Annotated in this window: 53 protein-coding genes, 7 tRNA genes and 1 pseudogene; 31 read left to right on the top strand and 30 right to left on the bottom strand. The window is 61.7% G+C overall.

The annotated features are described in order from the left end of the window. Positions 1 to 77 precede the first annotated feature (77 nt). Positions 78 to 1,835, bottom strand: a complete 1,758-nt coding sequence (locus AB5Y72_RS01600; RefSeq protein ID WP_280094585.1) for a hypothetical protein — start codon at positions 1,833 to 1,835, stop codon at positions 78 to 80. A gap of 302 nt (positions 1,836 to 2,137) precedes the next feature. On the opposite strand from AB5Y72_RS01600, the gene AB5Y72_RS01595 reads away from it, so the two are divergent. Then, complete coding sequence (locus tag AB5Y72_RS01595; protein WP_368198482.1) at positions 2,138 to 2,350, top strand: hypothetical protein; 213 nt, start codon at positions 2,138 to 2,140, stop codon at positions 2,348 to 2,350. Positions 2,351 to 2,452: 102 nt separating this feature from the next. On the opposite strand, the gene AB5Y72_RS01590 is transcribed toward AB5Y72_RS01595, so the two are convergent. The 6 genes from AB5Y72_RS01590 to AB5Y72_RS01565 all read right to left on the bottom strand — a co-directional run bounded on the left by AB5Y72_RS01590 (position 2,453) and on the right by AB5Y72_RS01565 (position 5,858). Further along, entirely contained in the window at positions 2,453 to 2,827 is a 375-nt protein-coding gene (locus AB5Y72_RS01590; protein WP_368198481.1) for a hypothetical protein, read from the bottom strand. A 55-nt stretch (positions 2,828 to 2,882) separates the two neighbouring features. After that, positions 2,883 to 3,134, bottom strand: coding sequence for a hypothetical protein (locus AB5Y72_RS01585; RefSeq protein ID WP_042079396.1), 252 nt, complete (start codon positions 3,132 to 3,134; stop codon positions 2,883 to 2,885). A 179-nt stretch (positions 3,135 to 3,313) separates the two neighbouring features. Beyond that, positions 3,314 to 4,216, bottom strand: coding sequence for a hypothetical protein (locus tag AB5Y72_RS01580; RefSeq protein WP_368198480.1), 903 nt, complete (start codon positions 4,214 to 4,216; stop codon positions 3,314 to 3,316). Between the two features lie 11 nt (positions 4,217 to 4,227). Next, complete coding sequence (locus AB5Y72_RS01575) at positions 4,228 to 4,995, bottom strand: hypothetical protein (protein ID WP_368198479.1); 768 nt, start codon at positions 4,993 to 4,995, stop codon at positions 4,228 to 4,230. Positions 4,996 to 5,007: 12 nt separating this feature from the next. Then, on the bottom strand, positions 5,008 to 5,550 hold the full coding sequence (locus AB5Y72_RS01570; protein WP_368198477.1) for a hypothetical protein: 543 nt from the start codon (positions 5,548 to 5,550) through the stop codon (positions 5,008 to 5,010). A gap of 23 nt (positions 5,551 to 5,573) precedes the next feature. Next, the gene (locus tag AB5Y72_RS01565) at positions 5,574 to 5,858 is read right to left on the bottom strand and encodes a DnaJ domain-containing protein (RefSeq protein ID WP_042079392.1); all 285 of its coding nucleotides are present in this window, start codon (positions 5,856 to 5,858) and stop codon (positions 5,574 to 5,576) included. Positions 5,859 to 6,131: 273 nt separating this feature from the next. Here AB5Y72_RS01565 and AB5Y72_RS01560 point away from each other — a divergent pair, with 273 nt between their 5' ends. Further along, the gene (locus tag AB5Y72_RS01560) at positions 6,132 to 6,563 is read left to right on the top strand and encodes a calcium-binding EF-hand protein (RefSeq protein ID WP_042079391.1); all 432 of its coding nucleotides are present in this window, start codon (positions 6,132 to 6,134) and stop codon (positions 6,561 to 6,563) included. A 74-nt stretch (positions 6,564 to 6,637) separates the two neighbouring features. Here the strand turns inward: AB5Y72_RS01560 and AB5Y72_RS01555 are convergent, their stop codons facing one another. From AB5Y72_RS01555 to AB5Y72_RS01535, 5 genes and pseudogenes are all read right to left on the bottom strand, one after another. After that, a complete protein-coding gene (locus tag AB5Y72_RS01555; RefSeq protein ID WP_368198476.1) occupies positions 6,638 to 7,162 on the bottom strand; it encodes a protein disulfide oxidoreductase in 525 nt (174 codons plus the stop codon). A 3-nt stretch (positions 7,163 to 7,165) separates the two neighbouring features. After that, a pseudogene (locus tag AB5Y72_RS01550) lies at positions 7,166 to 7,315 on the bottom strand (copper resistance protein); the annotation flags it as partial. 14 nt (positions 7,316 to 7,329) lie between these two features. Further along, positions 7,330 to 8,070: a DsbA family protein gene (locus AB5Y72_RS01545; protein WP_368198474.1), complete on the bottom strand. Its 741-nt coding sequence runs from the start codon at positions 8,068 to 8,070 to the stop codon at positions 7,330 to 7,332. Between the two features lie 10 nt (positions 8,071 to 8,080). Beyond that, the gene (locus tag AB5Y72_RS01540; RefSeq protein WP_368198473.1) at positions 8,081 to 10,120 is read right to left on the bottom strand and encodes a protein-disulfide reductase DsbD family protein; all 2,040 of its coding nucleotides are present in this window, start codon (positions 10,118 to 10,120) and stop codon (positions 8,081 to 8,083) included. Between the two features lie 53 nt (positions 10,121 to 10,173). After that, a complete protein-coding gene (locus tag AB5Y72_RS01535; RefSeq protein ID WP_325783627.1) occupies positions 10,174 to 10,554 on the bottom strand; it encodes a hypothetical protein in 381 nt (126 codons plus the stop codon). A gap of 164 nt (positions 10,555 to 10,718) precedes the next feature. Between AB5Y72_RS01535 and AB5Y72_RS01530 the strand changes: the two genes are divergently transcribed. The 4 genes from AB5Y72_RS01530 to pspG all read left to right on the top strand — a co-directional run bounded on the left by AB5Y72_RS01530 (position 10,719) and on the right by pspG (position 12,782). Beyond that, positions 10,719 to 11,447: a 1-acylglycerol-3-phosphate O-acyltransferase gene (locus tag AB5Y72_RS01530; RefSeq protein ID WP_042079387.1), complete on the top strand. Its 729-nt coding sequence runs from the start codon at positions 10,719 to 10,721 to the stop codon at positions 11,445 to 11,447. A gap of 203 nt (positions 11,448 to 11,650) precedes the next feature. Further along, positions 11,651 to 12,313, top strand: a complete 663-nt coding sequence (gene pspA, locus AB5Y72_RS01525) for a phage shock protein PspA (RefSeq protein WP_325783628.1) — start codon at positions 11,651 to 11,653, stop codon at positions 12,311 to 12,313. Positions 12,314 to 12,315: 2 nt separating this feature from the next. Beyond that, positions 12,316 to 12,522 carry a PspC domain-containing protein gene (locus AB5Y72_RS01520; RefSeq protein ID WP_042079385.1) on the top strand — a complete coding sequence of 69 codons (207 nt, stop codon included), beginning with the start codon at positions 12,316 to 12,318 and terminating at the stop codon, positions 12,520 to 12,522. A gap of 41 nt (positions 12,523 to 12,563) precedes the next feature. Next, positions 12,564 to 12,782 (top strand): envelope stress response protein PspG, encoded by a 219-nt coding sequence (gene pspG, locus AB5Y72_RS01515; RefSeq protein ID WP_042079384.1) that lies wholly within the window; start codon positions 12,564 to 12,566, stop codon positions 12,780 to 12,782. Between the two features lie 50 nt (positions 12,783 to 12,832). Here the strand turns inward: pspG and AB5Y72_RS01510 are convergent, their stop codons facing one another. After that, positions 12,833 to 13,168 (bottom strand): GIY-YIG nuclease family protein, encoded by a 336-nt coding sequence (locus AB5Y72_RS01510; RefSeq protein WP_084203133.1) that lies wholly within the window; start codon positions 13,166 to 13,168, stop codon positions 12,833 to 12,835. Beyond that, positions 13,165 to 14,058: an EamA family transporter RarD gene (gene rarD, locus AB5Y72_RS01505; protein WP_325783630.1), complete on the bottom strand. Its 894-nt coding sequence runs from the start codon at positions 14,056 to 14,058 to the stop codon at positions 13,165 to 13,167. The genes AB5Y72_RS01510 and rarD overlap by 4 nt, the downstream gene beginning before the upstream one ends. 102 nt (positions 14,059 to 14,160) lie before the next feature. Between rarD and AB5Y72_RS01500 the strand changes: the two genes are divergently transcribed. Next, positions 14,161 to 14,751: a uracil-DNA glycosylase family protein gene (locus tag AB5Y72_RS01500; RefSeq protein ID WP_325783631.1), complete on the top strand. Its 591-nt coding sequence runs from the start codon at positions 14,161 to 14,163 to the stop codon at positions 14,749 to 14,751. Here the strand turns inward: AB5Y72_RS01500 and AB5Y72_RS01495 are convergent. After that, the gene (locus AB5Y72_RS01495; protein ID WP_065475521.1) at positions 14,748 to 15,605 is read right to left on the bottom strand and encodes a DMT family transporter; all 858 of its coding nucleotides are present in this window, start codon (positions 15,603 to 15,605) and stop codon (positions 14,748 to 14,750) included. The genes AB5Y72_RS01500 and AB5Y72_RS01495 overlap by 4 nt on opposite strands. A gap of 91 nt (positions 15,606 to 15,696) precedes the next feature. Here AB5Y72_RS01495 and AB5Y72_RS01490 point away from each other — a divergent pair, with 91 nt between their 5' ends. Then, on the top strand, positions 15,697 to 16,614 hold the full coding sequence (locus tag AB5Y72_RS01490) for a LysR substrate-binding domain-containing protein (protein WP_042079379.1): 918 nt from the start codon (positions 15,697 to 15,699) through the stop codon (positions 16,612 to 16,614). A gap of 96 nt (positions 16,615 to 16,710) precedes the next feature. On the opposite strand, the gene znuB is transcribed toward AB5Y72_RS01490, so the two are convergent. Together znuB and znuC are read right to left on the bottom strand one after the other, a co-directional pair. Next, positions 16,711 to 17,490, bottom strand: a complete 780-nt coding sequence (gene znuB, locus AB5Y72_RS01485) for a zinc ABC transporter permease subunit ZnuB (protein WP_325783632.1) — start codon at positions 17,488 to 17,490, stop codon at positions 16,711 to 16,713. 9 nt (positions 17,491 to 17,499) lie between these two features. Beyond that, positions 17,500 to 18,264 (bottom strand): zinc ABC transporter ATP-binding protein ZnuC, encoded by a 765-nt coding sequence (znuC, locus tag AB5Y72_RS01480; RefSeq protein WP_325783633.1) that lies wholly within the window; start codon positions 18,262 to 18,264, stop codon positions 17,500 to 17,502. A 94-nt stretch (positions 18,265 to 18,358) separates the two neighbouring features. Here znuC and znuA point away from each other — a divergent pair, with 94 nt between their 5' ends. After that, entirely contained in the window at positions 18,359 to 19,282 is a 924-nt protein-coding gene (gene znuA, locus AB5Y72_RS01475) for a zinc ABC transporter substrate-binding protein ZnuA (RefSeq protein WP_325783634.1), read from the top strand. Positions 19,283 to 19,358: 76 nt separating this feature from the next. Next, positions 19,359 to 20,033, top strand: coding sequence for a transglutaminase-like cysteine peptidase (locus AB5Y72_RS01470; RefSeq protein WP_052814386.1), 675 nt, complete (start codon positions 19,359 to 19,361; stop codon positions 20,031 to 20,033). On the opposite strand, the gene AB5Y72_RS01465 is transcribed toward AB5Y72_RS01470, so the two are convergent. Together AB5Y72_RS01465 and AB5Y72_RS01460 are read right to left on the bottom strand one after the other, a co-directional pair. Then, positions 20,028 to 20,969, bottom strand: a complete 942-nt coding sequence (locus AB5Y72_RS01465; RefSeq protein WP_325783635.1) for a TAXI family TRAP transporter solute-binding subunit — start codon at positions 20,967 to 20,969, stop codon at positions 20,028 to 20,030. The genes AB5Y72_RS01470 and AB5Y72_RS01465 overlap by 6 nt on opposite strands. Continuing rightward, complete coding sequence (locus AB5Y72_RS01460) at positions 20,966 to 22,264, bottom strand: LapD/MoxY N-terminal periplasmic domain-containing protein (RefSeq protein WP_325783636.1); 1,299 nt, start codon at positions 22,262 to 22,264, stop codon at positions 20,966 to 20,968. The genes AB5Y72_RS01465 and AB5Y72_RS01460 overlap by 4 nt, the downstream gene beginning before the upstream one ends. A 270-nt stretch (positions 22,265 to 22,534) precedes the next feature. Between AB5Y72_RS01460 and mepM the strand changes: the two genes are divergently transcribed. After that, a complete protein-coding gene (gene mepM / locus AB5Y72_RS01455) occupies positions 22,535 to 23,872 on the top strand; it encodes a murein DD-endopeptidase MepM (protein WP_325783637.1) in 1,338 nt (445 codons plus the stop codon). A gap of 59 nt (positions 23,873 to 23,931) precedes the next feature. On the opposite strand, the gene AB5Y72_RS01450 is transcribed toward mepM, so the two are convergent. Beyond that, on the bottom strand, positions 23,932 to 24,876 hold the full coding sequence (locus AB5Y72_RS01450; protein WP_325783638.1) for a D-2-hydroxyacid dehydrogenase: 945 nt from the start codon (positions 24,874 to 24,876) through the stop codon (positions 23,932 to 23,934). A 160-nt stretch (positions 24,877 to 25,036) separates the two neighbouring features. On the opposite strand from AB5Y72_RS01450, the gene AB5Y72_RS01445 reads away from it, so the two are divergent. After that, positions 25,037 to 25,618: a YjaG family protein gene (locus AB5Y72_RS01445; protein ID WP_043757364.1), complete on the top strand. Its 582-nt coding sequence runs from the start codon at positions 25,037 to 25,039 to the stop codon at positions 25,616 to 25,618. A 60-nt stretch (positions 25,619 to 25,678) separates the two neighbouring features. Here the strand turns inward: AB5Y72_RS01445 and AB5Y72_RS01440 are convergent, their stop codons facing one another. Continuing rightward, positions 25,679 to 26,158 (bottom strand): MarR family winged helix-turn-helix transcriptional regulator, encoded by a 480-nt coding sequence (locus AB5Y72_RS01440; RefSeq protein WP_043757386.1) that lies wholly within the window; start codon positions 26,156 to 26,158, stop codon positions 25,679 to 25,681. A gap of 164 nt (positions 26,159 to 26,322) precedes the next feature. Between AB5Y72_RS01440 and AB5Y72_RS01435 the strand changes: the two genes are divergently transcribed. Next, positions 26,323 to 26,850, top strand: coding sequence for a hypothetical protein (locus AB5Y72_RS01435; protein ID WP_043757388.1), 528 nt, complete (start codon positions 26,323 to 26,325; stop codon positions 26,848 to 26,850). Positions 26,851 to 26,859: 9 nt separating this feature from the next. Beyond that, the gene (locus tag AB5Y72_RS01430) at positions 26,860 to 28,458 is read left to right on the top strand and encodes a BCCT family transporter (protein WP_325783639.1); all 1,599 of its coding nucleotides are present in this window, start codon (positions 26,860 to 26,862) and stop codon (positions 28,456 to 28,458) included. 78 nt (positions 28,459 to 28,536) lie between these two features. On the opposite strand, the gene mutS is transcribed toward AB5Y72_RS01430, so the two are convergent. Then, positions 28,537 to 31,107, bottom strand: a complete 2,571-nt coding sequence (gene mutS, locus AB5Y72_RS01425; RefSeq protein ID WP_325783640.1) for a DNA mismatch repair protein MutS — start codon at positions 31,105 to 31,107, stop codon at positions 28,537 to 28,539. Positions 31,108 to 31,355: 248 nt separating this feature from the next. Beyond that, a complete protein-coding gene (locus AB5Y72_RS01420) occupies positions 31,356 to 31,763 on the bottom strand; it encodes a Spy/CpxP family protein refolding chaperone (RefSeq protein WP_279987015.1) in 408 nt (135 codons plus the stop codon). A 200-nt stretch (positions 31,764 to 31,963) separates the two neighbouring features. On the opposite strand from AB5Y72_RS01420, the gene pncC reads away from it, so the two are divergent. From pncC to AB5Y72_RS01360, 12 genes are all read left to right on the top strand, one after another. Then, positions 31,964 to 32,455 (top strand): nicotinamide-nucleotide amidase, encoded by a 492-nt coding sequence (gene pncC / locus AB5Y72_RS01415; protein WP_042079410.1) that lies wholly within the window; start codon positions 31,964 to 31,966, stop codon positions 32,453 to 32,455. 80 nt (positions 32,456 to 32,535) lie between these two features. Next, positions 32,536 to 33,600, top strand: coding sequence for a recombinase RecA (gene recA / locus AB5Y72_RS01410; protein ID WP_042079364.1), 1,065 nt, complete (start codon positions 32,536 to 32,538; stop codon positions 33,598 to 33,600). Positions 33,601 to 33,640: 40 nt separating this feature from the next. After that, positions 33,641 to 34,141 (top strand): regulatory protein RecX, encoded by a 501-nt coding sequence (locus AB5Y72_RS01405; protein WP_325783646.1) that lies wholly within the window; start codon positions 33,641 to 33,643, stop codon positions 34,139 to 34,141. 268 nt (positions 34,142 to 34,409) lie between these two features. Beyond that, positions 34,410 to 37,034, top strand: a complete 2,625-nt coding sequence (gene alaS / locus AB5Y72_RS01400) for an alanine--tRNA ligase (RefSeq protein ID WP_042079362.1) — start codon at positions 34,410 to 34,412, stop codon at positions 37,032 to 37,034. Positions 37,035 to 37,050: 16 nt separating this feature from the next. After that, positions 37,051 to 38,298, top strand: coding sequence for an aspartate kinase (locus AB5Y72_RS01395; RefSeq protein WP_325783641.1), 1,248 nt, complete (start codon positions 37,051 to 37,053; stop codon positions 38,296 to 38,298). 93 nt (positions 38,299 to 38,391) lie between these two features. Continuing rightward, positions 38,392 to 38,580, top strand: coding sequence for a carbon storage regulator CsrA (csrA, locus tag AB5Y72_RS01390; protein WP_005315760.1), 189 nt, complete (start codon positions 38,392 to 38,394; stop codon positions 38,578 to 38,580). A gap of 213 nt (positions 38,581 to 38,793) precedes the next feature. Further along, positions 38,794 to 38,886 (top strand) — tRNA-Ser (locus tag AB5Y72_RS01385). Between the two features lie 4 nt (positions 38,887 to 38,890). Further along, positions 38,891 to 38,967: transfer RNA gene (locus AB5Y72_RS01380), tRNA-Arg, on the top strand. A 98-nt stretch (positions 38,968 to 39,065) separates the two neighbouring features. After that, positions 39,066 to 39,142: transfer RNA gene (locus AB5Y72_RS01375), tRNA-Arg, on the top strand. 26 nt (positions 39,143 to 39,168) lie between these two features. Further along, positions 39,169 to 39,245 (top strand) — tRNA-Arg (locus AB5Y72_RS01370). A 27-nt stretch (positions 39,246 to 39,272) separates the two neighbouring features. Next, positions 39,273 to 39,349, top strand: a tRNA-Arg gene (locus AB5Y72_RS01365). Positions 39,350 to 39,376: 27 nt separating this feature from the next. After that, positions 39,377 to 39,453 (top strand) — tRNA-Arg (locus AB5Y72_RS01360). Positions 39,454 to 39,693: 240 nt separating this feature from the next. Here the strand turns inward: AB5Y72_RS01360 and pbpG are convergent. From pbpG to pepA, 6 genes are all read right to left on the bottom strand, one after another. After that, on the bottom strand, positions 39,694 to 40,521 hold the full coding sequence (gene pbpG, locus AB5Y72_RS01355; RefSeq protein ID WP_325783642.1) for a D-alanyl-D-alanine endopeptidase: 828 nt from the start codon (positions 40,519 to 40,521) through the stop codon (positions 39,694 to 39,696). 135 nt (positions 40,522 to 40,656) lie between these two features. Further along, entirely contained in the window at positions 40,657 to 41,322 is a 666-nt protein-coding gene (locus tag AB5Y72_RS01350) for a DedA family protein (protein ID WP_042079359.1), read from the bottom strand. A gap of 18 nt (positions 41,323 to 41,340) precedes the next feature. Further along, a complete protein-coding gene (locus tag AB5Y72_RS01345) occupies positions 41,341 to 42,633 on the bottom strand; it encodes a hemolysin family protein (protein ID WP_042079358.1) in 1,293 nt (430 codons plus the stop codon). A gap of 244 nt (positions 42,634 to 42,877) precedes the next feature. Next, the gene (locus AB5Y72_RS01340) at positions 42,878 to 45,730 is read right to left on the bottom strand and encodes a valine--tRNA ligase (RefSeq protein WP_368198470.1); all 2,853 of its coding nucleotides are present in this window, start codon (positions 45,728 to 45,730) and stop codon (positions 42,878 to 42,880) included. Between the two features lie 69 nt (positions 45,731 to 45,799). Next, complete coding sequence (locus AB5Y72_RS01335) at positions 45,800 to 46,255, bottom strand: DNA polymerase III subunit chi (RefSeq protein WP_368198468.1); 456 nt, start codon at positions 46,253 to 46,255, stop codon at positions 45,800 to 45,802. A gap of 262 nt (positions 46,256 to 46,517) precedes the next feature. Then, on the bottom strand, positions 46,518 to 48,029 hold the full coding sequence (gene pepA, locus AB5Y72_RS01330; RefSeq protein WP_042079355.1) for a leucyl aminopeptidase: 1,512 nt from the start codon (positions 48,027 to 48,029) through the stop codon (positions 46,518 to 46,520). Positions 48,030 to 48,201: 172 nt separating this feature from the next. On the opposite strand from pepA, the gene lptF reads away from it, so the two are divergent. Together lptF and lptG are read left to right on the top strand one after the other, a co-directional pair. Continuing rightward, positions 48,202 to 49,314 carry an LPS export ABC transporter permease LptF gene (lptF, locus tag AB5Y72_RS01325; protein ID WP_042079354.1) on the top strand — a complete coding sequence of 371 codons (1,113 nt, stop codon included), beginning with the start codon at positions 48,202 to 48,204 and terminating at the stop codon, positions 49,312 to 49,314. A gap of 25 nt (positions 49,315 to 49,339) precedes the next feature. Next, a complete protein-coding gene (gene lptG, locus AB5Y72_RS01320; RefSeq protein ID WP_368198467.1) occupies positions 49,340 to 50,410 on the top strand; it encodes an LPS export ABC transporter permease LptG in 1,071 nt (356 codons plus the stop codon). 172 nt (positions 50,411 to 50,582) lie between these two features. On the opposite strand, the gene AB5Y72_RS01315 is transcribed toward lptG, so the two are convergent. After that, on the bottom strand, positions 50,583 to 51,104 hold the full coding sequence (locus AB5Y72_RS01315; RefSeq protein WP_042079352.1) for an RDD family protein: 522 nt from the start codon (positions 51,102 to 51,104) through the stop codon (positions 50,583 to 50,585). Positions 51,105 to 51,247: 143 nt separating this feature from the next. On the opposite strand from AB5Y72_RS01315, the gene AB5Y72_RS01310 reads away from it, so the two are divergent. The 3 genes from AB5Y72_RS01310 to rlmD all read left to right on the top strand — a co-directional run bounded on the left by AB5Y72_RS01310 (position 51,248) and on the right by rlmD (position 54,923). After that, positions 51,248 to 51,332: transfer RNA gene (locus AB5Y72_RS01310), tRNA-Leu, on the top strand. Between the two features lie 601 nt (positions 51,333 to 51,933). Then, complete coding sequence (amt, locus tag AB5Y72_RS01305; RefSeq protein ID WP_368198465.1) at positions 51,934 to 53,361, top strand: ammonium transporter; 1,428 nt, start codon at positions 51,934 to 51,936, stop codon at positions 53,359 to 53,361. 209 nt (positions 53,362 to 53,570) lie between these two features. Continuing rightward, on the top strand, positions 53,571 to 54,923 hold the full coding sequence (gene rlmD, locus AB5Y72_RS01300) for a 23S rRNA (uracil(1939)-C(5))-methyltransferase RlmD (protein WP_368198463.1): 1,353 nt from the start codon (positions 53,571 to 53,573) through the stop codon (positions 54,921 to 54,923). Positions 54,924 to 54,954 lie beyond the last annotated feature (31 nt).

The raw sequence follows: 54,954 nt of genomic DNA, 5'->3' as shown, positions 1-54,954 counted from the left end.
AACCCGTCGCCGGCGAGTCGGCAGTCGGGGAAAATCAGGAAGGGTAATAAAGAGAAAGGGCGCGAAAGCGCCCTTTTTTATACTTTGTACATCTGTTCTATAAGCTCATTAGTGAATCTCTGATCTTTTTTAGATAAAGTGTCACCAAGCGATTTATATGTCATTTTAGTCAGGGTGAATGCCTGTTCAATGCTTAATATTTTCTGTGAGTCAGATACTAAATCAATAATTTCCCTGATCACATGATCTAAATAACTGTGTATGTTTTCAATCAACATTTCAATGTAGCTAGGAGTTGTTCCACTATGAACAATCATATTTCTTGCGCGATAAATGCGGCGAATTTGCCAACCGATTCTTTTTGTATGTGATTCCAGTCCGTTGAGCATATTCTTAGGGCTTGAGTAAACATGCTCTAGATATTCAAATCGGTCCTTTAACAAATGAAAGTCATTAAATGAATTTTTAAATTCATTTCTTAATCCTTGATGCTCATCTATAGAAAGTAGCTTAGCTAACTTTACCACCTGATTTTCGCCTGAAACTTGTTTTAAAATTCTCTTTGTTTGTCCTCTGTTCCAATTAAATAGATCGCTAGTTAATCTAGCCACAAGTGTTTGATAATAGCTTAAGTTTAGGAATGGTATGATGCTGTTAACTATGTGCTCAATGTTGGATATTTTATCATCATTGCATGCAGGGATTATTGACTCTAAAGAAATCCATAGATTTAGCATTTGGTTTTCATTTGATTCACTCTTAAGTGCTAGAGAGTGAAGTTCTGCAGAGCGTGCAAAAATATTGAATGAATTTTTCTCAAGCCCAAACTCTGACAGAAAACGATTTGCTTGTTGTGCGGCTCTGGATTTTTTTTGGTCAATGCATTTATGCATGGCATTAATGCTTACTCTGGAGCGGTTAACTACTTTATCGGTGTCATCAATGATCAAGCAGTCGCTAGCCCAATTAAGTTGTTCCTTATGATGAAATAATCCAAAAATGGTACTTAATGTGTCTAAAATTTTTTCAGCTTTATTTTTTGCGGAGTGTGTGTCTCTTGATTTTATATCATCAACACATATGAAAACTTCATCTGCACCTTTGGTGAAGGAATGATTAGTTAGATCTACATCTAAATCATCTATTGTTTCAATTATCTTTACATTAAAGGTGGATAATGAGTCGCTATATAACTCTATATCTGATTTTGCTCTATATATTAGGCGGTATGACTTAACTTTATGAGAGAAAATATCAATAAAGTCTTTTATCGCTTCATTGCCAGAGATTCTATTTTTGTCGTAGTGGAAAAACTTCTTTGTTGTTTCTGAAATAAACTCTGAACTATAGCCAATATTTAGTAAAGTTGTTGCATAGCTTCTTGCTAATGAGCGAATAATAGAAAAGTTGTTTTCTCCATTGATAGTTTGGATAAGGAGCTCTTCATTTTTCTTCTTATACTTCTTAAGATATATTTGTCTAAGTATGAGCTCTATGACTATTTTCTTATCATCAGATTTTTGTTTTGGGTCTAACAAAACTGAATTTATTTGTTTCAACTCTAGAGATAATAAAGATTTCACGACGTGATCTTTTGATAAATTTTCACATAATTCATCTATTACATGCTGTAAATTTGGTTGTTTTATATTTCCTTTGTTTATCTCCTCAATGACTTCTAAGGCCTCCTCGCATAGCAGACTGGTATTCATTGCAGATGGTTTATAGGTATCTAAGGAAAAGTCGAAAAAAAGCTCATCAAACATTTGAGCGAAAAACAATAAGTTCTCTGTGCTTTTAATATTATCCCACTTATCTGTCTTGCGATATTTCATATTGTGCCTAACCCTGTATTACCCAAGGGGTATTGTTCTTGCAGAGTGCCGTAATAATATTTTAATTTTTATGTATGTGTTGAAGATTTTACCATGATACACGCATGTTATATTGTGATCCGTGCCGTAGGTTTGTTAGCGAAGCGTGATCAGACGTTTGCGTCAATCGGTTGCCACAATTCCGTTATAATCCATCCCACTCTTTCTAATGGCCACTGGGCCAATGGCGCGGACATTCAGACCTCGCCAGTCGCCCCACTGGCTAAGCTTGAAGAGGAGAGCACAGTGCCAGGAGGCCAATCATGGAGATCGACAAAGCCATCGGACTGATCGAGGCCCACGGAGCCTTTCACGGGGATCACTACAGCTTCAACAGCGGCGAGTTCGTGCAGTGGTGCGAGCAGGATGCCCACCAGACCCTTAGCCTGGAGCAGGCCAATCACGAGCTGGCGCCCTTCTGCATCCGGGTCGGTTACGCCGAGCCGGTCCGGTCGTGGCGTTACTATCTCACCTGACGCGGGCGGAGGGGCGAAGCCGCCTCGCCAGCCATCTGCGGGGAGCATCGAAAAAGGAGCCGGCAAGGCTCCTTTCTTGTGATGATGAGGCGGGCGAACCCCTCAACGATTGAAATCCCACGCGATGGGCAGCTCGATATCGAAGAGAAGCGCATCCTCTTCGAGGCGAAAGGGCAGGTCGGTCTGGTGCTGCTCATATCTGTCGACGATAAGACAACCCTCGAAGAAGTTGGATTCGTAGCCGAGGCGGGCCAGGCCCCGGGCGCCATCCTGATCGAGCGAGATGCCCAGCACCCGGGGCGGGTGCTCCTGGCTGAGGTGGACGCCGGGATTGCCCTCATCCACCAGCCGCTCCAGCAAGGGGAAGAAGTCTGGCCTGTGGGCTTCGATTGCCCGGGTGATGGCCTGTTCCAGCTCGGCGCGGCTGGCAAAGGGGCCACCTAGGGGGTAGCGGGTCTGGATCCTCTCCTGGTTCATGGTCTGCTCCTTGACGCTATTGCCGGCCTGGGGTGAGTGCCCCCTTGGTGGCCGCTCAGGCGGGGATGCGGCCGTTCTTCACCAGCGCCCGGCGGATGTTCCTGCACATCTTGCCAAAACTATAGAGCTCGTCGAAGGTGGGCGGGATGCCGCGCTGGATCTGGTATTGCCAGTAGCAGAGCTCGCTGTCGACCAGCTCCATCAGTTTCTTGGGGCAGCCGATGCAGCTGTTGTCCGGCCCGCACCTGAAGGTATCCGGTTGATAGAGCGGAAATTCCGCCTTCACGGCGTCGATGATCTGCTGCATTGCGGTAATGCGGTCCGGCTTTCTGCTCACGACCTTGCTCCCCGGCTCTGGTATGGGGGAGTCATTATATCCCTGACAAAATGTGGGCCAATGACGCTTAGGGGGTAGTCAGGCCTGAATGGATAGCACAACGCCCGGCAAGCCGGGCGTTGGAATACGCAGAAGGGAAAGACCCGTCATCAGAAGTCGTGATAGAGCGGCCAGCCGAGCAGGGGGTGCTTGAGACCGGCGCGCATCTCCATGTTGTCGAGCTTCTCCGGGGAGGCGTCCTCTTTTTGCAGCTGCTGGTACTGGCGCACAAAGCCGAGGGTATGCAGCAGGTTCGGCACGAAGCCCGGGCTCAGCTCCTGGCGCAGGGCCGCGGCCATGTCGGCGGGCAGCGCGCTCAGCATCAGGGCGAGCTGGGCGGCGAGATAGTCGGTGTTGTACCAGGCCTCGTCGAGCGCAATCTCCCGCGCCAGCTTGCGCTTGAGATCCTGCTTCACCTTGAGCGGGGCTGCGCCACTGCCCTTGCCGCAGAGGATGCGGTAGAGCAGGGCCTCGGCCAGCTTGTCCTCCATGGTGGGGTGGTCGCTCTCGCAGGCGAAGAAGTGCTGATCGATAAGCTCCATCAGGCGGCTCTTGTTGTGCTCGGCCAGCGCCTTCTCGTACTCCTGCCAGCCTTGCCACTCCTCGATGTCGGGGGGGCTCGAGATCTTGTCCAGCAGGCGGGCATCCACGTCACCGTAGAGGCTGTTGCCAGTCTGCTTGGGGCTGACGGTGATGAGCATGGACCAGCCCTTCTGGAACGGCTTGATGGGGCCTTCCGGTGCCTGCAACAGGGCCAGCGCCTTGGCCGGATCCCGCTGGGATAGCTCCTGCAGGCCCAGGCTCACCACGCCGATGACGTCGTGGGCGGCCTGCTCCAGCAGGTGCATCTTGTACTTGTTGTAGTACTTGTCGGCGAATTTGAGGCTCATCAGCACCGCCTTGCCCTTGATGGCGGCCAGCTGTTGCTCGCTCAGCCGTTCATTGTCGCGGCCAAAGCGCAGCACCTGGGTCAGAAAGGGGCCCTGGTTGGCATCGCGAATGACTAACTGCATGAATGGGCTCCTTAATCCAGAAAGCTGAACATGTCGTCGACGTCGCCGTACTCGTCTTCCTCGACCTTGTTCTTCTCTTTGGCCTGCATCACCAGCTCGGCGGCAAACTTGTTGATGATGCCGTCCCAGGTCGAGTGTTCGCTCCGCAGCAGCGACTTGATGGACTTCTCCACCTCGGGGGCCAGCTCGCGGATGAGCATCAACAGGCTTCTCGGGTCATCCAGCGCGTAGTCGTGGACATCTTCGCTCTGCTGGCGCTCGCTGTAGCGCAGGGACTCTTCGAGATCTTCCTCTTCGGCGTGCAGCACGTCGCGATAGCCTTCGTCCTCTTCATAGCGATCGCCACGATAGAACTCGATAAAGGGGATGGCGAGGTAGAAGAGACCAGCCGGATCCTCGGCCACGCACTCGAGGATCTCCCGCTGCTTGGCTTCGCTATCCTGGGTGCGGATCAGGTAGTTGAGGAAGTCGAAGGTGTGCTGTTGCAGCTCGTCGGCGTTGTTCTTGATCGCCTCTTCCCAGTAGAGCGGCTGCTGGCAGACGATGTCGCGGATCCGCTCCGGGGTCATCAGCTCGGAGATGATGGAGGGGAAGGAGATGTCGTGCTGGCCGTTGATCTGGGTCAGGGTAACGATATCAATGTTTTCAATCACTTCTGCCAACTGGTCGTCAGACATGGTCTTGGCGATCAGCTCGAACTTCTCGCTGGCCTGCTTCGGCTCGATAACGGCCAGCTCTTTGATCTCGATGGCGGTAATTTCTATCAGACTGTTGCTCATGCCTTGCCCCAATTAGAAACGGACTTCGTCGTACATATCCTGCTCGCCGTCGTCATCACCATAGCGGTCGTTGCCGCCGTGGTAGTCGGCGTCGGCATCTTCCCCGTCTTCATCCTCTTCGTCGCGCAGCTCATAGTCGTCATCGGCACGGTGGCTGCCGCGCGGCAGCGGGTTGTCGAGCAGGAACAGCACGGCGCAGGCTTCCATCAGCTGATCTTCACTCTGGGCCCGCACCGCCTTGACCAGCGGCAGGACGGCGTTGTTGAAGCCGACACTCACCTTGAACTCGTCCCAGCTCGGCTGCTCGCCGCTGGCGAGCCACTTGTTCCACTGCGACTTGGCCTTGGGCGGGAACTGCACCCGGCCATAGAGGGCGAGCGGCAGGTATTCGGGCATAAACTCCAGCATGCTCATGTCGGCCAGCAGCAGGGCCTTCATCTGGTCGGTGAACTGCTCGAGACCCTTGGGGTCTTCCTGATCCCGGTAGGATTCGATGTTTTCACTGGCATCGCTTTGCAGGGCCTTGAGCCGTGCCTGGTCCCATTTATTTTGCATAGTCGCTCTTCTTGCCTGGTGGCTCAGGGGTAGAACTGGTCCCACATCTCCTGCATGGCAGCAGCGGGATCGGTCACGATGACGTTGTTGAAATCCTTGATAAAGGCGGCCCGCTGTTTCGGATCGGACAGCACTTCATAAGCCTGCTTTACCTGGTGCAGCCTGAGAGCTGCCTGCTCTTTCTCTTCTTCGCTCGCCCCGTGCAGCTTGTCGGGATGGTACTGGTTCGACAGCCGACGATAGGCTTTTTTGATGTCGTTTTCACTGGCGTTGGACTTGACGCCCAGCACCCGGAAGTAGTTGTTCATGACGGATCCTGCCTCACTGGCATGGTGGAATTCATCCTGTGTCGGCCTGGTGGCGGAACGTCGGCAAACCAGGCTCGGCAAAAACCGGAGATTTTAACGGAAACCGCCCTCCATCGCCATGAATAGGAAGAAAAGTAACCAGAGGAGTGCGCGGCGGGTGCGCCTTGGGATCCACCTCCCGGTGGGTGACCGTCTCGGGGCTACACTACAGGAGGCGTCGGGCCGTCCCGGGGAGCGGGGCCCGGCTCGGACCATCACAAGGAGTAGACAGCCATGTTCAAACAGTATCTTCTGTCCCTGGCGTTGTTGAGCGGCGCCGCCCTGGCCGCCGAGGAGCCCCTCGACGAGCCCATGATGTTCATGAAGGGGGACATTACCAAGGCCCAGTTCATGGAAAGAGCCGAGCAGCGTTTCGCCCGGCAGGACACCGACAAGGATGGCACCCTGTCGGTGGCCGAGAGAGAGGCCGCCATGGCCAGGATGCACGAGGCGATGCAGCAGTCCGGCAAGGCCATGCCGGGCAAGATGGGGAACATGGGCAACATGAGGCCGATGCAGGACACCACCAAGGCACAGTTCATGGAGCGTCATGAGGCCGTCTTCACCAAGATGGACAAGAATGGCGATGGTGTGCTCGACGAGGCCGAGCGGGCCAGCGCCAGGGGGAGGCTCGGGCAGGGGATGATGGCGCCCGCGCAACAATAGGCTTGCCAGCCTCAAGATGAAAAAAGAGCCCGGTAGCGATACCGGGCTCTTTGCATTCCTTGCGTGGCGACGGCTTACCAGCGAGCCCACAGCAGCCGCAGCTTGAGCCCCCAGCGGCTGCTCCAGCCCGTGGTGCTGCTCACCAGCTCCCCATCCCTGATGATGAGAAAGCTGGGGGTGACTCCCACCTGCCAGCGGGCAGCCAGATCCCCCGACTCGTCGTTGTGGGTCGGGAAGGTCAGCCCCTTCTTGCCCATCCCCTGGCTCAGCTGTTCAGCGTTGCCGGAGCGCAGGGCCACCGTCAGCACGTTCTCGCCTTCCTGCCAGAGCTGCTCCACCGTGTGGGTGGTGAAGCGGCACACGCCGCACCAGCTGGCCCAGTAGTAGACCAGCAGCGCCCTGCCGCGGCTCTGTTCGGCCAGGTTGGTGATGGTGCCATCCTGCAGGGTGAGGGGGGCCTCCATGGCCCCCGCCGGCAGGCTGGGGCCGCGCCACAGATCCAGCAGGGTGGAGACGACCAGCGCCATCAGCATCAGCCAGAGCGCCTCCTTGCCCCAGCGTCGCCAGCGCGGTGCCTTTACAGCGACATCCTCAACCATGATTTAGCTCCGCCTGGCCAGCTCGGCCTTCACCAGCCGTTCCAGCTCGTCATAGGGGAGGGCGCCAGGCACCAGCTGGTTGCCGATAAGCGTCGCCGGGGTGCCCTGCACGCCCAGCAGAGTGCCGATGCGAAGTCGGTGTGGTCGCAGCTCCATCCATGGCCTCCTCATGCCCGTTTGGCCAGCTCGGCCTTCACCAGCCGTTCCAGCTCGTCATACGAGATGGCGCCAGGCACCAGCTGGTTGCCGATAAGCGTCGCCGGAGTGCCCTGCACGCCAAGAAGAGTGCCGATGCGCAGGCTGTTGCGCAGCTCCTCGGTGGCCTTGCCTTCCGGCTTGAGGGTCAGGTTATCGGTGGCCGCCAGCGCCTTGTTGATGTCCGCCTCGGTCAGCATCCCCTGCTTGCTCATCAGCTTGTCGTGCAGGGGGAGGAAGCGGGCCGGATCCTGCTGCCACAGGGTAAGGCTGTACTGGGCCGCCTTGGCGGAGCTCTGCCCCTTGAACGGCAGCAGCTTGATCACCAGCCCCAGATCGTCGGGATAGGCCTCAAGCAGCTTGGTCAGCTGGGGATCGAACTGCTTGCAGTAGGGGCAGTTGTAATCGGTGAACAGCACCAGGGTCAGTTTGGGGTTCCTGGCCCCCAGGCGCGGGCTGGTGGCGCTGTTGAACAGCACCTCCTGGTTGCTCTTGATGAAGTCGCCGAGCTGGGCCTCCTGGGCGGCGGCGTTCTGCTTCTCCCAGGACTCGGCGGCCTCGTCCAGGATCTTCGGGTTCTGCACCAGAGTCTCGCGAATGAGCTCCTTGATGCGGGCCTCCTGCTCCGGGGTGAAGGGGGCGGCGTGCAGCAGTGGGGCGCTCAGGCCGCCGGCAACCAGGGCGGTACACAGGGTCAGGGTACGCAGGTTCATGGCATTCTCCTTAGAAATGGGGGCCGGGCTGGATGAGACCGGCCTTGTTCAAGACGTTGAGCAGCTCGGCCTTGTCCAGCAGGGGGGAGAGACTCTCCCCTTCGGGCAGGCCGGGCCCGTAGATCTGGTTGAAGGGGACGGCGGCGGCGCCGCGCTGGCGCAGGAAGGCGGCGATGGCATCGCTCGGCCGGCTCCAGTCGCCGCGCAGGGCCACCACGTCCGGGGCGGACAGGGCCTCCTGCACCTCGCCCTGCAGCAGCACGTTGTATTTGTTGGCCTTGCAGGTGACGCACCAGTCGGCGGTGACGTCCACGAAGACCCGCTTGTGCTGGGCCAGTGCCTCGACGATGGCCTGCTCGGAGAGGGGCTGCCAGGCGACTCTGTCTATGCTGCCCGACCCCTGCACCGTGAGGGCGCCCCCCAGCAGCAGGGCGCCGCCGATGAGGGCCGAGAGGGAGAGGGCCAGGGTGAAGCCGCGCATGCCGTAACGCCAGATGATGCCAATCAGCAGCGCCAGCACCATGGCCACCATCAGCCAGCCGGTGGTCGTGCTGCCCAGATGGTTGCCGAGCAGGCTCGCCAGCCAGAGGCTGGAGCCCAGCATCATCAGCCCGAGCAGGATGCGCAGGTGCCCCATCCAGCGGCCCGGTTTGGGCAGCCAGAGGGCGAGGCGCGGCAGGGCCGCCACCAGCAGCCAGGGCAGGCTCATGCCAAGGCCGAGGGCCGTGAAGATGAGCCAGAGCTGGCCGAGGGGCGCCGCCAGTGCAAAGGCCACCGCGGTGCCGAGGAAGGGGGCCGAGCAGGGGGTCGCCAACAGGGTGGCGAAGCTCCCCTGCAGGAAGTGGCCACCGAGACCCTTGCCGCCGCTGGTGGCGAGACGGGTGCTGAGATTGCTGGGCAGGCGGATTTCGAACAGGCCCAGCAGGTTGGCGCAAAACAGCAGGGTCACCGCCACCATGAAGCCGATGAAGCCGGCGCTCTGGAACTGGATCCCCCAGCCGACGGCCCCTTGAGTCGCGCGCAGCAGGCTGCTCATGGCCGCCAGCACCCAGAAGGAGGCGAGGATGCCGGCGCTGGCGGCCAGGAACTGCCTGCGCACCCGGTGCTGTTCGCTCTCCTGCCGTTGCAGCACAGAGCCGAGTTTCAGGGCCAGCACCGGCAGCACGCAGGGCATCAGGTTGAGGATGAGGCCGCCAAGCAGCGCCGCCCCCAGCAGCCAGATGAGAGGCTGGCCTGGGACCGGCAGGGCGATGGGCCCGGCGATGGGGGCGCGGGTCTGCCAGGCCTGATCGCCGCTGGTGAGCAGCAGGCCGAGGGACTGACCGCGCAAGTCGGGCGCATCTCCCTGCCAGCCGTCGCTCACCGGCACCCGGGCGATCAGGGTGCTGCCGCTCACCTCGAGCGCGGGCTTGCCAAACTCGACCCCCTCCAGCGCATCGATGAAGAGGGTGGGCGACTGCCAGCCATCCGCCCGTTCGGCCCGCAGCTGCAGCTGGTTTTGCTGGTAGCCGAGCTCGACCCGGGTGTCGGCGGGCAGAGGCTGGGGCAGGGTGCTCATGGCCCGGGCCCAGCCGAAGTCAAAACCGGCCGGTGCCTGCCCATCCACCGCCAGGGTGAAGGGGTAGTCGGTCAGGATGCAGACATTGCTGCAGGTGGAGAGGCGCAAGGTGCCCTTGAGCGGCTGCCCGGCCGGGTAGTCGAGGCTCAGGGGGAAGCGCACCTGCTCCTGATAGCCCTGGGTGCTGAGCCCGCCCACCTCGAAAGGGCGCGGCGTGGGCCAGTGCCACTGGACGTTGCCGACCGGCTGATCCCACAGGATCTGGGGCGCTATGCCCCCTTCACCCGGACTGCGCCAGTAGGTTTTCCAGCCGGATTCGAGGGCCACCTCGAGCAGGATGCGGGTGTGGTCTGGGGCGCTGCGGTCGGCTTGCAGCCGGATCCTGGCGTGATCGTTCCGGGGGCTGGTGAGCCAGCCCGTATCGCTGGCCAATCCGCTGTATTGCCACAGCAGGCAGCCCAGTAGCAGGACCGCCTTGAAGAGAGTTGACATGTTTTTGGTCTCGCAAAAAATGAGTGACAGCTAACGAAACAACGCGGCTGAACTCATTCCCGCCAGACACAGAGGGTGAGGTGGAGTCGTCGTTCCGGGGGCGAGACGGCCCGTGGCGGCGGCAGTGGCGGCGTGTAGCGCCAGAGCGGCGCCAGCAGGGCGATGAGCAGCGCCACCGCGAAGAACAGCTGCTCGACGCAGAGCAGGCTGGCGGCACTCAGCCACTTGCCGTTGAGCTGGCAACCGTTGGGCTGGGGGCTGGAGGTGCTGGCCTTGTTGGCCTGGTCGTCGGCCGTCACGGAGGAGGGCAGGGCCTGGCAGCTGATGGCGTGATCGAGCAGGGCGAGTCGGGCCAGCGGCTGGGCCGCGCAATTGAGCACCAGCAGGCAGACCAGCAGCAGGAGTCGTGTCGCCCAGCGTTGTTGGTGAATCATGCTCGCCCCGTTCATCAAGATGGGCACATCCTAACGACCAACGGCGGGTGGGGCAAGCCGGAAGGCGAGGGGGACGTGCGAGGCTGGTCGGTTCTGTCTGGCGAACGCTTGTTCGCTAAAAGGGGGACCAGTATACTGCGCCGAGTCAAATTCCGAGGTGTTCGATGCTCAAACTTGCCCGTGTGCTGCTGCTGGCCCTGCTGCTCATCTTCTGGTTCGTCTTCGGCCTGTTGCTCTGCCTAGTGCGCCCGCGCCACCCCAACAACGTCTATGTCTTCGCCCGCATGTACCACGCGGTCTGCCCGCTGATCGGGCTCAAGGTACGGGTGATCATTCCGGAGGAGGTCAAGTCGGTGGGCCCGGCCGTCTACGTCTGCAACCACCAGAGCAACTACGACATCTTCACTGTGACCGGTGCCGTGCGCCCCGGCGTGGTGGCGGTGGGCAAGAAGAGCCTGCTGTGGCTGCCTTTCTTCGGCCTCATCTTCTGGCTCTCCGGCAACGTGCTGATCGACAGATCCAACCGCTCCCGCGCCATCGGCACCATAGGCCAGGTGGTGGATCGCATCAAGCATCGCGGCACCTCCATCTGGATGTTCCCGGAAGGGACCCGCTCTCAGGGTCGCGGCCTGCTGCCGTTCAAGGCCGGTGCCTTCCATACCGCAGTGCAGGCCGAGGTGCCCGTGGTGCCCATCGTCTGCTCCAGCTACTTCGGTCAGATCGATCTGAACCGCTGGGACAACGGCGAGGTGCTGCTGGAGATGCTGCCCCCCCTGTGCAGCAAGGAGCACGGCGCAGCCGGGATCCGCGAGTTGTCCGACACCTGCCGGGAGAAGATGGAAGCCAAGCTGGTGGAGCTGGATGGCAAGCTGGGCCATAGGCCGGCGGCTTGAACCCGGTTGCAGAGAGAGGGAGCCGCTGGCTCCCTTTTTTATTGGTGAAAATCACCATGTAGTTGGCTTTTTTCGCCATATCGCGTCCCTTCAATTCTCGTCATCAAGAGTCATCTATATGTAATAAAAGGAAAAAATATTCTGGCACGGCTCTTGTAATGTCATGGAAAGAGAGTGACATCCCATCAACAAGGAGCCAGACCATGAGCGTATTCAGCCGCCTGACCGACGTGATCAATGCCAACCTGCACAGCCTGCTCGACAAGAGCGAAGAGCCGGAGAAGATGCTGCGCCTGATGATCGAGGAGATGGAGCAGGTCCAGGTCGAGATGAGGACCCAGGCCGCCCGCGTCATCGCCGAACAGAAACAGCTGGAGCGCCATCAGCAGGCGCTGCGCCACCGGATCCAGGAGTGGGCAGCCAAGGCCGAACTCGCCATCCAGAAGGGCCGCGAAGATCTCGCCCGTGCCGCCCTCACCGAGAAGCTGGCGGAGATGAAGCAGTGCGAGCGGCTGGAAGAGGACAAGGCGCGGGTGGCCGAGGTGCTGGCCCAGCTCACCGCCGACAGCGAGCGGCTGGCGGCCAAGCTGACCGAGGCGCGGGAGAAGCAGAAGATGCTGACCCTGCGCGAGCAGACCGCCCATAGCCGCATTCGTGCCCGTGCCCAGGTGGACAACCAGCGCATGCACGAGCTGGTGGCCCGCTTCGACGGCTTCCAGAACCGGGTGGATCAGCTGGAAGCCCAACTGGAGGCGGCGACCCTGGGGCAGAATCCCTCCCTCGAGGCCCAGTTCCGCGAGCTGGAGCTGAACGACGAGATCGAGCGCGAGCTGGCCCGTCTAAAAGGCCACAAGGCGGAGGCCTAATCATGACACCCTGGCCCAAGGATCTCGCCCATCGCAAGCTGACCGGAGTCTGCGCCGGCCTCGCCAACGGGCTGGGGGTGTCCAGGGTGACGGTGCGGGTGGCGGCCCTGCTGGCGCTGATCCTGATGCCGCCCCTGGCGCTGGCCGCCTATCTGCTGGCGGTGCTGATCATGCCGCCCCGCCGTGAATTGAAGCGCTGGCTGGATTGACCCGAGTCACTCAGCGGCATTAACCCAGTGAGGAGCACAACATGCTGGAATTTATCGTCTTGATCCTGGTGCTGATCGGCATGGCGCTGACCGGATTCACCGTGTTGGCCATGCTGCTGGTGAGCGGGGTCTTCGTGCTGTTTGGCGCCCTGGCCGGCATGTTTGCCCTCATCATCAAGCTGGCGCCCTGGTTGCTGCTGGTGCTGGTGGTGTGCTGGCTGCTTGGCAACAGGCGCAGGCAGTCGAACACCTACCGTTAAGCCTCCCTGAACTCGCATCCTTCCTTGGCCACTGCTTGCAGTGGCCCTTTTTATGGGCGCGACACGGGTTCGGTGTGCGGGGTGGCAAGCCAGGAAAGGCTCCAGTCGTGCCACAGCGCCGGCTCTTGCACCAGGCGCTCCTTGAACGCCTTGCTCTGCTGCTTGAGGCGGTACTCGAGGCGCAGCGCCTCGCGTTTGCCGGGAACCTCCTGCTGCCACGCCAGCGTCAGGGGCCCCTTGCCGCGCAGGGCTCTGGCCCCCTTGCCGCTCTGGTGCTGACGCAGGCGCCGCTCGGGATCCGTGCTGATCCCCGCATAGAGTGCCCCGGCGCCGGTGCGCACCAGATAGACAAACCAGGGGGAGGGCGTGTCGGTGGCGAGGGTCACGAGGTGCGCCACCTTGCCCGCCGACCCCCGAGCCGGTGCAGGGGCAGTAGGCTCACCAGCAGGCCAGCCCAGACGAAGGCAAAGCCCACGGATTTCACCGGATCCGGGATCTCGCCAAACCAGAAGAGGGCGAGCAGGAAGGCGAGGCTCGGCTCTATGTATTGCAACAGGCCCACGGTGCTCATGGGGGTGCGCGTCACCGCGTAGCAGAACAGCCCCACCGGCAGCAGGGTGGCGGGCGCACTGCCCATCAGCAGCAGCTTGTCGGCCCAGTCTCCTGCCATAAACTGGCTGGTGCCCTGCAAGGTCAGCCAGCCGAGGACGAGCAGGGCGACGGGCAACTGCACCAGGGACTCCAGATAGAGGCTGGTGCCGGCGTCCAGTCTCACCTTCTTCTTGATGAGGCCGTAGAGGGCAAAGTTGGCCCCCATCACGAGGGAGAACCAGGGCAGCTCGCCGTAGGAGAAGAGCATGTAGGCGAGCCCCGCCAGGGCGAGCGCCACCGCCAGGTGTTTCTGCGGGGTGAGCCTCTCTTTCAGGAAGAGTACCGCAAAGGCGATGTTGAACAGCGGGGTCATGAAGAAGGCGAGGCTGGTGGCCAGCACCTGGCCCGTGGTCAGGCACCAGGTGAACATGCACCAGCTGATGGACATCACGGGGCCCGCCAGCAGCACGAGACCGAGCTGACGGGGATCGCCGCGCAGGGCCGCCCAGGGCACCCGATGGCCGAGCAGCAGCAACAGCCCCCCCAGCAGCACCACGGACCAGAGCACCCGGTGGGAGAGCAGTTCCCACATGTTGATCTCGGGCATGAACTGGTAATAGAGGGGCAGCATGCCCCACAGCACGAATGAGAGGGCCGCGCTGCCGGTGCCCATCCAGTTCTTCATCTCTCTCCGTTTATTAAACTAAACAATGGCGGCTGCATGATAAGTATCCGCCGCCACTTTCACAAGCGGGAGCGGGGAGAAAACTCTGGTACTATCGGGTCCATGAACCGACTCGATATCCTGTTTGAACAGATCCGGGCCTGCCGCCTGTGCGAGGCCCACCTGCCGCTCGGCCCAAGGCCGGTGATCCGCGGCAACGAGCGCGCCCGTCTGCTGATCATCGGCCAGGCGCCTGGCACCCGGGTACATGCCAGCGGCATCCCCTGGGACGATCCCTCCGGCGATCGCCTGCGTCAGTGGCTCGGGGTGGACAAGGCCACCTTTTACGATGAATCCCGTATCGCCATCATGCCGATGGGGCTCTGTTACCCCGGCAAGGGCAAGTCAGGAGATCTGCCGCCGCGCCCCGAATGTGCGCCCACCTGGCACGACAAGGTGCTGATGCTGCTGCCCAACATCGAGCTGACCCTGCTGATAGGCCAATATGCGCAAGCCTACTACCTGCGGGATGCGGCGAAAGGGTCGCTGACCGAGACGGTACGCAGCTGGACGGACTACGGCCCGGCCTGGTTGCCGCTGCCGCACCCGTCACCGCGCAACACCTTCTGGCTCAAGAAGAACCCCTGGTTCGAGCAGGATGTGATCCCCCATCTGCAACAAAGGGTCGCCCCCCTGCTTGACCCTGCCGGCTAGAGTGCCGGCTCGGCCTGCGGCTTGGGCTTGCTGCGGGCCATGGCGATGAGCGGCAGTATGATGCACAGGCACCCCAGCAGCAGCGGCAGGCCCGGCTGCTCGTCGAACAGCCACACCCCGATGGCGACCGCCATCAAGAGGCCGGTGTACTCCGCCGAGGCGATTTTGCTCGCCTCCGCCTTGCGGTAGGCCACCACACACAACCCCGCATAGACCATGATCAGCGCCGAAGAGCCGAAGGCGGGCCACCACATCTGCCACTGCCAGTCGCCCCCTTCCCACCAGGCCAGCGCCATGATGAAGGGCATGCTCAACACGTTGGTAAAGAACAGGGTCTGGGCGATGGGCTGCTGGAGCGGGATCCGCTTGATCAGCAGATTGTTGAGTGCCATGGAGAGCGCCACCCCGAGCGCTGCCAGCGCCGCCCAGTTCACCTCGGTGGGGCGCAGCACGATCAGCACCCCGACAAAGCCGATGAAGGCGGTCAGCACCTTCTGGCGCGAGATTGCTTCCCCCGCCAGCCACACCGCCAGCGGCACCATCATCAGCGGCGCCGCATAGAAGAGGGCGTTGGCGGTGGCCAGCGGCAGCCGGGTGAGGGCGATCACCATCAGGCAGACGCCGACGGCCCAGATATGGGCTCGCAGCAGGTGCCACTTGAGCGCCACCGGCGGGTTGCGACGCCATGACCAGAGCAGCCAGGGGGCCAGCAGGATGGCGGCGGAGAGCTGGCGGAAGAAGACGAACTGGAACACCGGCTGGTCCGGCTCCAGCACCTTGACCAGGGCGTCGGAAAAGACCGCCACCATATTGCCCAGCACCAGATAAAGGATGCCGATCCCCACTGCATTCATACCACCTCCCATGTTTGATGAGGGAAGGGTAGCCCGCGTGCCGTTATCCAGTAAAATGATAAAAAGTCACCATGCATGAGAATTTTGGATAATGAAGCTGCCCCCCCTGCGTGCCGTTCAATACTTCGAAGTGGTTGCCCGTCTGCTGAGCTTTTCCCGCGCGGCCCTGGAGCTCAACGTCAGCCAGAGCGCGGTGAGCCACCAGATCCGCCTGCTGGAGGATTTCCTCGGGGAGCGGCTGCTACTGCGTCAGGGGCGACTGCTCTCCCTGACGCCCCAGGGGGAGACCTATTTCGAGGGGATCTCCGCCGGGCTGGTCCAGATAGCCCAGAGCAGCGAGCAGTTGCGCGGCGGCGGCGAGATGCGGGTACGGCTAGCTGTCTACAGCTCCTTTGCGGTGAAGTGGCTGATCCCCCGCCTGGCCGGGCTGCGCCAGCTCCATCCCGAGCTGGATCTCAGTCTGGAGATGGTGGCGGAAGACCCCGAGCTCTCCGACAGGGTGGCGGACGGCTTCATCACCGTCTCCCCCGAGGGGCCCGGGTACCTGCACGATCTGCTCTATCGGGAGCGGCTGATGCCCGTCTGCAGCCGGCGCCTGTGGCAGCAGGTGGAGGGGGAGTGGCCCGCGACCCTGTGGCAGTTGCCGCTGCTCTCCATCCAGGCGATCTACAAGGAGAAGGGAGAGGACTGGCGGCGCTGGGCCGAGGTGGGGGGCCTGACCATTCCCCCCGAGGCGAGGGTGCACCATTTCAGCCATATCCTGCTGGCGCTGGAGGCGGCGAACTGGGACCAGGGGATGGCGCTCATCAACGACTACATGCTGCAGCCGGAGGACCCTCGCCTGGTGCGGCTGCCGTTGCACGCCCTCGAGACCGGCGACAACTTCTATTTCGTCTGCAAGCGCTCGCGCGCCCATGAACCCGCCATCAGCCGGCTGCGCCAGTGGCTGTGGCAGGAGTCGCAGGCGAGCCTGAGGCCCGGGGAAAACGAGCCCCTCAGGCGCGTCTGAACCGACTTGGTACGAAGAGGCTGGCGGCGCAGACCACGACGGACTGGCCTGGATTGCGGGGGCTGATGGCGCTGGCGAGACCAGCGCCATCGATCTTCACGTTCGCTTGAACTGGCTCAGTACAAACAAGGTGGTGGCGCAAACCACCACAGATGGACCCGCCGGGGTGTCCTGATACCAGGAGAGGGTCAGCCCGCCGAGTACGGCGAGGCAGCCGATGAGGGCCGCAAAACCGGCCATCTGCTCCGGGGTCTGGCTGAAGCGGCGGGCGGTGGCGGCGGGGATGATCAGCAGGGAGGTGATGATCAGCGCGCCGACGAACTTCATCGCCACGGCGATCACCACTCCGATCAGCAGCATCAGCACGCAGCGCAGAACATCGACCCGCACTCCCTCTACCCGCGCCAGCTCTTCCGAGATGGTCATGGAGAGCAGCGGGTCCCAGAGCCGCCACAGGGTGAGCAGCACCAGGGCACCGCCGCCGTAGATCCAGAGCAGGTCCATGGGTTGTACCGAGAGCAGGTCGCCGAACAGGTAGGCCATCAGATCCACCCGCACATTGTCCATGAAGCTCAGGGTGACCAGGCCGAGCGACAGGGCGCTGTGGGCCAGGATGCCTAGCAGGGTGTCGGTGGCCACCTGCTGGTTGCGGCTCATGATCACCAACAGCATGGCTATGGCGAGACAGCAGACCACCACCGCCAGGGTGAGATCGACCTGCAGCAGGATGCCGAGCGCTATGCCGAACAGGCAGGCGTGGGAGAGGGTGTCGCCAAAATAGGCCATCTTGCGCCACACCACGAAGCTGCCGAGAGGGCCGGCCAGCAGGGCGATACCGAGGCCGGCCGCGAGGGCGTATAACAGAAAGCTGTCCACTGGAATGTCCTATTGCTTGCGGGAAGGCAGGCGGATGACGGGGGCCTGCGGTTCATGATGATGGTGTTCGCCATCGCAGTGGTGATGGTGGGTATAGACCGCCAGCACCTCCTGCTCCGGCCGCCCGAACAGGCGGGCAAATTCCGGGTGGCGTGCCACGCTCTCCGGCTCGCCATGACAGCAGACGTGGCGATTGAGGCAGATCACCTCGTGGGTGCTGGCCATCACCAGGTGCAGGTCGTGGGAGACCATGAGCACGGCGCAGTGGAATTCGGCGGCGAGCTGGCCGATGAGGGCGTAGAGCTCGATCTGCCCCGTGATGTCTACTCCCTGGACAGGTTCGTCCAGCACCAGCAGCTCGGGCTTGACCAGCAAGGCGCGGGCCAGCAGCACCCGCTGCATCTCGCCGCCGGAGAGCTTCTGCATCCGGTTGTCCAGCAGATCCTGGGCGCCGACCCGGCTGAGGGCCTCCTCGATGGAGAGGCGGCCGTTCTTGCCGAGCTGCAGGAAGCGGCGCACCGTCAGCGGCAGCGTGGGGTCCAGGTAGAGGCGCTGCGGCACATAGCCGACCCGCAAATCGCGGCGGCGAATGATTTCGCCCGAGTCCGGATTGAGCAAGCCCAGCACCAGCTTGCTCAGGGTGCTCTTTCCCGCTCCGTTGGGGCCGACCAGGGTGGTGATTTTGCCTTTGTTCAGGGTAAAGGAGACCTTGTCGAGCACGAGTCGTCCGTCAAATGAGAGACAGACCTCTTTCAGCTCCACCAGTTGGGTCATGACAGCTCCGGGGTTTACAGCCAGTGAGAGTTATAATATAACAGCGACGTTGGTTTGTTATATTATCACACACACACTCCCTGACGAGACCTCTATGCGAATTCTTGCCCTGATCACTGCCTTGCTGGCGGTGAGTCTGCCTGTCCGTGCCCTCGAGGTGCTGACCACCATCAAATCCCTTGGCTTCATCGCGGCGGCCATCACGGAGGGAGTGAGCGAACCCAAGGTATTGCTGCCGACGGGGGCTTCCCCCCACGACTATTCCCTGCGCCCCTCCGATATGCGCAGCATCAACGAGGCCGATCTGGTTGTCTGGGTAGGCCCCGAGCTGGAAAGCTTCATGGCAAAGCCGCTTGCAAAGCATCCCCATGCACTGACCCTGACTCTGGTGCCGGGCATGCCCTTGTTCAACTACGAAACCCAGGCGAGCCACGACGACCACGATCATGAACACGAGGCCCACGAGCACGGTGATCAGGATGATGGTCATGAAGGGCACCATCACGAAGGTGTGGATCCCCATCTCTGGCTGGGCCCGGCCCAGGCCAAGGCGATCGCCACCGCGATCGCGACCGAGCTTGGCAAGCAGGATCCGGCCAACCAGGCGCGTTATGCCGCCAACCTTGCTGCTTTCAAGGGCAAGGTCGATGCCCGGGACAAGGTGATCGCCGAGCAGATGAAGGCGGTGAACGAGAAGGGCTACTTCGTGTTCCACGAGGCTTATGGCTACTGGGAGCGTCACTACGGCATGAGTTCCAGGGGACACTTCACCGTGAGTCCTGAGCGTCGTCCCGGCGCCAAGACCCTGGTGGAGATCCGCAAGGCGCTGGAAGAGAAGCAGGCGAGCTGCATCTATGCCGAGCCGCAATTCTCGCCAGCGGTGATCGAGTCGGTTGCCCGCAACACCGGGGCCAGGGTGCTGCTGCTGGATGAGGTCGGCGAGCAGGTGCCGCTCGGCCCGGATGCCTATCTGCAATTCATGCAGCAACTGGCCGAGGCCTTTGCCCAGTGCCGTTGAGCCCTTCCCGGCTTTTCCGATGGGGCTGGCAGCGCCAACTATACTGACCTCCAGCATCTGATATGGAGTGTCTGCCATGAAATGGTTGTTCGCCCCCATCTGCATGCTGGCCCTATCCGGGGTCGGCGTGCAGGCGTCCCGCCTCTCTGAACACATCGCCAGCCCCGATCTGAGGGCAAAAATGCAGGCTGTCTACGGTGCCAGGGCGATCCAGCGCGCCGAGGCCTTTTCCCGCCTGCTCACCCCGAGGGCCGGCACGACGGATCAGCAGAAGCTGGAGCTGGTCAACAACTACTTCAACAATCTGACTTACAGCGAGGATCCCAGACTCTGGGGTGACGAGGATTACTGGGCCAATCCCCTGGAATTCATCGGGGCCCGGGGTGGGGATTGCGAGGATTACAGCATCTCCAAGTACTACACCCTGATGGAGCTCGGCGTCGACGAGAAGAAACTGCGGCTGGCCTATGTGAAGGCGATCCGCTACAACCAGTTTCACATGGTGACGCTCTATTTCCCGAGCACCAAGTCAGATCCCCTGGTGCTCGACAACATCAATGGCCGCATCCTGCCGGGCAGCCAGCGCAATGATCTGCAACCCGTTTACAGTTTCGATGCCAAGAGCATCTGGGTCATGAAGTCGCGTCGCGAGGGAACCCTGGCGGGGAGCGCCGATCGCCTGACCCAGTGGACCTCGATGCAGAGCCGGTTCTCCAGCGAGCACCTGCGCGCCCCCCGCCGCCAGCTATAGCTTGCCCGCGCTTTTCAATTCTTCGAAGTATCTTGCCGCCCCCGGGTGCTGCGGGACGCTCAGCACCGGGCCCGTCTTGTTGCGTGCCTTGTGGAACAGGTTGGCATAGCCATAGGTCTGTTCGTTGAAACCGGTCTGCTGGCTCAGCATCGCTTTGGTCAGACGATAGACGTCTTCGTCTGGTGTAGCGGCATTGGTCACCAGAGTGGCGGCAATGGCGAAGGTCGGTGTCGCCTTGAGGTTGCCGGGATAGATGCGAGCGGGTACCTGGCTGCGCTGATAATACTTGACCCCCTTGAGCAGTCGCTCCCGCGTCTCCCCCTCGATCGGCAGGAAGCGGATGGCGCAGCGCTTCGCCGTGGCCAGCACGATCCGGCTGGGATGGCCCATCACCAGGCCATAGGCATCGATCTGCTTGCTGCACAGCGCCTCGGAGAGATTGGCCACGCTCTTCAGGTCGAGGTCCTGCTCTCTGGTGCCCAGTGCGTGGAACAGGGCCAATGCCGTCTGGCGGGTGCCCGAGTGTTTCAGCCCCATGTCGATGGGGGCCAGCTTGAGTTGCGCCAGGGTGGTGATGTCGCCATCGGCTCGCACCACTATGGTGAAAGGTTCCGCATGGGTGGCGAAGAGGGTTCTCAGCTCGGGTTGGGGTTGCTTGGCGAACGGCTCGATCCCCTGGCTGGCCTGATAGAGCCAGTCGGACTGGACGAGGGCATAAGGGGTCTCCCCTGCCTGCAGTATGCGCAGATTCTCGATGGAACCTAAACTGGCTTGCGGCTTGCATGACAACGTGGGGTCACTCTTGTTGGCCAGCCGGCAGAACTCCTTGATGACCTGGTAATAGATGCCCTGCTCACCGCCCGTGCTGATGGCCAGGGAGGCGGCGTGTGGAGCGGGTTGCCACAACAGGGCAAGCAACAACAGCGGGGTTCTCATGATGCCTCCTGAGTGGCGTAGCCATCGATGCCCCAGTTGCGCAGGGTGTCTACGTCGCTCACCTCGCTGGCTTCGGCCAGCAGGGTGTAGCCGGAAGCATGGAGGCACTGGGAAAGCAGATTCCAATAGAGGGGAGCCTGGGTCAGCTGGCAGCTGATGAAGACAGGCCTGATGGGATCGAGCCTGGCCAGGTTGTCGTTGTTCATCGGGACATTGCTGAACGCCATCTCGATCCCCTGGGTCTGAAGCGCCGTCAGCCGCTCTTCGGCGAGGGGGGGCAGGCTGGCCAGATCCCAGCGCCAGTCCAGGGTCTTGCCTCCGGCATTGGCCAGAGAGGGGGCGAACTGTGCCCAGTCGGGATGGTTCAGCAGGCTGAGGGGCAGCTGAAGCCCTTCCGCTTTCTCGACAAAAAAGTCGTTGAACAGGGCCCTGATCTCATCGGGCGAACTGTCCGTGGTGGGGGGGTGCTTGGGCAAGAGCCGGCTGTAGAGTCTGATGTTGCCCTGAGTGGAGACGAAATGCTGCAGGTACATGTCACCTGCAGTATCGGTCAATCCCGTCAGCTTCTGGTGAGCCAGGGGGACGTCGAGCTTGCCGAGCTGGGTGATTTTGAGCCGTTGCTGCAGCAGATCCCGCTTGCGTTCGGACACCAGTTGATTGATGGAGGTGGCGACCTCCTGCAACTCGCGAAGCCAGGGGAGAGGCAGGTTGCCGCTGAACTGACGTTTGCGGATCTGGGTCAGTTGCTGGCTGATCTGTTCAAGCGGACGCAGCAGGCGACGGCATACCCAGGTGATGACCAGAGTAAAGACCAGCAAGCCGGCGAGCAGGGCAAGCCCGGTACGGCTGATGGCGTTCCACAGGTGCTGGTAGGCATACCCCTCGTGCCCTTCCAGCGTGAGAGTCCCAAGGATGCGCCAGCCATCGGTCAACTCCTGCTCAATCTTGACCGGGGGCATGTCGATAACCGAGGGAAGCCAGGTGGGGACGTTTTGTTGTGCGGTGTGGAAGACCTTCTGGAACAGCAGTTGACCGTCCGGATCCAGCAAGACCACCGAGCTGACGAAGCCGCCGTCGAACATGGCATTGACGATGGTTTCCGCGAGAACCTTGTCATCATTGAGCAGGGTGCCCTGGAGTACCAGACCCAGGGCAGTGATTGCGGTCTCAAGATTGGCCGACATCTGGTCGAGAATGGATTGTCGTACCGTGGTGATCTCCAGCATGAGCAGCAGGACGGCACCGATGGCGAACAGGATCAGGATGATCACATTTAACAATTTTGCCAATGACATACCCACTCCATGGTGATGTTTTTGCAACATTTGCGGATCCGGAGCGCCAAACAACCGGACTAGGTTCTTAAAAATAGAAAAAAATGGCTAAAAACGACGATCATTTCTGCCCATGCTGGAAGGTTATGCATAAAATGTGAGTTTCGTGCATATAGCTATGAACTTTTTGTAAGTATTTAGGTCTAAAAGCCAGATATTCGGTTTTCATAATAAAAAATCATAAAAACAGACCCACAAACACCACCCTTAGATCTAATAACAGGATAGCGGATGAAACGTCTCCGTCCCTTGGTAGCACAGGCTGCCAATTGGGAACCCCCGGTTCCCCGCAAACACTTTTACGCCATGCTATTGCTCACGGCCATGACGCTGTCAGCGGTAGCCGTATTGCCAGCCCCGGGTGACATCCTGGAGCGGCCACTGCGTCTGGAGTTGCCGATCGCCACCACGGGCACCGCAACCAACGAAGACAATACCGACTTCAACGACATCCCGGATCACGAGCTGGTGGAGGCCGCAGCTCCGGAGGACGACATTCCGGCCGATCCCACGCCCCAATGGCAGGACTACCGGGTACGCAACGGCGAAAACCTGACCACCATCTTCAACACCCTGGGCCTGTCCACCACCACCCTCTACAAGGTGCTGGATGCGGACACCAAGAACCATCTGGCCCGCCTCAAGCCCGGCCAGACCATAGAGCTGCTGATCGATCAGGACAACATACTGCAGCAACTGAAGATCCGTCTGAACATCAAGCAGACCCTGGTACTGGAGCGCACCGATGACACCTACAGTGCCAACATGCTCAACGAAGAGGTGGAGTGGCAGAAGAAGAGTTATGAAGGCGTCATCAACGGCAGCTTCTACGTTAGTGCCCGCAACGCAGGGATCCCGGCGAATCACATCCAGAAGATCGCCAACCTGTTCCAGTGGCGCATGAACTTTGCCAAGGATTTGAAAAAGGGCGACAAGTTCAAGGTGCTGGTGAGACAGGAGACGGTCGAGGGCAAGAGCACGGGCAACACCCAGTTGCTGGGGGTCGAAGTGCTCAGCCAGGGCAAGGCGGTGTCCGCCTGGTTGTCCGAGGATGGCAACTATTATGACGGTCAGGCGAACAGCCTGGAGCGCGGTTTCCGTCGTTACCCGACCCACAGCCGCTATCGCGTCAGCTCCAACTTTAACCCGGCACGACGCCACCCCATCACGGGTCAGGTGCGCCCTCATGAGGGGACCGACTTTGCCCTGCCGGTCGGGACGGCCGTCATGGCGACCGGGGACGGTGTCGTGCTCAAGGCCACCCGCCACCCGCTGGCCGGTACCTATGTGGTCATCAAGCATGGCCGTACCCTGACGACCCGTTACCTGCACCTGAGCAAGCTGCTGGTGAAACCGGGTCAGAGGGTGAAGATGGGGGACAAGATCGCGCTCTCCGGCAACACGGGCCGCTCCACCGGTGCCCACCTGCACTACGAGGTGCGGATCAACAACCGTCCGGTGGATGCCATGAAGGTCAAGCTGCCGATGGCGGAACCCCTCTCCGGCAAGGAGAAGCGCCAGTTCCTCGCTAAGGTGAAAAGCTACCGCAAGGAGATGGAGGCGGGTTGATCCTCCTCCCTCGCGCAAACGAAGGCCCCGCCAACTGGCGGGGCCTTTTCGTTGGGCGGCTAGTAGCCCTTGTCGAAGTCAATCCGGCCGTCGAGTTGCTGGCCGTCGATGAAGCGGATGTAGTTGCGGATGAAGATCTGGGCCACATCTTCGGGGAAGCTGTAGGCGCTGTTGTGGGGGGTGATGATGAGGTTGGGCTGGTGCCAGAGCGGGCTGTCGGCGGGCAGGGGTTCCTGCTCGAACACATCCAGCACCGCCGTGCCGAGCTGGCCGCCGCGCAGGGCTGCCAGCAGATCTCCCTCGTGGACCGCGCTGCCCCGGCCGACGTTGAAGAAGGTGGCGCCCGGTTTGCAGTGGTTGAAGCGATCGGCGGTGAACAGGTGGCGGGTCTCACGGGTCGACGGCAGCACGCTGACGATGACGTCGGCCTGGGCCAGCATCTTGTTCAGCGCGGGCAGCTGATATACCTGATCGAACCCGGCGCACTCATGGCCGCTGTGGCTGATGCCGAGCACCCTCATGCCGAAGTGTTTGCCGGTGTGAGCGATGTGCTGGCCTATGCTGCCGGTGCCGAGCAGCAGCAGGGTCTTGCCTCTCAGCCCCTGATAGGGGTGGCTTTGCCACAGCTTCTGCTGTTGCTGATCACGATAGAGCGGCAGCTGGCGGGTAAGACTGAGCAGGTGGCCGAACACGTATTCACTCATCAGCGGGCCGAAGATGCCGCGGACATTGGTGAGCAGGTAGTCACGGCGACAGCTCGCATCCAGCAGCACGTCGACCCCGGCATAGGTGGACTGGAGCCAGCTCAGCCGGCCGGCCTTGGCCAGCAGGGGTTTGGCCCGTGCCGGCTCGGCCATTAGGATATGGGCATCGCCGATCAGTTTCTCGGCCTCGCCCTGGTTGTCGGCCCGAAGGATGCGCAGATGGGGTAGATTGGCCGCCTTGAGCAGACGCTCGTAGTGGTGGTTGTCCTGGCTGAGCAGAAGCAGGGTACGTTGGCTCATACTCTTGTTCCTTATCATGTTTATGGCAGGGCGATGAGGGTGCTGTTTCCATCTTACCCCAGTTGATCGGGCAAGAAAGTCGAGCAGGGCGCTTTTTCATTTTCGCCGCGCCCCTCGTGGGCTACAATCTGCCCCACATTTTGCAAAGGATCCGACTCCAGTGTTTGGTGACAAGTTTTATAAGCGACTGGCCGAGCTGCAACCCTGGCAGCAGACGGTCTACACCCTGGCGCTGGCAGAGCGCATGTACCCCAACTATGTGCTGTTTACCCAGGCGACCGGCTTCGGGGATGCAAAGGCGTTTCGCCACGCCCTGGATCAGATGTGGAACTACCTGACCGTCAAGGGATCCCGCGTCAATCTGGGGGCCATCCTGGAGGCATTCGAGGTCTATATTCCCGAGCCCAGCAAGTTTGAATCCTATGGTGCCTATCCGGCGCTGGATGCCTGCGTGGCGCTGGGTTGTGCCTACAACTCGGTGATCTGCCGGGTGGGTGAGGAGGCGAACGACGCCAGCCATGCCTCGGTGGGGACGGTGGCGGGGTTCATCGACATGCTGGAAGGGCGCGAGCTGACCGACGAGGAGCTCTACGAGCACGAGCACATGGAAGCCGAGCTGGAGTTCCAGGTTGAGCTGCTCAAGCGGGTGGCTCACGAGCGCGACAGCGATCGCATCCTGGCCATCCGCAAATTTGCGGCTCAGGACGGTGTCTCCAACATCGGCATCAGTCTGGAAGAGTGAGTCTTTTCTTCAGGCCCTCATAAAAAGCTCCCGTCAGGGAGCTTTTTTTATGGCTGGCGTTCAGGCCCGCTCTTCGGTCAGGGGGCGGACGCTCAGCACCGGGGCCGCGTCGATGCCGTCGGCATTCATCATGGCCGAGATGCGCTGCAGGGAGGAGAGCAGCAGACCCTGCTCCCAGTTTTCCAGGGCCTGGAAGCGCTGGATGAAGCTCTCCTGCAGCGGAGTGGGGGCCTGGGCGAGCAGGGCGCGCCCTGCGTCAGTCAGGGTCGCATGGACCTTGCGCTTGTCGGTATCGCTGCGGATGCGCTGCACCAGCTGACGGCTCTCGAGCCGGTCCATGATGGTGGTCGCGGTGGCCTGACTCATGTTGGTGTGATCCGCCAGTTGGCGCATGGAGATCTGGCCCAGCTCGTCGATCCCCTTGAGCAGCAGGAGCTGGGGCGACGTCAGTCCGGCCTCCTTGATCAGGCGTTTGGAGTGCATGTCGATGGCACGGATGATCTGGCGCAGTGCGATCAGCACTTCATCATGTTTTTCCATGGGAGTCCGGGTCATTGCAGGGCTGTGGAGAGGCGCAAAATTCTCCACCTAATTCACCATCGGGTCAATATGGTTTTTGGTGTAATCATTTCTACTCTAAACAATCTTGTGTTAAGTTATTGAACCATTTCCCCATGAAAACCCGATATTTAAGGAGTGACATCATGCATGACGACCTGGATATCAAGTCCCTGGTTGCCGACCTGCGCGTGGTCAGAGTTCGTTATGAACTGCCGGATACTGCGGCTTTCGTACGTTATCAGCCCGCCTATGACGAGGACCCCAACAACCTCAAGGTGCATCACTATGATGGCGAGTTGCCCCTCTCCTGCAGCAATACAGGTTCTTTCAGCCTAAAGGAGTTGGTCAATGAACTGCGCTATGCCTATGTGCTGGTGCACCTCTTCCCCGACGAGAGCGCCATGAACTTCTACCTGGCGGGTCTGGACAACGGCCTGGCCCAGCTCGAGTTCATCGGCGGCTCTTACGATTTCAACCGCCTCTGGATCACCAGCGGTGTCTCCAGCCTGGGGGTCCCCATGGCCATCTTCCTCGGCAAGCGCCACGCGGTGAACGGTCAGCCGTCCGTCAGCCTGGTGGATCACCGTGAGCAGGTCGCCGGTCGACTGGTCTATCGCGCCATCGGCGGTGCGGGTGATCACGTGGGCGAAGACTTCTTCAACAACGACTAAGGAGGGTTGATGAGAGCAACCAAAGGGCTATTGAAAGGCCTCAATCCCACCATGGCCATGACGGCCCTGACCGTCGTGACCCTGTTCCTGCTGTTTGGTGTATTTGATCCCGACACCGCGGGCACCTGGTTCACTGGCGCCAAGGACACCATCATTGCAGGCTTCAAGTGGTACTACATCCTGGTGGTCGCCCTGTTCCTGTTCTTCGCCGTCTATCTGATGTTCAGCCGCTTTGGCAGCATCCGGCTGGGCGACGACGACCAGGTACCGGAGTTCGGCTACTTCGCCTGGTTCTCCATGCTTTTCAGCGCCGGCATGGGGATCGGCCTGGTGTTCTGGAGCATCGCCGAACCCATGTACCACCTGCAGGGCAATCCCTTCGTCACCGAAGGCATGACCCCGGAGGCGGCGCAGATCGCCATGCGTCTCACCTTCTTCCACTGGGGCCTGCACCCCTGGGCCATCTACGTGATCGTCGGCCTGTCGCTGGCCTTCTTCAGCTACCGGCGCAAGCTGCCGCTGGCCATTCGCTCTGTGCTCTACCCCATCCTCGGCGATCGCATCTACGGCTTCTGGGGCCACGCCGCCGACGTGCTGGCGGTGTTCGGCACCGTGTTCGGGGTGGCGACCTCCCTCGGCCTCGGGGTCTCCCAGATGAACACGGGTCTCAACCAGATGTTCGGCATGGCGGTCTCGCAGGCGAACCAGTTGTGGCTCATCGGGGGCATCAGCCTGATCGCGACCCTGTCGGCCATCTCCGGTGTCGGGCGCGGGGTGAAGATCCTCTCCGAGCTCAACATCTGGCTCAGCGTCTTCGTCCTGGCCCTGTTCCTGGCGCTGGGCCCGACCACCTATATCCTCAATGCCTATGTGCAGAACATCGGTGACTACCTGCAGAACATCGTCCGCCTGAGCTTCTGGACCAACACAGAGGCGAACGGCACCTCGGCCTGGCAATCGAGCTGGACCGCCTTCTACTGGGGCTGGTGGATAGCCTGGGCTCCCTTCGTCGGCATGTTCATCGCCCGCATCTCCAAGGGACGCACCATCCGCGAGTTCGTGCTCGGCGTGCTGCTGGTGCCCTCCCTGCTCGGCATGCTCTGGCTCACCGTCTTCGGCGGGACCGCCATGCACCTCGAGTTGTTCGGCTCGGGCGGCGTGGTAGAAGCGGTCAACCAGGACGTCACCCTGGCGCTCTACAAGACGGTGGAGCTGCTGCATTGGGAGACCTTCGGCTGGATTGCCAAGGGGGTGCTGACCCTGCTCATCTGCACCTACTTCATCACCTCCAGCGACTCGGGCACGCTGGTGATTACGACGCTGCTCTCCATCGGCGATCAGGATCCTCCCGTGCTGCACCGCGCCATCTGGGGGCTGGGCCAGGGGCTGGTGGCGGCCATCCTGCTGGTCTCCGGCGGCCTGGCCGCCCTGCAGGCCGCCAGCATCATAGCCGCGTTGCCCTTCTCGGTGATCATGCTGGCCATGTGCTACTCCCTGATGCTGGGTCTCAAGCAGGAGAGCCGGCGCCAGTTCGAGTACCGGCAGAACCTCAAGCGCCACGACGGTTCAACCCACATGAGCCTGCTGGAACGCATCGGGCCGGCCTGACGGGTCACGCGCGCCATGTGCAACGAAAAGGGGAACCTCGCGGTTCCCCTTTTTGCATGTCTGAGCGACGGTCGGTGCTTACAGCATCTGCTTCAGGCGATAGAGCAGGTCGAGCGCCTGACGTGGGCTGAGCTCGTCCGGGCGCACCGCTTCCAGCTCATCGACTACCGGATGGCTCTGGGGCGCCATGGCCACCGGGGCCGGGCGAGATTCGCCGGCGGGGGCCGGGGTGGCGCTTTCCAGCTCCGCCAGCTTGTGGCGGGCCTGCTGGATCACCGATTTCGGCACCCCCGCCAGCGCCGCCACCTGCAGGCCATAGGAGCGGCTGGCCGCCCCCTCCTGCACCGCGTGCATAAAAGCGATGGTGTCGCCGTGCTCCACCGCATCGAGGTGGACGTTGGCCAGCCCGCTCATCAGCTCCGGCAGCCGGGTCAGTTCGAAATAGTGGGTGGCAAACAGGGTATAGGCGCCAATCTTGCTCGCCAGCTGCTCGGCGCAGGCCCAGGCCAGCGAGAGGCCGTCGTAGGTGCTGGTGCCGCGGCCGATCTCGTCCATCAGCACCAGGCTGCGGGCGGTGGCGTTGTTGAGTATGTTGGCGGTCTCGGTCATCTCCACCATGAAGGTGGAACGGCCCGATGCCAGGTCATCCGACGCCCCGATGCGGGTGAAGATGCGGTCGATGGGGCCGATGCGGGCGCTGTCGGCGGGCACGAAGGCGCCGATATGGGCCAGCAGCACGATGAGCGCGGTCTGGCGCATATAGGTGGATTTACCGCCCATGTTGGGGCCCGTGATGATCAGCATCCGCCGATCCCGCTCCAGCCGGATGGGGTTGGCGATGAAGGGGTCCGTCATCACCTGCTCCACCACCGGATGGCGCCCCGCCTCGATCAGGATCTGATCCTCGTCGACCAGCTGCGGGCAGCGGTAGTCCAGGGTCTCGGCCCGCTCCGCCAGGTTCGCCAGCACGTCCAGCTCCGCCAGGGCGGCGGCAGACTCCTGCAGCTCGCCAAGGTGGGGCAGCAGGGCATCGAGCAGCTCCTCGTAGAGGCGCTTCTCCAGCGCCAGCGCCTGGGCCTGGGCGGTGAGCACCTTGTCCTCGTATTTCTTCAGTTCATCGATGATGTAGCGTTCGTTGTTCTTGAGGGTCTGGCGGCGGATGTAGTGGGCTGGCACCAGGTGGCTGTTGGCGCGGCTCACCTCGATGTAGAAACCGTGCACCTTGTTGTAGCCCACCTTGAGGGTGTTGATGCCGGTCAGCAGCCGCTCGCGCTCCTCGATGCGGGCCAGGCTGGCGGTGGCGCCGTTGGCCAGATCCCGCAGCTCGTCCAGCTCGGCGTTGAACCCTTCACGAATGACGCCGCCATCGCGGATCAGCACCGGCGGCACCTCCATCACGGCGCGTTCCAGCAGGTCATGCAGCTCGGGGAAGGTGCTGGCCCGCTCGCGCAGTTGCTGCACCGCCTCGTGCTCGCTGCCCGCCAGCAGGCGCTGCAGCTCCGGCAACTGGGCGAAGGCCTGACGCAGACGAGTCAGATCGCGCGGGCGGGCCGAGCGCAGGGCCAGGCGCGCCAGCACCCGCTCCACGTCGCCGACCTGGCGCAGCAATCCGCCCAGCTCGTCGTAGAGGTTCTGCTCGATAAGCTCCTTGATGGTGCTCTGACGGCCTTTGAGGATCACTCGATCGCGGATCGGCTGGTGGATCCAGCGCTTGAGCAGGCGGCTGCCCATGGGGGTGGCGGTGCGGTCCAGCACCTCGGCCAGGGTATTTTCATAGCCCCCCGCCAGGTTCTGGGTCAGCTCCAGATTGCGGCGGGTGGCGGCATCCATGATGACCGCATGATCGGGCTGCTCGAGGCGCACGCCGCGGATGTGGGGCAGGGCGGTGCGCTGGGTGTCTTTCACGTACTGCATCAGGCAGCCGGCGGCGCACAGGGCGGTCTCGCTCTGTTCGACCCCAAAGCCCACCAGATCCTGGGTGCCGAACTGCTGGCACAATAGCTTGCGGGCGGTGCCCAGCTCAAACTCCCACTCCGGGCGGCGGCGCAGACCGCGGCGACCCTCGACGTGGTGCAGGAAGGCGAAGGATTCGGGGTAGAGGAGCTCGGCCGGATTGGTGCGTTGCAGCTCGGCCAGCAGGGTCTCTTCCTTCTCGAACTGGTTGATGAAGAAGCGGCCGGAGCCGATATCCAGGGTGCCGTAACCGAAGCGGCGGCCATCGTGGTAGACGGCGGCGATCAGGTTGTCCTGCCGCTCGCTGAGCAGCGCCTCGTCGGAGACGGTGCCCGGGGTGATGATGCGAATGACCTTGCGCTCCACCGGCCCCTTGCTGGTGGCGGGATCCCCCACCTGTTCGCAGATGGCGGCAGATTCACCGAGCTGCACCAGCTTGGCCAGATAACCCTCGATGGCGTGATAGGGCACCCCGGCCATGGGGATGGGGCTGCCGGCCGACTGGCCGCGCTTGGTCAGGGAGATGTCGAGCAGCTGGGAGGCCTTGCGGGCATCGTCATAAAACAGCTCGTAGAAGTCGCCCATCCGGTAGAACAGCAGGATCTCCGGATTCTCGGCCTTGAGGGTCAGGTACTGCTGCATCATGGGGGTGTGGGCGCTGAGGGCTGCGCCTGGCGCCTGGTATTGTGCTGTCATGTGCTATTCCAGAAGGTGTTCTTGCGGGCAAGCCTGTGCCGCAATGGTCTGAATCTGGGGGCCATTCTACATGGTCGGGCCGGGATGGTGAGGGGTTATCTCGGTTTTGGGGGGCGGATTTTGCGACATGCCGGGTGCCGTGAAGAAGGGATCTGATGAGGCGCCGGGGGATGCGGTCAAGAGTGTGCGGGTCATGGAAGAAAGCAAAATCCCCGCCTTGACGCGGGGATTCTGGTCAGGGCAAGGACTCAGTACATGGCCTCGCTGCCGGTCAGCATCTCGTGCAGCTTGGCTTTCTGCTCGGCGGTCAGCACCTTGCTCACCTCGAACAGGTAGTGGGCGCGGTAGTAGCGGGCCTGCGCCTGTACGTCGCTGATGGTCTGCAACTGCTTCTTGGCCGCCGCCTCGTCCCACTTGCCGGACTTGATCATGTTGACGATCACGTCCTGGCCGATGGCGTCGAGCTTGACCGAACTCAGCTCCTTGGTCGCCTGTTCGCGCAGTCCCTTGATCTGTTCCACCTGGGCGCTGGACAGGTTCAGCTCCTGTGCCAGGGTGGTTTCGCTCTGCAGCTCGGCGTTGCTCTCGGTGGCGAAGGCACTGGTGGCGATGCACATTGCCAGGGCTGTCATGGCGACTCTGAACGGATGCTTCATCTGACTTTCTCCTTGTTCTCATCGGATAGAAACCGCACGCATGGCGGTGCCTGCTGATTATAGGGAGCCCCCATGTACTGGAGCTTAAGCGGTGACAACTTGCTGACGCAGCCTGCCCCCCGGTCGGTTGCCCGGGGGGGCAGGGCAATTGCATAATGAGCGCCATATTTCGCCCGAGAGGGCCAGCGGAGGGCACTATGATGGGACTTGAGACGGAGATAGCCCGGTTATCCCAGGAACTGGGGGACGCGCTGATGGCGCGAGGCTGGCTGGCCGCCACGGCGGAGTCCTGTACCGGGGGCGGCGTCGCCACCGCCATCACGGATATCGCCGGCAGCTCGGCCTGGTTCGATCGCGGCTTTGTGACTTACACCAACGAGGCCAAGCAGCAGATGCTGGGGGTCAGCATCGACAGCCTGCTGCGCCACGGCGCCGTCAGCGAGGCCGTGGTGCTGGAGATGACCCGGGGCTGTCTGGCCCGCTCGGATGCGGGGATCTGCGTGGCCGTCAGCGGCATCGCCGGGCCAGGTGGCGGCAGCGAGGAGAAACCGGTCGGCACCGTCTGGTTCGCCTGGGCGGATCGCACCGGCCGTCACCACTCCCTGCTCGCCCGGTTCGACGGGGATCGCCATCAGGTTCGCCAACAGGCGGTCAGACAGGCCCTGTCCGGCCTCCTGGCCCTGCTCAAATAAATTGGGCTTGATACTGTATGCATAAACAGTATACTTAGCCCAACTTCACTTCTTACTCACGATTCCCAGCGGAGATTGGCATGGATCAGAACAAACAGAAGGCACTGGCGGCTGCGCTGGGCCAGATCGAAAAGCAGTTTGGCAAAGGCTCCATCATGCGTCTGGGCGACAGCAAGACCATGGACATCGAAGCCATCTCCACCGGCTCCCTCTCCCTGGACGTGGCGCTCGGGATCGGCGGTCTGCCGTGCGGTCGCATCGTCGAGATCTATGGCCCGGAATCCTCCGGCAAGACCACGCTGACCCTGCAGGTGATCGCCGAGGCCCAGCGCAAGGGCAAGACCTGCGCCTTCGTCGATGCGGAGCACGCGCTGGATCCCATCTATGCCGCCAAGCTGGGCGTCAACGTCGATGACCTGCTGATCTCCCAGCCGGATACCGGCGAGCAGGCCCTGGAGATCTGCGACATGCTGGTGCGCTCCAACGCCGTCGACGTCATCATCGTCGACTCCGTGGCCGCCCTGACCCCGAAAGCGGAAATCGAGGGCGAGATGGGGGACTCCCACGTCGGCCTGCAGGCCCGCCTGATGTCCCAGGCCCTGCGCAAGCTGACCGCCAACATCAAGAACGCGAACTGCCTGTGCATCTTCATCAACCAGATCCGGATGAAGATCGGCGTCATGTTTGGCAGCCCGGAGACCACCACGGGTGGTAATGCCCTCAAGTTCTATGCCTCCGTTCGCCTCGACATCCGCCGTACCGGCGCCATCAAGGAAGGGGACGAAGTGGTCGGCAACGAGACCCGCGTCAAGGTGGTCAAAAACAAGGTGGCCCCACCCTTCAAGCAGGCCGAGTTCCAGATCTTCTACGGTGCCGGCATCTCCAAGGAAGGCGAACTGGTGGACCTGGGCGTCAAGCACAAGCTGATCGACAAAGCCGGTGCCTGGTACAGCTACAACGGCGAGAAGATCGGCCAGGGCAAGGCCAACGTGATGAAGCTGTTCTCCGAGAACAAGGCGCTGGCCGCTGAGGTTGAAGCCAAGCTGCGCGAGCTGCTGCTCTCCGGTGCCGCTCCTGTGGAAGAGAAGGCTCCCGCTGCCGAGTACGACGAGTACGAAGCCGAAAACGAACAAGAGTTCGAATAAGGAACAGGAAAGGCCGGGTGGATACCCGGCCTTGTCATTTATGGTTGATGAATCCGTTACCGAGCCGGTCGAACCGACCTTTGAAGAGCAATTGGCGGCCGCCCGTGCCTATGCCATGCGCAGCCTGGCCCGACGGGAGAGCGCCGAGTCTGAACTGGCCAGGCGCCTGCGTCAGCAGGGCTACCAGGAAGAGGTGATCGAGGCGGTGCTCGACCACTGCCGCGGTTACAACTGGGTCAATGACGAGCGCTATGGCGCCATGGCGGTGCGGGCCGGTGCCGCCAAGGGACAGGGCCCCCTCAAGATCCGCTTCGACCTGCGCCGCAAGGGGCTGGATGATGGCCAGATCGATGCTGCCTTCGAGCAGCCCGCGCTGGATTGGTTCGAACTGGCGTTCGCCCTGCTCGAGCGGCGTGCCAGCGTCGCCGAACTGGATGACTTCAAGCTGCGGATGAAGTGGCTCAAGTATCTGCTTGGGCGGGGCTTTACCCAGGATCAGGCGCGTTATGCCATCTCTGCCATGCAGCAGGGGAGCGAATGAAGGGCTAGTCCTGGTCAGGGGGGAACCTGTGTCCCGTGAAGAAGGGAGAGGGCATTTTCCCTGTTTTATCCTGTCTCTGATGACAAGGGGGCCATGATCCGCCACCCAGCCGACTCCCCTCACCGCCTGCTCCTGTCTGGCGTGCTGCCGCAGTCCCGAACCTTGGGGGCTTTTTCACCCGCGACGGGCCCGCGCGTTTTACTTTACCCGGCAGAAAACTTACATTAATGCGGTTAAAAGTCCGTATTCGAATCAAGCAGGATTTTCCATGTATATGTCCACGTCAGAGATACGCGCCGCGTTTCTCGAGTATTTCCGCACCCAGGGGCACCAGGTTGTCTCTTCCAGCTCGCTGGTACCGCACAATGACCCGACCCTGCTGTTCACCAACGCAGGGATGAACCAGTTCAAGGACGTGTTCCTTGGCGCCGACAAGCGTGCCTACAATCGCGCCACCACGGCCCAGCGCTGCGTGCGGGCCGGCGGCAAGCACAACGACCTGGAAAACGTCGGCTATACCGCGCGTCACCACACCTTCTTCGAAATGCTGGGCAACTTCAGCTTCGGTGACTACTTCAAGCAGGACGCCATTCGTTTTGCCTGGGAATTCCTGACCGGTACCCTCAAGCTGCCCAAAGAGCGCCTGCTGGTGACCGTGTATGAGACGGACGACGAAGCTTTCAACATCTGGGCCAACGAGATCGGCGTACCGACCGATCGCATCGTGCGCATCGGTGACAACAAGGGTGCCGCCTTTGCATCCGATAACTTCTGGCAGATGGGTGATACCGGTCCTTGCGGCCCCTGCACCGAGATCTTCTATGACCACGGCGACCACATCTGGGGCGGCCCTCCCGGTTCCCCGGAAGAGGATGGTGACCGTTATATCGAGATCTGGAACGTGGTCTTCATGCAGTTCAACCGTCAGGCTGACGGCACCATGGAGCCGCTGCCCCGTCCGTCCGTGGACACCGGCATGGGGCTGGAGCGTATCTCCGCCATCATGCAGGGGGTGCACTCCAACTACGAGATCGACATCTTCCAGGCGCTGATCAAGAAGGCGGCCGAGATCGTCGGCACCACGGATCTGAGCAACCAGTCCCTGCGCGTCATCGCGGACCACATCCGCTCCTGCGCCTTCCTGGTGGCGGACGGCGTCATGCCTTCCAACGAAGGCCGCGGCTACGTGCTGCGTCGCATCATTCGCCGTGCCGTGCGCCACGGTCGCAAGCTGGGGGCCACCGAGGTCTTCTTCTACAAGCTGGCCGCCGAGCTGGCGGTGCAGATGAAGGACGTGGCAGCCGAGCTGATCGCCCAGCTGCCGCTGGTCGAGCGCGTGCTGCGCATCGAGGAAGAGCAGTTCGTCCGCACCCTGGACCGCGGTCTGCTGTTACTGGAAGACGTGCTGGCCAACCTCGGCGATGCCAAGGTGATCCCGGGCGAGGTGGTCTTCAAGCTGTACGACACTTACGGCTTCCCGGCGGACCTGACCGCCGACGTGGTGCGTGAGCGCGAGATCGGTATCGACGAAGAGGGCTTCAAGGCGGAGATGGAGAAGCAGCGCGCCCGCGCGAAAGAGGCGTCCAGCTTCGGCGTGAACTACAACGACGTCCTGAAACTCGACTTCGAGACCCCCTTCACCGGCTACAAACAGCTGAGCCAAATGACCCAAGTGGTCGGCATCTACAAGGATGGCGTCGAGGTCAGCGGCCTGATCGCGGGCGAAGAGGCCGTGGTGGTGCTGGCAGAGACCCCCTTCTATGCCGAATCCGGCGGTCAGGTGGGTGACAGCGGCATCCTGAAAGTGGATGACGGCATCTTCGCGGTGACCGATACCCAGAAGGCGGGCAAGGCGATCATTCACAAGGGCTACCTGGAGCTGGGTACCCTGGAGAAGGGCGCCGAGGTCGAGGCCGTGGTCGATGGGGATCGCCGCCAGGCCGTGGCCCTGAACCACTCGGTCACTCACCTGCTGCACGCGGCCCTGCGCCAGGCACTGGGTGAGCACGTGACCCAGAAGGGCTCGCTGGTGGGAGCCGAGCGCATGCGCTTTGACTTCTCCCACTTCGAAGGGCTGACCATGGCGACCATTCGCCGCATTGAAGAGCTGGTCAATGCCCAGATCCGTGCCAACCACGCCGTCAACACCGAGCTGATGAACCTGGATGCCGCCAAGGCGGCCGGCGCCATGGCCCTGTTCGGCGAGAAATACGAAGACGACGTGCGCGTGGTGCGCATGGGCGACTACTCCACCGAGCTGTGCGGCGGTACCCATGCCAAGCGCACCGGTGACATTGGCTTCTTCAAGATCATCGCCGAGAGCGGCATCGCCGCCGGCGTGCGCCGCATCGAGGCGGTGACCGGCAAGGGCGCCATCGACTTCATGCACCAGCTGGGGGAGCAGATCGAAGAGGCGGCCGCCCTGGTGAAGGGGGATCAATTCTCCATCGCCGACAAGGTGCGCCAGCTGATGGACAAGGCCAAGCTGATGGAGCGCGAGCTGGAGCAGCTCAAGGCCAAGCTGGCGGCCCAGGCCGGCAGCGATCTGCTGAGCCAGGTCATCGAGATCAAGGGCCAGAAGGTGCTGGTCGCGGCGCTGGAAGGGGCCGATCCCAAGTCTCTGCGCGGCATGCTGGACGAGCTGAAGAACCAGATGAAGTCCGGTGTCGTGCTGCTGGCAACCAGCAGCGATGACAAGGTCAACCTGATTGCCGGCGTCACCAACGATCTGACCGCCAAGGTCAAGGCCGGTGAGCTGGTCAACCTGGTGGCCCAGCAGGTGGGTGGCAAGGGCGGTGGTCGTCCCGACATGGCCCAGGCGGGGGGAACCCAGCCCGAGGCGGTGCCGGCGGCGCTGCAATCCGTTCACTCCTGGCTGGAAGAGCGCCTGTAAGCGGGCGAGGTGATCTGTGGCACTCTATGTACAGAAGTACGGCGGTACCTCGGTGGGTACGCTGGAGCGGATCGAGGCGGTCGCCGATCGCGTTCAGCTGACTCGGGCCCAGGGACATGACGTGGTGGTGGTCGTCTCCGCCATGTCGGGCGAAACCAACCGGTTGCTGGGCATGGCCCAGCAGCTGGATCAGGATGCCAATCGGCGCGAGATGGATGTGCTGATCTCGACCGGTGAGCAGGTCACCATAGCGCTGCTGGCGATCGCGCTGAACAAGCGCGGTTGCCCGGCGGTCTCGATGACTGGCGATCAGGTCCGTATCCACACCGATTCCGCCTATGGCAAGGCGCGCATCACCCACATCGACACCGAGCAGGTTCAGGCCGAACTCGGCGCGGGCAAGGTGGTGGTGATCGCCGGCTTCCAGGGACGTGACGAGCACAACGCCATCACGACCCTGGGCCGAGGCGGTTCGGACACCACGGCGGTTGCCGTGGCGGCAGCCATCAAGGCCGATGAATGCCAGATCTTTACCGATGTGGATGGGGTCTATACCACGGATCCGCGCATCGAGCCCAAGGCACGCCGCCTCTCCACCATCACCTTCGAGGAGATGCTGGAGATGGCGAGTCTGGGGGCCAAGGTGCTGCAGATCCGTTCGGTGGAATTCGCGGGCAAGTACCGCGTACCGCTGCGGGTGCTGTCGAGTTTTGTCGACGGAGAGGGAACCTTAATCACATATGGAGGTGAGAGGATGGAAGCACCCCTGGTATCCGGCATTGCGTTCAATCGCAACGAGGCCAGCCTGACCATTCTGGGTGTGCCGGACAGGCCGACGGTGGCCGCGCAGATCTTGAATCCGATCAGCGACGCCAACATAGATGTCGACATGATAGTGCAGAACACCATGGGGGATGGCACCGCCGACTTCACCTTCACGGTGAATCGCGATGACTATCGCCGGGCCCGCGCCCTGCTGGAGCAGACCGCCACCGAACTGGGGGCCGCCTGTGTGCAGGGCAACGGGGAGATCGCCAAGGTCTCCATCGTCGGGGTCGGCATGTGGAATCATCCCGGCGTCGCGCGCACCATGTTCAAGGTATTGGGCGAGGAGGGGATCAACATGCAGTTGATCTCCACCTCTGAAATCAAGATATCCGTGGTGATTGACGAGAAGTACCTGGAGCTGGCCGTGCGGTCGTTGCACTCGGCCTTCGGGCTGGATAATGAGCCTCATGAGCAGCCCTTGGGGAACAATCCCTGATTGATTTAGTTTCAACCATTTACCATATCGGTATCTTTGTAAGATAATGGCGCATATCGATATAAATACAAAACAGGATACAGGAGCAAGCGAATGCTTATTTTGACTCGTCGTGTAGGGGAAACCCTGATGATCGGTGACGAAGTGACTGTCACCGTGCTGGGCGTTAAGGGTAACCAGGTTCGTATCGGTGTGAATGCACCCAAAGAGGTCTCCGTGCACCGCGAAGAGATCTACATGCGGATACAGGCCGAGAAAGTCCCGGGCCAACCGAATTTCTAAGCCATTCCAGTGGCAGTCTCAAGGCGACATCCCAGGTGTCGCCTTTTGTTTTTCCGGGCCCTGCAAATCCCCTCGCAGGGCGCGAAACTGCGGGGTAAGTGTCGATATTGCTTGAATATTCCACGCTTTGACCAAATGCTGAGCGAACACGCTGTTTTCTCCAAAAAAGTGTTTGACTAAAAATCCCTGTGAAGTATTATCAGCCCCGCAAACGGAGAGGTGGCCGAGAGGCTGAAGGCGCTCCCCTGCTAAGGGAGTATGCGGCTTATACCCGCATCGGGGGTTCGAATCCCCCCTTCTCCGCCATTTTGCGCCCGTAGCTCAGCTGGATAGAGTACCTGGCTACGAACCAGGTGGTCAGAGGTTCGAATCCTCTCGGGCGCACCATATTCGACTCACGATGAGTCATGTATCGACCGTCAGCAGGTCGGTACGCTAGAAAAGGCTTACTGTTGAGTAAGCTTTTTTTATCGCTTTAAATCAGGGCGCCCGTAGCTCAGCTGGATAGAGTACCTGGCTACGAACCAGGTGGTCAGAGGTTCGAATCCTCTCGGGCGCACCATTTCAAGCGAATACAATGATTTATGAGCGCCCGTAGCTCAGCTGGATAGAGTACCTGGCTACGAACCAGGTGGTCAGAGGTTCGAATCCTCTCGGGCGCACCATGTTTCAAGCAGTGCAACAAGTTGTGAGCGCCCGTAGCTCAGCTGGATAGAGTACCTGGCTACGAACCAGGTGGTCAGAGGTTCGAATCCTCTCGGGCGCACCATATATCAAGCAGTGCAACAAGTTATGAGCGCCCGTAGCTCAGCTGGATAGAGTACCTGGCTACGAACCAGGTGGTCAGAGGTTCGAATCCTCTCGGGCGCACCATACAGACAGCCTCGACTTAGGTCGGGGCTGTTTTTTTATGGGCCGGATCCACACTGTATCCATTTCCACCTCATTCCTGCCTCACCCTCCTTATCCCGTGCCGCATCAGCGCCTTGCAGGCCACTCACCATAGAGCACATGCGGCTCGTCACCATAACCGCGCTGGCAGCCGTCAGTTGCCCTTCGGCGGCCAATAAAAAAGGATGCCGCAGCATCCTTTCAGGTCTTGATGGGACGAACTCAGCTCTTCAGCCACTTGCGGATACGGTTGGCGTCGCCGACCGGGGTGCGCTTGCCCACCGAGTTGAGCAGTACGATGGCGAGCTCCTGGCGGTCCGGCTTGGCGCGCATCAGCAGGCAGCGGCCCGCCTCGTCGGTGTAGCCGGTCTTGGAGAGGCGCACGTCCCAGTCCGGGTTCTTCACCAGCGGGTTGGTGTTGTTGAACATCAGGCTGTAGGCAGGCTTGGTGAAGCGCATCTCCTTGCTGGTGTCCTGGGTGAATTGGCGGATCAGCGGCTGGCGATAGGCGGCGGCGATAAGCTTGGCCAGATCCCGGGCGGTGGAGACGTTGCGGGTCGACAGGCCGGTGGAGTCATAGAAACGGCTGTTGCGCATGCCGAGCTGTTTGGCCTTGTTGTTCATGGCGCGGATGAAGGCGGAGCGGCCACCCGGATAGTGTCGGGCCAGCGCCGAGGCCATACGGTTCTCGGAGGACATCAGCGCCAGATGCAGGGCGTCGCGGCGGGTCACCTTGGTGCCCATGCGCACCCGGGAGTAGGTGTGCTTGATGTTGTCCCTGTCGTTCTGATCTATGGTCAGGGTCTGATTCAGGTTCTGGCGGGCATCCAGCACCACCAGGGCCGTCATCAGCTTGGTGAGGGAGGCAATGGGCCTGACCTGGGCAGGGTTCTTCTGGTAGAGCGTCTTGCCGGTGTTGATGTCCATGACCAGGGCGCTGCCCGACTTGAGCTGCAGCTTGGCCGGGTTGGGGGCCGCCATGGCTGCGGGCAGCCCCAGCATTCCGATCAAGCCACACAACAGCGCGATTGCGCGAATCCAACACCTCATACAACCGACTCCATCCACAGCGAAAAAAGGCGCTAGATTCACTCATTTTTGCCCTCGCTTTACAAGAGCGGCCGGGCGGAATTCGTCACTATTTCCATAAAAAAGGGCCGCCTGACGGCGACCCTCCTCTTGGTCTCACTCTCTGGAGACGCTGGCCCTGCGTTTGCTCCACCAGCGCCAGACCAGGGCGATGAGCCCGCCCACCAGCAACACCACGGGCAGATAGAGGATGATGCTGAGAAACTGGGACTCATACTGCGCGGCCAGCTTGGTGTGACTCAGGTAGTAACCCAGCCCGACCAGGGGGCAGATCCACATGATGGAGCTGATGAGGTTGACCACCAGGAAACGTCCTTGCGGGATCTCGTTGGCACCCACGATATAGGGGTAGGCGGTACGCACGAAGGCGATGTAGCGGGCGGTGATCAGGGTGATGATGCCGTACTTGTTGAGCAGGTAGTGCACCTTCTCCTTGTGCTTGTCATCCAGGTGGGACATCAGCCTGTGGTACATCTGGGTATGACCGAGGAAGCGCCCCTGCATGTAGCCAAGCCAGGTGCCGAAGAAGGTGGCCAGGATCAGCAGCGGTACGACCGCCAGCGGCAGCACCCCCTGATAGATCAGCACGCCGGTCAGGATCAGCAGGGTGTCCCCTGGCAGGAAGGCGGTCGGGATGAAGCCATTTTCCAGCACCAGAAAAGTCAACAGGACGACATAGACCATGAAGACCATATTGGGATTGGAAAGGGTCGCCAGATCCTGATTAATGAAGGCGTGAGCCAGGTGGTAAAACTGCTCCATACATGCAAACTCCGCAGGTTAGCTGGGTTGGTCGGTCAAGGGCATGGCAAGCACCTTGTCGATGCGCAGGCCGTCCATATCCACTATTTCCAGTTGCCACTGTTCCAGGGTGACCAGGTCTCCGGTCTGGGGAAGGCGGCCAAGGAGCAGCATGATAAGCCCTCCGAGGGTGTGATAGTGATGTTTTTCTTCTTCCGGCAGTCGAACCAGCTCCAGGCAGTCCTTCAATTCGGGCAGCGGGATCAGGCCGTCGAGCAGCCAGCTGCCGTCGGCGCGCCGGAAGGCCCAGTTGTCCTCGCCGCCTTCCTGCTGGAAGTCGCCGGCCAGGGTTTCCAGCAGATCCTGCTGGGTGACCAGCCCCTGCAGCTCGCCATATTCGTCCACCACCAGCACCATGTGCTCGGCGTGGGTACGGAAATGGTTGAGCAGCTCCAGGCCGTTCAGGGTCTCCGGCAGCAGGCTGCCATCCTGGGTCAGGGCCGCGAGATCGATGGGCTCCCCCTTGATGTAGGCGTGCAGCACCTTGCCGACGTTGAGGATGCCCACCAGATCCGACAGGCTGCCGTCACAGACCGGGAAGAAGCTGTGGCGATACTCCACCAGGCGCTGCAGGTTGGTCTCCAGCGGCAGCGACAGGTCGAGGTAGCGGATGTCGCTGCGCGGCACCATCAGGGAGGCCAGGCTGCGCTCGTCGAGGCGGAACACGTTCCGTAACATAGTGTGCTCGTGATCCTCGATCACCCCGGCCTCTGAGCCCTCCACCAGCATGGCGTGGATCTCCTCCTGGGTGACGTTGGCACCGCTGCTCTGATCGACCCGCATCAGGCGCAGGCTGGCGTTGGTAGAGGCCGAGAGCAGCCAGACGAAGGGGCGGGTCAGGGTCGCCAGCCACAGCATGGGACGGGCCACCAGGCAGGCGATGCGCTCGGCGCTGAGCTGGCCGAGGCGCTTGGGCACCAGCTCCCCCACGACGATGGAGAGATAGGTGACCAGCACCACGACGATGACGGTGGCGAGCAGGCTGCTGCTCTTGGGGGAGAGCCCCCACTCCTGCAGCCAGAGGGCGAAGGGTTGCGCCAGCAGGGATTCGCCGTAGATACCGTTGAGCAGGCCTATGCTGGTGATGCCGATCTGGACGGCAGAGAGGAAATGGGTCGGATCCTCGCCCAGCTTGAGGGCGATGGCGGCACCGCCGCTGCCCTCGCTGGCCATCTTGGCAAGACGCGCCTTGCGGGCGGTGACGATGGCGATTTCCGACATGGCAAAGACACCATTGAGCAAAATCAATCCAAGCAGGATCAATATTTCCATACTGCAGCAGCACTCCCGGTAGAAAAGGTCGCTGGCAGTGTAATGAATTTGCGGGCGATGCGCTTGTGAAAGGAAGTGATTTGGCTCGTGAATTTTTCAATACGCCTCCCGGGTTGGCGGCGTTGCTCCACGAGGGGGCTTACCCCGGTTGCGGCAGCGGGACAGGGCCAGGCCCGCTTAGGTGGGGGCCGGACAAGAAAAAGCCCCCGATGGACGGGGGCTTGTGGCGAGCAGGGTGGATCGCTTAGAGCGCCGCGATCTCGGCCTGCTGGGCCTCCAGCTTGGTCAGCTGGAGACGGTAATCGTCCAGCTTCTCGCGCTCCTTGGCGATGACGGCGTCCGGCGCCTTGGCGACGAAGGCCTCATTGCCGAGCTTGCCTTCGATGCGGCCGCACTCGCCCACCAGACGGGCTACCTCTTTGGCCAGACGGGCCAGCTCGGCTTCCTTGTCGATGAGACCGGCCATCGGGATCAGCAGCTCGGTGGCACCGATCAGCTTCTTCACCGACAGGGGGGCGGTTTCACCTTCGCCAAGCACGCGGATGGACTCCAGACGGGCCAGCGACTTGAGGAAGGCCTCGTTGTCCTGGGCGCGCTCGGCATCCTTGGCATCGCACTGGAGCAGCACGTTGAGGGGCACGCTCGGTGCCACGTTCATCTCGGCGCGGATGTTGCGAATGCTGACGATGAACTCCTTCACCCACTCCTGATCCGCCATCGCGGCTTCGTCCACCTTGGCGGCGTCGAATTCCGGGAAAGCCTGAATCATGATGGTGTCGGCGTGTACGCCAGCCAGCGGGGCCACCGATTTCCAGATGGTCTCGGTGATGAAGGGGATGATGGGGTGCGCCAGACGCAGCAGGGTTTCCAGCACGGTCACCAGGGTGTGGCGGGCAGCGCGCTGCTCGGCCTCGGAGCCCTTGGTCAGCACCGGCTTGGTCAGCTCCAGATACCAGTCACAGAACTGGTTCCAGATAAATTCGTACAGCACGCCTGCCGCGATATCGAAGCGGTAGGTATCGAGCGCGGTACGGAAGTCACGGATGGCCACTTGCAGCTGGGACTGGATCCAGCGATCCGCCAGGCTGAACTGCATCTCGCCACCGGCAAAGCCGCAATCCTGATCTTCGGTGTTCATCAGCACGTAGCGGGAGGCGTTCCACAACTTGTTGCAGAAGTTGTTGTAGCCGTCCAGGCGCTTCATGTCCCAGTTGATGTCACGACCGGTAGAGGCCAGCGCCGCCAGGGTGAAGCGCAGGGCGTCGGTACCGTGGGCATTGATCCCTTCCGGGAACTGCTTGGCGGTGCGCTTGGCGATCTTCTCGGCCATCTGGGGCTGCATCATGTTGCCGGTGCGCTTCTCCAGCAGATCTTCCAGGGAGATGCCGTCGATCATGTCGAGGGGGTCCAGCACGTTGCCCTTGGACTTGGACATCTTCTGGCCTTCTTCGTCGCGAATGAGGCCGGTGATGTAGACGGTCTTGAACGGTACCTGCGGCTGGCCGTTTTCGTCCTTGATGAAGTGCATGGTCATCATGATCATCCGGGCGATCCAGAAGAAGATGATGTCGAAGCCGCTCATCAGCACGTCGGTGGGGTGGAAGGTCTTGAGCGCCTCGGTGTTGTTCGGCCAGCCTAGGGTGGAGAAGGTCCACAGGGCGGAGCTGAACCAGGTGTCGAGCACGTCTTCGTCCTGACGCAGGGTGGTCACGGACGGGATGCTGTGCTTGGCGCGCACTTCGTCCTCGTTGCGGCCCACGTAGACGTTGCCGGCATCGTCATACCAGGCAGGGATGCGGTGACCCCACCACAGCTGACGGGAGACGCACCAGTCCTGGATGTCGCGCATCCAGGAGAAGTACATGTTTTCGTACTGCTTGGGCACGAACTGGATGCGGCCATCTTCCACCGCCTCGATGGCGGTCTTGGCCATGGGCGCCACGCGCACGTACCACTGGTCGGTCAGCATGGGCTCGATGGGCACGCCGCCGCGATCGCCGTAGGGCTGCTGCAGCACGTGATCCTTGATCTCGGCCAGGAGGCCCAGCTCGTCCAGCTTGGCGACGATGGCCTTGCGGGCGGCGAAGCGCTCCATCCCGGCGAACTCGGTCGGCAGGGTGGCGTCATAGGCGGTGCTGGGGTTGCCGTTGGTGTCGACCACTTCGGCCTCGGCACGCACGTGGGCGTCCAGGGTGAAGATGTTGATCATCGGCAGGTTGTGGCGCTTGCCCACCTCGTTGTCGTTGAAGTCGTGGGCCGGGGTGATCTTCACGCAGCCGGTGCCCTTCTCCATGTCGGCGTGTTCGTCGGCAACGATGGGGATCAGACGGTTCACCAGCGGCAGCAGGATGTGCTGGCCGATCAGCGCCTTGTAGCGGGGGTCTTCCGGGTTTACCGCGACCGCGGTATCACCCAGCATGGTCTCGGGGCGGGTGGTGGCGACGATCAGGTGATCCTGACCCTCGGCGGTTTTGGCGCCGTTGGCCAGCGGGTAGCGCAGGTGCCACATGTGGCCCTTGATCTCGCGGTTTTCCACTTCCAGGTCGGAGATGGCGGTGTTGAGCTTGGGATCCCAGTTCACTAGGCGCTTGCCACGGTACATCAGGCCATCTTCGTAGAGACGGACGAACACTTCCTGCACGGCGGCGGAGAGGCCTTCATCCATGGTGAAGCGCTCGCGCTCCCAGTCCACGGAGTCGCCGAGGCGGCGCATCTGGCGGGTGATGGTGCCACCGGACTCTTCCTTCCACTGCCAGATCTTGTCGATGAAGGCTTCACGACCGTAATCGTGGCGGGTCTTGCCCTCTTCGGCGGCGATCTTGCGCTCAACCACCATCTGGGTGGCGATACCGGCGTGGTCGGTGCCCGCCTGCCACAGGGTGTTCTTGCCCTGCATGCGGTTGTAGCGGATCAGGGTGTCCATCAGGGTCTGCTGGAAGGCGTGACCCATGTGCAGGCTGCCGGTGACGTTCGGCGGCGGGATCATGATGCAGAAGGAGTCTTTGCTGGTGTCGCCGTGGGGCTTGAAGTAACCCTGGGCTTCCCAGTGCTGATAGAGCGCCTGTTCGATGGCGTTGTGATTAAAAGTCTTTTCCATGGTCTCGCCGTATTCTGGATGGATGGATGGATTCTGGTGTTGATTCGTCGTGGATCGAGGGTGGCGCAGTCAGGGCTGCGCCGGATCCGGTGCGGCAAGGACGGGCTGATCCCTCATCTCGAGGGTGTGGCCCGCCTGGCGATAGTGCTTGTAGCGCTCGCGGGCTTGCTGCTTTTGCGTTTCGTCAGTGGGGACAAAATCTACCACTTGAGCGAAGTGTCCTGCAAACAAAGGTGTCTGCCGGGCCAGGTTGATGAGGCAGGCATAACGCCGCCGTGGCGGCTGATGGCCTATCTCCACCGGAGCCTGACCGCTCTCTCCCTGCAACTGGTGCGGCACGAAACGATCCGGCGGCAACTGCCACAGCAGCTCATCCAGGCGCAGGGCCTGTGCCTCGTCGTCGCAGAACAGATAGAGGTGGCCGCCACTCCAGCCATCGGCCGCGAGCTGGCAGACGAGGCGCTCGACGGCGGAGGCATCCGCATCATCGGGCTGGCTCATCAGGTAAAAGGTCACTTGGCTCATCAGGTGGGTCCCGTTTGGCTGTGACGGACAGCGATTGGCCGTCTGCTGGGGCGCCGTGCGGTGCGCGGTATCCCAATGTTCTCAATGAAACAAGGAAGAGGCGAGCCTCTTCCTTGTGATACAGGGTAACGCCTTCTCGCATCGCTCATCGAGTCGATGGGGAAGGGCATCACTCCTTGTCTTCGACGTCCGCCACGCCGGCCCGGTTGAGCAGGAAGATGCTGGCTCGGCAGGGGCAACGGACTGTCGGGCAAGGATGGTTTTACTCTTTATCCTCAACGTCTGCCACGCCGGCTCGATTGAGCAGGAACTGGGTCAGCAGGGGCACAGGACGACCGGTGGAGCCCTTCTCCTTGCCGCTCTTCCAGGCGGTCCCGGCGATATCCAGGTGGGCCCAGTTGTACTTCTTGGTGAAGCGCGACAGGAAGGCGGCGGCGGTAATGGTGCCGGCCGGGCGACCGCCGATGTTGGCCATGTCCGCAAACGGGCTCTCCAACTGCTCCTGATACTCGTCGAACAGGGGCAGGCGCCAGGCGCGATCACCCGCCTGCTCGGAAGCGTTGAGCAGCTCGTGGGCCAGGGGGTTGTGGTTCGCCAGCAGGCCAGAGGTGTGGTGGCCAAGGGCGATGATGCAGGCCCCGGTCAGGGTCGCCACGTCGATCACGGTTTCCGGATCAAAGCGATCCACGTAGGTCAGCGCATCGCACAGCACCAGGCGGCCTTCGGCGTCGGTGTTGAGCACCTCGACGGTCTGGCCGGACATGGTGGTGAGGATGTCACCGGGGCGGTAGGCGTTGCCCCCCGGCATGTTTTCGCAGCCCGCCAGCACGCCGATGACGTTGATGGGCAGTTGCAACTGGGCCAGGGCGTGCATGGTACCAAGCACGGAGGCGGCGCCACCCATGTCGTACTTCATCTCGTCCATACCCTCGGCCGGCTTGATGGAGATGCCACCGGAGTCGAAGGTCAGCCCCTTGCCCACCAGCACGATGGGCTTGGCGTCGGCGTTGCCCTTGTACTCGATGATGGCCATCATGGCCTCGTTCTCGGAGCCGCGGGCCACCGCCAGGTAGGAGTTCATGCCGAGCTCGGCCATCTCCTGCTCGCCGATCACCTTGGTGGTGATGTTGTCATAGGCATCCGCCAGACGACGGGCCTGGGAGGCGAGGTAGGCCGGGTTGCAGACGTTGGGCGGCATGTTCGCCACGTCGCGGCAGACGCGCACGCCCTTTGCCACGGCCAGGCCGTGGGTGATGGCTCGCTCGCCTATGGTCAGTTCCCGACGCGTCGGCACGTTGAACACCAGCTTGCGCAGCGGGCGGCGGGGTTCGGCCTTGTTGGTCTTGAACTGATCGAAGCTGTAGAGGCCCGCCTTGGTGGTTTCCACCGCCTGACGCACCTTCCAGTAGGTATCCCGTCCCTTGACGTGCAGTTCGGTCAGGAAGCAGACCGCTTCCATGGAGCCGGTCTCGTTCAGGGTGGTGATGGTCTTGTTGATGATCTGCTTGTACTGGCGTTCGTCGAGTTCCCGCTCTTTGCCGCACCCGACCAGCAGCACGCGCTCGCTGAGCACGCCCGGTACTTGGTGCAGCAGCAGCATCTGGCCTGGTTTGCCTTCCAGATCGCCGCGGCGCAGCAGCGAGCTGAGGTAGCCGTCGCTGATCTTGTCCAGCTGTTCGGCAACCGGAGAGAGGCGGCGAGGCTCAAAAACGCCGACCACGACGCAGGCGCTGCGTTGCTTCTCAGGACTGCCACTCTTTACACTGAACTCCATGGAATCTCCTACATCCTAAAGACAAAAGGCACCATTTATTGAATAATGCGGTGCTTGTTGGGGTATCAGAGGCGGAGCGAACAGCCACAGGCTCCGCAGTTCAAACTGGTAAAAATCCAATATAGGGCCCTATTTTTCAGGCATTCGACTAAAAACACAAGTTTACTTGGGAATGACTGTGATCGTTTTCCGATATTTGTTCAGGGAGACCCTGAAAACCCAGCTGGCGGTGCTCTTTGTGCTGCTGCTTATCTTCGTCAGCCAGCAATTTATCCAGATCATCGGCGATGCCGCCGATGGCGAGGTGCCGACGCGCCTGGTTTCCACCCTGCTGCTGCTCAACCTGCCGAATATGGCGCTATTGATGCTGCCTATCAGTCTGTTTTTAGCCATTCTGTTTGCTCACGGCCGTTTGTATGCGGAAAGCGAGATGACGGTGATGCACGCGGTGGGCTTCAGCCACCGTTTCATCATGGGCAGCGCCATGGTGCTGGCCCTGCTGACGGCGGCCGTCGCGGCGTTCAACACCGGCTGGATCGCCCCCCAGGCCAAGGAGCGCGAGTACCAGGTGATCGACGAGTTCAAGGCCGATCCGGGTATCTCCTTCCTGCAGGCCGGCCGTTTCATGGAGCTCGACAAGGGGCGGCTGGTCGCCTACATCCAGGATCTCAACGACAAGGGCTCAGAACTGCAGAAGATCTTCGTGCTGCAACGGGCCGAAGGCACCTCGCCGCCCTCGGTGGTGGTGGCGACGGAAGGGGTGGTCACGGTCGACAACAACGGACTGCAGTGGCTCACCCTGAAGGACGGTTCCCGCTACGAGGGGCACTTCAATACCCGCCAGTTCCAGATCTCCCAGTTCGACGAGTACAGCCTGGTGATCCGCCAGCAGGAGATGGAGCGCTCCAACCGCAAGGCGGCGGCCAAGCCGACCATGGCGCTGCTCGGCACTCAGGACAACCAGCTGATGGCGGAGCTGCAGTGGCGCCTGTCGCTGCCGCTCTCCATCCTGGTGCTCACCTTCCTGGTGGTGCCGATGGCGCGGGTCAACCCCCGTCAGGGGCGCTACGCCAAGCTGCTGCCGGCCATCCTGCTCTACCTCTCCTACTTCCTGCTGCTCAGCGCCGCCCGGTCGGCCATCGACAGCGGGCGTCTGCCCCACTGGCCCGGCATGTTCCTGGTGCCCCTGGTCTATCTGCTGCTGATCGGCCTGCCGCTCAACCTGCAGGGCACCAGCTGGTGGAACGGGATGAAGGGGCACTTCTTCCGGAGACAGTCAGCATGATGCTGCAACCTAGGAGTTTCTGCTGATGTTCGGCATTCTCGATAGATACATAGGCAGGATCATCTTCATGTCGATCCTGCTGTGCGAGCTGACCCTGGTGGGGCTGGCGGCGCTCATCAAGTACGTGGAGCAGTTGAAGGCGGTCGGGGAAGGCAACTACGACATGCTTAACGCCCTCTACTTCGTGCTGCTCTCCATGCCGAAAGAGGCGGTGCTCTTCTTCCCGCTGGCGGCCCTGCTGGGCGGCCTCATCGGTCTGGGCCAGCTGGCGACCAGCTCCGAGCTGGTGGTGATGCAGGCGGCGGGCCGCTCCAAGATCAGCATCGTGATGGCGGCGCTCAAGACGGCGATCCCCCTGATGCTGCTGGTGGGGCTGATGGGAGAGTACGTGGCCCCGGCCGCCAAGCGGATGGCGGACGACATCAAGGCGGGCGCCATGTCGGAAGGGCGGCTGACCGTCTCGGCCTATGGGGTCTGGGCTCGCGACGGCAACAACTTCGTCAGCATCAACGGGGTGCGCAACGACGGCGCCCTGACCGGCATCACCCTCTACCGCTTCACGCCGTCCCGCAACCTGATCGACGTGGTCCAGGCGCAGGAGGGGGTGTTCGAGCAGCATCACTGGCTGCTCAAGGGGGTGCATGTCACCCGCTTTGACGACCCCACCCGAGTCCTGGATGAAAAGCATGCCCAGATGGAGTGGCAGTCCGAGCTGACTCCCAAGCAGCTCGGGGTGGTCAGCATAGACCCCGAGAACCTCCCCGTCTCGGGTCTGATGGACTATATCGGCTATCTGGACGCCAACAAGCAGGACGCCGGTCGTTACAAGCTGGAGATGTGGCGCAAGCTGCTGTCGCCGCTCTCCGTGGTGGCCATGATACTGCTCGCCTCCTCCTTCATCTTCGGCCCGCTGCGCTCGGTGAGCATGGGGGCGCGGATGCTGATGGGGATCATGACCGGCTTCGCCGTCTACGTCAGCGATCGGGTCTTTGGCCCCGTCAGTCTGGTCTATGCGGTGCCCCCCATACTGGCGGCCATCGCGCCCAGCCTGCTTTTTGGCGGCATCTCCTTCTACATCCTGAGCCGCAAGCAGTAGCGGTCTGAGGGACGGTGGCGTCGCTGGCAAAAGGCGGCCATTGCTCCCGATATGCTGCTGTCTGGCGGCATTTCCTTCTATATCCTGGGCCGCAAGCCGGCGTGGTCTGAGGCGACAAGATGCAAAGAGGGCACCCATGGGTGCCCTCTTTCTATTGCGTCAGGTGCGTCGGTCACTTGTTCAGCTGTTCCAGATTCTCTTCTTTGCTCAGCACCACGACCTCGCACTCGGCCCAGATATCCTGGAAGGCGCGCGGCCGCTCGCGGTTGAACACGCACAGCAGGTTACCGAGGCCGAAGGCCGAAGTCGCGAGCCGGATCAGTGCCTGAGTGATACGGATATTGCTGCCGTCCACATTCTGGATGCGCAGCCGCCAGGCTCGCATGCCGATGGTCTGGCCGGCACGGGTCCAGAACCAGGTGTAGAAGCCGCAGATCACCAGAGCCAGCCAAGCGCTGTAGAGGGGGCTGGTGAGCAGCCAGGCCGCATCCTTGCCTTCGGGCACGGTCGCCATGCCGGTGGCCAGCAGCAGGTGTGCCACCCCCATGCCGATGAAGCCGGCGATGATCAGCAGGGCGATGACCACCAGATAGTCGTAGAGCAGGGCTCCCAGGCGCCGCAGCAGACCGGCTGACGGGTGTCGATGCTGGGGCGCGGGGGGCTGAAGGGAGGAGGGGGTCTTGCGCTTGGCCATGGTGATTATTCCATTAATATGATGCGGGCATTCTATGTAACTGATCCTGCATCGGCAAGGCGTTGAATAAATGAGCAAACGACGGTGGGTGAAAGAAAAACACCTTGCATGCCCAAACGCCATTCGTATAATCCCTCGCAGCTGCCCGGGTGGCGAAATCGGTAGACGCAGCGGATTCAAAATCCGCCGTAGCAATACGTGTCGGTTCGAGTCCGACCCCGGGCACCATCAGATTCCAAAACAAAAGGCCATCCTCGCGGATGGCCTTTTGCTTTGCCGCGCATACCCTTGTCAGTCGATATTCTGAGCGATCCGCCGCCGCCCCCCTGAGTGATCGCAGAGGCTGGGCGCCTTCATGTGACGGCCGGGGTCAAACCCGGTGATCCCGACGCCGTAGGGGCCTACGACCTGCCTCGCCCCTTCTCCCCGCACGGGGCACAAAACACATCTGCGCTCTTCATGGCGCCGGCCTTTTCATTCGTTTCGCAAATGCCTTGGCGAGGGGCACAGGCTCCCTGTCGCCCCGTGCACGGCATGCGTTTGAGCCATCCTGGTGCAGGTGTCCAGCGCTGCACAGCCGAAGTGCGAATTCCCACCCGTCGCGGGGCGCCATGCTCCAATATGGTGCGGTGCCGATGGAGGTTGATTATAACCAATTGAAAATAATCAATTATATTTTCTGGCCTGCTTTATGCTTTACATCTTCCATGTCGCCATGACGAGCCCGTGACATCGTCTCCTGATGGCGGCGAGGATGCGGGCAGTGAGCAGGTTTGAGATTCATATCAGGAAATGGACCCGGATGCCGGGACGACAAGGAGAGGGCTGTATGTTCAAGAGACTCGTAATGACTGGCCTGCTGGCGTTGAGCGCTACCATGGCCGCCCCTGGCTGGGCCGAAGAGGTGGCCGCACAGGCGGATGTGGTACAGGCTGCCGCGACCGTGACGATCAACAAGGGGGACAACACCTGGCTGATGGTGGCGTCGGCCCTGGTGATCCTGATGTCCATCCCGGGGCTCGCCCTGTTCTACGGTGGTCTGGTGCGCGCCAAGAACATGCTGAGCGTGCTGATGCAGGTGTTCACCCTGTTCTGCCTCATCACCGTGCTCTGGGTGGTTTACGGCTATTCGCTGACCTTCACCGAGGGGGGCGCCTTCTACGGATCGTTTGACAAGGTGCTGCTGGCCGGGGTGACGCCGGATTCCATCGCCGCCACCTTCAACAAGGGGGTGGGGATCAGCGAGTTCATCTATGTGGTGTTCCAGGGGGCCTTTGCCGCCATCACCTGCGGGCTCATCGTCGGCGGTTTCGCCGAGCGGATGAAGTTCTCGGCTGTGCTGCTGTTCGCGGTGATCTGGTTCACCTTCGCCTACATTCCGATGGCGCACATGGTGTGGTACTGGGCCGGCCCGGATGCCTATACGGATGCTGCAGCCGCCGAAGCGGCCGGTGCCACCGCGGGCTATCTGTTCCAGCATGGCGCCCTTGATTTCGCCGGCGGTACCGTGGTGCACATCAACGCGGCGGTTGCCGGTCTGGTCGGCGCCTTCATGGTCGGCAAGCGGGTCGGGTACGGCCGGGATCCCATGACCCCCCACAGCCTGACCATGACCATGATTGGTGGCGCCCTGCTGTGGTTCGGCTGGTTCGGCTTCAACGCCGGCTCCTCCCTGGAAGCCAACGGCACGGCGGCCCTGGCCTTCGCCAACACCTGGCTGGCGCCAGCCGGTGCCGCCCTCTCCTGGACCTTCGCCGAGTGGGCGATGAAGGGCCGTCCCTCCCTGCTGGGGGCCGTGTCCGGTGCCGTGGCGGGTCTGGTGGCCATCACCCCTGCCGCCGGTTTCGTCGGCGTGGGCGGCGCCCTCATCATCGGCCTGCTGAGCGGTGTGGCCGGTCTGTGGGGCGTGCACGGTCTCAAGCGCCTGCTGGGAGCCGATGACAGCCTGGACGTGTTCGGCCTGCACGGGGTGTGCGGGATCCTGGGGGCCGTGCTGACCGGCGTGTTTGCCAGTCCGGATCTGGGCGGCACCGGGGTCTGGGACTATGTGACCAACCAGGTGGCCGAGGGTTACTCCATCCTGGCCCAGGTGAAGGTGCAGGTGATCGGCGTGGGAGTGACTGTGGTCTGGACCGCCCTGGTCTCCGCCGTGGCCTACAAGCTGGTGGACCTGCTGATCGGCTTGCGGGTGAAGGAAGATGCGGAGCGGGAGGGTCTGGACGTGACCAGCCACGGCGAGAAAGCCTACAGCCTGTGATCCCCTTCCCCTGACTCGAGACCGCCGGCATTGCCCGGCGGTTTTTTATGGCGCCATGGGGTGGGGAAGGGGCCCCGTCGTTATTTGCATGAAGAGGCGGTTTAGTGCCTGCATTTTGGGCGGATCTTCGCTAAACTCTGCCACCCTTTATTCGGGGTCGCCGGGTCAGCCCCGCCGCCACCCTTTCTTCTACGCCTTCGGAGCCGCTCATGCCGTTAGTGGGACACCAACATCGGATCGATATTCTGGAACTGACCGACAAGGGGGATGGCAAGGGTCGCCTGTTCGATCGCCCCCTGTTTGTCGAGGGTCTGCTGCCCGGTGAGCAGGCGCTGGTCGAGTTGACCGAGGTCAAGCCCAACTACCTGCATGGCAAGCTGGTCGAGCTGACCGGGCCCTCTGCCGATCGGGTGCCCGATTTCTGCCCCAACACAGAGTGCGGTGGCTGCCAGGTGCGCCCGCTGGCCTACCCGGCCCAGCTTGCTCTCAAGCAGACTCTAGTGCAGAGCGCGCTGGAGCAGGTGGGGCTGGGCGAGACCATCGTCAATCCCATCCTCGGCATGGACAGTCCCTTCGCCTACCGCAACAAGGCGCAGTATGCCGTGCGCGGCAGCGAGGCGGGGGCCGAGATCGGCTTCTATCGCAAGCACTCCCACGATCTCATCACCGCTGACGATTGCGCGGTGCAGGACTCGCTCCACGTCGAGCTCAACGCCCGGGTGCGCCAGTGGATGCGCGAGCACGAGGTCGCGGCCTACGACGAGGTGGCCCACACCGGCTGCATACGCAACCTGATGACCCGCAAGGGCTTCAAGAGCGGCGAGCTGATGGTGGTGCTGGTGACCCTGGGCGAGGAGCTGCCGTTCGAGGCCGAGTTGCTGGCGTGCTTAAGCGATCTGCCCGTCACTACCCTGGTGCAGAACATCAATGGCGAACGCACCAACCGCATCCTGGGCGACAGGAACCGGGTGCTGCTGGGTAGCGGGGTGATCCGCGACAAGATCCACGAGCTCGAGTTCGAGATCTCGCCCCTCTCCTTCTTCCAGAACAATCCGGGCCAGACCGACGTGCTCTACTCCAAGGCGCTGGAGTATTGTGAGCTGACCGGCAGCGAGACGGTGTTCGACATCTATTGCGGAATCGGCACCATCTCCCTGTTCCTGGCGGGCAAGGCCGCCAGGGTGGTGGGGATAGAGTCGGTGGAGAGCGCCATCAGCGACGCCCGCCGCAACGCGGCCCTGAACGGCATCGAGCACACCGAATTCCACGTGGGCAAGGCGGAGCAGCTGATGCCCGTGCTGCATGCCGACGGCGTGACCGCCGACGTGGTGGTGATGGATCCCCCCCGCAAGGGTTGTGACAAGGCGGTGCTGCAGACCCTGGTCGCCATGGCCCCGCGCCGGTTGGTCTATGTCTCCTGCAACCCGCAGACCCTGGCCCGGGATCTCGCCTGGCTGGTCAAGCAGGGCTTCGTGCTGGACGAGGTGCAGCCGGTGGACATGTTCCCGCACTCGATGCACGTCGAGGCAGTTGCCCGCTTGAGTCTTCCAGCCAAGGCCTGAATTGAATTAGCCAGATGGCTCTGATAAAAAC

It is taken from the genome of Aeromonas sp. R7-4 (assembly GCF_040908055.1).
GTDB lineage: Bacteria > Pseudomonadota > Gammaproteobacteria > Enterobacterales > Aeromonadaceae > Aeromonas > Aeromonas sanarellii.
This window is presented reverse-complemented; position numbering and strand designations above follow the sequence as displayed.

Coding starts and splice junctions, on each gene's coding strand:
- AB5Y72_RS01600 (WP_280094585.1), bottom strand. CDS start 1,835: ATGAAATATCGCAAGACAGATAAGTGGGATAATATTAAAAGCACAGAG.
- AB5Y72_RS01595 (WP_368198482.1), top strand. CDS start 2,138: ATGGAGATCGACAAAGCCATCGGACTGATCGAGGCCCACGGAGCCTTT.
- AB5Y72_RS01590 (WP_368198481.1), bottom strand. CDS start 2,827: ATGAACCAGGAGAGGATCCAGACCCGCTACCCCCTAGGTGGCCCCTTT.
- AB5Y72_RS01585 (WP_042079396.1), bottom strand. CDS start 3,134: ATGCAGCAGATCATCGACGCCGTGAAGGCGGAATTTCCGCTCTATCAA.
- AB5Y72_RS01580 (WP_368198480.1), bottom strand. CDS start 4,216: ATGCAGTTAGTCATTCGCGATGCCAACCAGGGCCCCTTTCTGACCCAG.
- AB5Y72_RS01575 (WP_368198479.1), bottom strand. CDS start 4,995: ATGAGCAACAGTCTGATAGAAATTACCGCCATCGAGATCAAAGAGCTG.
- AB5Y72_RS01570 (WP_368198477.1), bottom strand. CDS start 5,550: ATGCAAAATAAATGGGACCAGGCACGGCTCAAGGCCCTGCAAAGCGAT.
- AB5Y72_RS01565 (WP_042079392.1), bottom strand. CDS start 5,858: ATGAACAACTACTTCCGGGTGCTGGGCGTCAAGTCCAACGCCAGTGAA.
- AB5Y72_RS01560 (WP_042079391.1), top strand. CDS start 6,132: ATGTTCAAACAGTATCTTCTGTCCCTGGCGTTGTTGAGCGGCGCCGCC.
- AB5Y72_RS01555 (WP_368198476.1), bottom strand. CDS start 7,162: ATGGTTGAGGATGTCGCTGTAAAGGCACCGCGCTGGCGACGCTGGGGC.
- AB5Y72_RS01545 (WP_368198474.1), bottom strand. CDS start 8,070: ATGAACCTGCGTACCCTGACCCTGTGTACCGCCCTGGTTGCCGGCGGC.
- AB5Y72_RS01540 (WP_368198473.1), bottom strand. CDS start 10,120: ATGTCAACTCTCTTCAAGGCGGTCCTGCTACTGGGCTGCCTGCTGTGG.
- AB5Y72_RS01535 (WP_325783627.1), bottom strand. CDS start 10,554: ATGATTCACCAACAACGCTGGGCGACACGACTCCTGCTGCTGGTCTGC.
- AB5Y72_RS01530 (WP_042079387.1), top strand. CDS start 10,719: ATGCTCAAACTTGCCCGTGTGCTGCTGCTGGCCCTGCTGCTCATCTTC.
- pspA (WP_325783628.1), top strand. CDS start 11,651: ATGAGCGTATTCAGCCGCCTGACCGACGTGATCAATGCCAACCTGCAC.
- AB5Y72_RS01520 (WP_042079385.1), top strand. CDS start 12,316: ATGACACCCTGGCCCAAGGATCTCGCCCATCGCAAGCTGACCGGAGTC.
- pspG (WP_042079384.1), top strand. CDS start 12,564: ATGCTGGAATTTATCGTCTTGATCCTGGTGCTGATCGGCATGGCGCTG.
- rarD (WP_325783630.1), bottom strand. CDS start 14,058: ATGAAGAACTGGATGGGCACCGGCAGCGCGGCCCTCTCATTCGTGCTG.
- AB5Y72_RS01500 (WP_325783631.1), top strand. CDS start 14,161: ATGAACCGACTCGATATCCTGTTTGAACAGATCCGGGCCTGCCGCCTG.
- AB5Y72_RS01495 (WP_065475521.1), bottom strand. CDS start 15,605: ATGAATGCAGTGGGGATCGGCATCCTTTATCTGGTGCTGGGCAATATG.
- AB5Y72_RS01490 (WP_042079379.1), top strand. CDS start 15,697: ATGAAGCTGCCCCCCCTGCGTGCCGTTCAATACTTCGAAGTGGTTGCC.
- znuC (WP_325783633.1), bottom strand. CDS start 18,264: ATGACCCAACTGGTGGAGCTGAAAGAGGTCTGTCTCTCATTTGACGGA.
- znuA (WP_325783634.1), top strand. CDS start 18,359: ATGCGAATTCTTGCCCTGATCACTGCCTTGCTGGCGGTGAGTCTGCCT.
- AB5Y72_RS01470 (WP_052814386.1), top strand. CDS start 19,359: ATGAAATGGTTGTTCGCCCCCATCTGCATGCTGGCCCTATCCGGGGTC.
- AB5Y72_RS01465 (WP_325783635.1), bottom strand. CDS start 20,969: ATGAGAACCCCGCTGTTGTTGCTTGCCCTGTTGTGGCAACCCGCTCCA.
- AB5Y72_RS01460 (WP_325783636.1), bottom strand. CDS start 22,264: ATGTCATTGGCAAAATTGTTAAATGTGATCATCCTGATCCTGTTCGCC.
- mepM (WP_325783637.1), top strand. CDS start 22,535: ATGAAACGTCTCCGTCCCTTGGTAGCACAGGCTGCCAATTGGGAACCC.
- AB5Y72_RS01450 (WP_325783638.1), bottom strand. CDS start 24,876: ATGAGCCAACGTACCCTGCTTCTGCTCAGCCAGGACAACCACCACTAC.
- AB5Y72_RS01440 (WP_043757386.1), bottom strand. CDS start 26,158: ATGGAAAAACATGATGAAGTGCTGATCGCACTGCGCCAGATCATCCGT.
- AB5Y72_RS01435 (WP_043757388.1), top strand. CDS start 26,323: ATGCATGACGACCTGGATATCAAGTCCCTGGTTGCCGACCTGCGCGTG.
- AB5Y72_RS01430 (WP_325783639.1), top strand. CDS start 26,860: ATGAGAGCAACCAAAGGGCTATTGAAAGGCCTCAATCCCACCATGGCC.
- mutS (WP_325783640.1), bottom strand. CDS start 31,107: ATGACAGCACAATACCAGGCGCCAGGCGCAGCCCTCAGCGCCCACACC.
- AB5Y72_RS01420 (WP_279987015.1), bottom strand. CDS start 31,763: ATGAAGCATCCGTTCAGAGTCGCCATGACAGCCCTGGCAATGTGCATC.
- pncC (WP_042079410.1), top strand. CDS start 31,964: ATGGGACTTGAGACGGAGATAGCCCGGTTATCCCAGGAACTGGGGGAC.
- recA (WP_042079364.1), top strand. CDS start 32,536: ATGGATCAGAACAAACAGAAGGCACTGGCGGCTGCGCTGGGCCAGATC.
- AB5Y72_RS01405 (WP_325783646.1), top strand. CDS start 33,641: ATGGTTGATGAATCCGTTACCGAGCCGGTCGAACCGACCTTTGAAGAG.
- alaS (WP_042079362.1), top strand. CDS start 34,410: ATGTATATGTCCACGTCAGAGATACGCGCCGCGTTTCTCGAGTATTTC.
- csrA (WP_005315760.1), top strand. CDS start 38,392: ATGCTTATTTTGACTCGTCGTGTAGGGGAAACCCTGATGATCGGTGAC.
- pbpG (WP_325783642.1), bottom strand. CDS start 40,521: ATGAGGTGTTGGATTCGCGCAATCGCGCTGTTGTGTGGCTTGATCGGA.
- AB5Y72_RS01350 (WP_042079359.1), bottom strand. CDS start 41,322: ATGGAGCAGTTTTACCACCTGGCTCACGCCTTCATTAATCAGGATCTG.
- AB5Y72_RS01345 (WP_042079358.1), bottom strand. CDS start 42,633: ATGGAAATATTGATCCTGCTTGGATTGATTTTGCTCAATGGTGTCTTT.
- AB5Y72_RS01340 (WP_368198470.1), bottom strand. CDS start 45,730: ATGGAAAAGACTTTTAATCACAACGCCATCGAACAGGCGCTCTATCAG.
- AB5Y72_RS01335 (WP_368198468.1), bottom strand. CDS start 46,255: ATGAGCCAAGTGACCTTTTACCTGATGAGCCAGCCCGATGATGCGGAT.
- pepA (WP_042079355.1), bottom strand. CDS start 48,029: ATGGAGTTCAGTGTAAAGAGTGGCAGTCCTGAGAAGCAACGCAGCGCC.
- lptF (WP_042079354.1), top strand. CDS start 48,202: ATGACTGTGATCGTTTTCCGATATTTGTTCAGGGAGACCCTGAAAACC.
- lptG (WP_368198467.1), top strand. CDS start 49,340: ATGTTCGGCATTCTCGATAGATACATAGGCAGGATCATCTTCATGTCG.
- AB5Y72_RS01315 (WP_042079352.1), bottom strand. CDS start 51,104: ATGGCCAAGCGCAAGACCCCCTCCTCCCTTCAGCCCCCCGCGCCCCAG.
- amt (WP_368198465.1), top strand. CDS start 51,934: ATGTTCAAGAGACTCGTAATGACTGGCCTGCTGGCGTTGAGCGCTACC.
- rlmD (WP_368198463.1), top strand. CDS start 53,571: ATGCCGTTAGTGGGACACCAACATCGGATCGATATTCTGGAACTGACC.